Origin of the sequence: Salipiger bermudensis (genome assembly GCF_017309175.1) — a bacterium.
Lineage (GTDB): Bacteria > Pseudomonadota > Alphaproteobacteria > Rhodobacterales > Rhodobacteraceae > Salipiger > Salipiger bermudensis.
Genome location: NZ_JAEKJV010000014.1, coordinates 1 through 57,029 on the forward strand (window position 1 = coordinate 1; position 57,029 = coordinate 57,029).

The 57,029-nt window shown below is 67.8% G+C and carries 50 protein-coding genes and 3 tRNA genes (1 of these 53 running past the window's edge); 24 read left to right on the plus strand and 29 right to left on the minus strand.

The features are described 5' to 3' along the window. Positions 1-119: 119 nt before the first annotated feature. Positions 120-581 (minus strand): Lrp/AsnC family transcriptional regulator, encoded by a 462-nt coding sequence (locus JF542_RS17385; RefSeq protein ID WP_207076774.1) that lies wholly within the window; start codon positions 579-581, stop codon positions 120-122. A 155-nt stretch (positions 582-736) separates the two neighbouring features. Between JF542_RS17385 and JF542_RS17390 the strand changes: the two genes are divergently transcribed. After that, positions 737-1,756, plus strand: a complete 1,020-nt coding sequence (locus tag JF542_RS17390) for a 1-aminocyclopropane-1-carboxylate deaminase (RefSeq protein WP_207076775.1) — start codon at positions 737-739, stop codon at positions 1,754-1,756. A gap of 73 nt (positions 1,757-1,829) precedes the next feature. Next, positions 1,830-4,226: a 1-deoxy-D-xylulose-5-phosphate synthase N-terminal domain-containing protein gene (locus JF542_RS17395; protein ID WP_207076776.1), complete on the plus strand. Its 2,397-nt coding sequence runs from the start codon at positions 1,830-1,832 to the stop codon at positions 4,224-4,226. A 266-nt stretch (positions 4,227-4,492) separates the two neighbouring features. Here the strand turns inward: JF542_RS17395 and JF542_RS17400 are convergent, their stop codons facing one another. The 4 genes from JF542_RS17400 to JF542_RS17415 form a co-directional block, all read right to left on the minus strand. Next, complete coding sequence (locus tag JF542_RS17400; protein ID WP_207076777.1) at positions 4,493-5,191, minus strand: SDR family NAD(P)-dependent oxidoreductase; 699 nt, start codon at positions 5,189-5,191, stop codon at positions 4,493-4,495. Between the two features lie 211 nt (positions 5,192-5,402). Further along, positions 5,403-6,458, minus strand: coding sequence for an AI-2E family transporter (locus JF542_RS17405; RefSeq protein ID WP_207076778.1), 1,056 nt, complete (start codon positions 6,456-6,458; stop codon positions 5,403-5,405). Between the two features lie 241 nt (positions 6,459-6,699). After that, on the minus strand, positions 6,700-8,259 hold the full coding sequence (locus JF542_RS17410; RefSeq protein ID WP_207076779.1) for a hypothetical protein: 1,560 nt from the start codon (positions 8,257-8,259) through the stop codon (positions 6,700-6,702). Positions 8,260-8,500: 241 nt separating this feature from the next. Beyond that, positions 8,501-9,397 (minus strand): LysR family transcriptional regulator, encoded by an 897-nt coding sequence (locus JF542_RS17415; protein ID WP_207076780.1) that lies wholly within the window; start codon positions 9,395-9,397, stop codon positions 8,501-8,503. 162 nt (positions 9,398-9,559) lie between these two features. On the opposite strand from JF542_RS17415, the gene JF542_RS17420 reads away from it, so the two are divergent. From JF542_RS17420 to JF542_RS17430, 3 genes are all read left to right on the plus strand, one after another. Then, complete coding sequence (locus JF542_RS17420; RefSeq protein WP_207076781.1) at positions 9,560-9,970, plus strand: DoxX family protein; 411 nt, start codon at positions 9,560-9,562, stop codon at positions 9,968-9,970. Positions 9,971-10,040: 70 nt separating this feature from the next. Next, positions 10,041-10,862, plus strand: coding sequence for a 4,5-DOPA-extradiol-dioxygenase (gene ygiD / locus JF542_RS17425; RefSeq protein ID WP_207076782.1), 822 nt, complete (start codon positions 10,041-10,043; stop codon positions 10,860-10,862). A 23-nt stretch (positions 10,863-10,885) separates the two neighbouring features. Next, a complete protein-coding gene (locus tag JF542_RS17430) occupies positions 10,886-11,857 on the plus strand; it encodes a glutathione S-transferase family protein (protein WP_007801327.1) in 972 nt (323 codons plus the stop codon). 177 nt (positions 11,858-12,034) lie between these two features. Here the strand turns inward: JF542_RS17430 and hmuQ are convergent, their stop codons facing one another. The 5 genes from hmuQ to JF542_RS17455 are packed head-to-tail and all read right to left on the minus strand — an operon-like array spanning position 12,035 to position 16,175. Continuing rightward, a complete protein-coding gene (gene hmuQ, locus JF542_RS17435) occupies positions 12,035-12,355 on the minus strand; it encodes a heme-degrading protein HmuQ (protein ID WP_007801326.1) in 321 nt (106 codons plus the stop codon). A 17-nt stretch (positions 12,356-12,372) separates the two neighbouring features. Next, positions 12,373-13,161 (minus strand): heme ABC transporter ATP-binding protein, encoded by a 789-nt coding sequence (locus JF542_RS17440; RefSeq protein ID WP_207076783.1) that lies wholly within the window; start codon positions 13,159-13,161, stop codon positions 12,373-12,375. Continuing rightward, entirely contained in the window at positions 13,161-14,240 is a 1,080-nt protein-coding gene (locus JF542_RS17445; protein ID WP_207076784.1) for a FecCD family ABC transporter permease, read from the minus strand. The genes JF542_RS17440 and JF542_RS17445 overlap by 1 nt, the downstream gene beginning before the upstream one ends. 4 nt (positions 14,241-14,244) lie before the next feature. Then, positions 14,245-15,123 (minus strand): heme/hemin ABC transporter substrate-binding protein, encoded by an 879-nt coding sequence (locus JF542_RS17450; protein ID WP_207076785.1) that lies wholly within the window; start codon positions 15,121-15,123, stop codon positions 14,245-14,247. Then, positions 15,120-16,175, minus strand: coding sequence for a hemin-degrading factor (locus JF542_RS17455; RefSeq protein WP_207076786.1), 1,056 nt, complete (start codon positions 16,173-16,175; stop codon positions 15,120-15,122). The genes JF542_RS17450 and JF542_RS17455 overlap by 4 nt, the downstream gene beginning before the upstream one ends. Before the next feature lie 244 nt (positions 16,176-16,419). On the opposite strand from JF542_RS17455, the gene JF542_RS17460 reads away from it, so the two are divergent. After that, entirely contained in the window at positions 16,420-16,584 is a 165-nt protein-coding gene (locus tag JF542_RS17460) for a hypothetical protein (protein WP_207076787.1), read from the plus strand. A gap of 98 nt (positions 16,585-16,682) precedes the next feature. On the opposite strand, the gene JF542_RS17465 is transcribed toward JF542_RS17460, so the two are convergent. From JF542_RS17465 to JF542_RS17505, 9 genes are all read right to left on the minus strand, one after another. Then, on the minus strand, positions 16,683-17,822 hold the full coding sequence (locus JF542_RS17465) for an energy transducer TonB family protein (protein WP_207076788.1): 1,140 nt from the start codon (positions 17,820-17,822) through the stop codon (positions 16,683-16,685). After that, the gene (locus JF542_RS17470) at positions 17,819-18,208 is read right to left on the minus strand and encodes an ExbD/TolR family protein (protein WP_207076789.1); all 390 of its coding nucleotides are present in this window, start codon (positions 18,206-18,208) and stop codon (positions 17,819-17,821) included. The genes JF542_RS17465 and JF542_RS17470 overlap by 4 nt, the downstream gene beginning before the upstream one ends. Next, positions 18,208-18,597, minus strand: coding sequence for an ExbD/TolR family protein (locus JF542_RS17475; protein ID WP_083793953.1), 390 nt, complete (start codon positions 18,595-18,597; stop codon positions 18,208-18,210). The genes JF542_RS17470 and JF542_RS17475 overlap by 1 nt, the downstream gene beginning before the upstream one ends. Next, complete coding sequence (locus JF542_RS17480; RefSeq protein ID WP_207076790.1) at positions 18,590-19,258, minus strand: MotA/TolQ/ExbB proton channel family protein; 669 nt, start codon at positions 19,256-19,258, stop codon at positions 18,590-18,592. Before JF542_RS17480 ends, JF542_RS17475 begins: the two co-directional genes overlap by 8 nt. After that, a complete protein-coding gene (locus tag JF542_RS17485; RefSeq protein ID WP_340689164.1) occupies positions 19,255-19,686 on the minus strand; it encodes a hypothetical protein in 432 nt (143 codons plus the stop codon). Before JF542_RS17485 ends, JF542_RS17480 begins: the two co-directional genes overlap by 4 nt. A 264-nt stretch (positions 19,687-19,950) precedes the next feature. Further along, positions 19,951-20,925, minus strand: coding sequence for an N-acetyl-gamma-glutamyl-phosphate reductase (gene argC / locus JF542_RS17490; RefSeq protein WP_207076791.1), 975 nt, complete (start codon positions 20,923-20,925; stop codon positions 19,951-19,953). Between the two features lie 389 nt (positions 20,926-21,314). Next, positions 21,315-21,389: transfer RNA gene (locus JF542_RS17495), tRNA-Gly, on the minus strand. A gap of 34 nt (positions 21,390-21,423) precedes the next feature. Beyond that, a tRNA-Gly gene (locus JF542_RS17500) sits at positions 21,424-21,498 on the minus strand. Positions 21,499-21,544: 46 nt separating this feature from the next. Continuing rightward, a tRNA-Gly gene (locus JF542_RS17505) sits at positions 21,545-21,619 on the minus strand. A gap of 175 nt (positions 21,620-21,794) precedes the next feature. Here JF542_RS17505 and JF542_RS17510 point away from each other — a divergent pair. After that, a complete protein-coding gene (locus JF542_RS17510; RefSeq protein WP_207076792.1) occupies positions 21,795-22,301 on the plus strand; it encodes a DUF4405 domain-containing protein in 507 nt (168 codons plus the stop codon). Positions 22,302-22,310: 9 nt separating this feature from the next. On the opposite strand, the gene JF542_RS17515 is transcribed toward JF542_RS17510, so the two are convergent. Together JF542_RS17515 and pyc are read right to left on the minus strand one after the other, a co-directional pair. After that, positions 22,311-22,712, minus strand: coding sequence for a rhodanese-like domain-containing protein (locus JF542_RS17515; RefSeq protein WP_007801310.1), 402 nt, complete (start codon positions 22,710-22,712; stop codon positions 22,311-22,313). Between the two features lie 209 nt (positions 22,713-22,921). Next, positions 22,922-26,365, minus strand: coding sequence for a pyruvate carboxylase (gene pyc, locus JF542_RS17520; RefSeq protein ID WP_207076793.1), 3,444 nt, complete (start codon positions 26,363-26,365; stop codon positions 22,922-22,924). Between the two features lie 234 nt (positions 26,366-26,599). On the opposite strand from pyc, the gene JF542_RS24430 reads away from it, so the two are divergent. Both JF542_RS24430 and JF542_RS17530 read left to right on the plus strand, forming a co-directional pair. Next, positions 26,600-27,757 (plus strand): Hint domain-containing protein, encoded by a 1,158-nt coding sequence (locus JF542_RS24430; RefSeq protein ID WP_242533814.1) that lies wholly within the window; start codon positions 26,600-26,602, stop codon positions 27,755-27,757. A 99-nt stretch (positions 27,758-27,856) separates the two neighbouring features. After that, positions 27,857-30,307: an ATP-dependent helicase gene (locus JF542_RS17530; protein ID WP_207076794.1), complete on the plus strand. Its 2,451-nt coding sequence runs from the start codon at positions 27,857-27,859 to the stop codon at positions 30,305-30,307. A 66-nt stretch (positions 30,308-30,373) separates the two neighbouring features. Here JF542_RS17530 and JF542_RS17535 read toward each other — a convergent pair whose 3' ends face one another. Further along, on the minus strand, positions 30,374-33,085 hold the full coding sequence (locus JF542_RS17535; protein ID WP_207076795.1) for a hypothetical protein: 2,712 nt from the start codon (positions 33,083-33,085) through the stop codon (positions 30,374-30,376). A gap of 167 nt (positions 33,086-33,252) precedes the next feature. Here JF542_RS17535 and JF542_RS17540 point away from each other — a divergent pair, with 167 nt between their 5' ends. After that, positions 33,253-33,942, plus strand: coding sequence for an SIMPL domain-containing protein (locus JF542_RS17540; protein ID WP_007801304.1), 690 nt, complete (start codon positions 33,253-33,255; stop codon positions 33,940-33,942). Positions 33,943-34,005: 63 nt separating this feature from the next. Here JF542_RS17540 and JF542_RS17545 read toward each other — a convergent pair whose 3' ends face one another. Further along, on the minus strand, positions 34,006-35,283 hold the full coding sequence (locus JF542_RS17545) for an O-acetylhomoserine aminocarboxypropyltransferase/cysteine synthase family protein (RefSeq protein WP_007801303.1): 1,278 nt from the start codon (positions 35,281-35,283) through the stop codon (positions 34,006-34,008). A gap of 314 nt (positions 35,284-35,597) precedes the next feature. Between JF542_RS17545 and JF542_RS17550 the strand changes: the two genes are divergently transcribed. Beyond that, on the plus strand, positions 35,598-36,290 hold the full coding sequence (locus JF542_RS17550; protein WP_207076796.1) for a metal-dependent hydrolase: 693 nt from the start codon (positions 35,598-35,600) through the stop codon (positions 36,288-36,290). A gap of 76 nt (positions 36,291-36,366) precedes the next feature. Beyond that, positions 36,367-37,377, plus strand: coding sequence for a hypothetical protein (locus JF542_RS17555; RefSeq protein ID WP_207076797.1), 1,011 nt, complete (start codon positions 36,367-36,369; stop codon positions 37,375-37,377). Between the two features lie 228 nt (positions 37,378-37,605). Here the strand turns inward: JF542_RS17555 and JF542_RS17560 are convergent, their stop codons facing one another. The 6 genes from JF542_RS17560 to metH all read right to left on the minus strand — a co-directional run bounded on the left by JF542_RS17560 (position 37,606) and on the right by metH (position 46,328). Further along, positions 37,606-38,301 (minus strand): N-acetylmuramoyl-L-alanine amidase, encoded by a 696-nt coding sequence (locus JF542_RS17560; RefSeq protein ID WP_207076798.1) that lies wholly within the window; start codon positions 38,299-38,301, stop codon positions 37,606-37,608. Further along, positions 38,262-38,957 (minus strand): hypothetical protein, encoded by a 696-nt coding sequence (locus JF542_RS17565; protein WP_207076852.1) that lies wholly within the window; start codon positions 38,955-38,957, stop codon positions 38,262-38,264. Before JF542_RS17565 ends, JF542_RS17560 begins: the two co-directional genes overlap by 40 nt. A gap of 31 nt (positions 38,958-38,988) precedes the next feature. Next, entirely contained in the window at positions 38,989-40,476 is a 1,488-nt protein-coding gene (gene gatA, locus JF542_RS17570) for an Asp-tRNA(Asn)/Glu-tRNA(Gln) amidotransferase subunit GatA (RefSeq protein ID WP_207076799.1), read from the minus strand. Beyond that, the gene (gene gatC / locus JF542_RS17575) at positions 40,473-40,760 is read right to left on the minus strand and encodes an Asp-tRNA(Asn)/Glu-tRNA(Gln) amidotransferase subunit GatC (protein ID WP_007801289.1); all 288 of its coding nucleotides are present in this window, start codon (positions 40,758-40,760) and stop codon (positions 40,473-40,475) included. Before gatC ends, gatA begins: the two co-directional genes overlap by 4 nt. Positions 40,761-41,067: 307 nt before the next feature. Next, entirely contained in the window at positions 41,068-42,459 is a 1,392-nt protein-coding gene (locus JF542_RS17580; protein ID WP_207076800.1) for a helix-turn-helix domain-containing protein, read from the minus strand. A gap of 98 nt (positions 42,460-42,557) precedes the next feature. Beyond that, positions 42,558-46,328 carry a methionine synthase gene (metH, locus tag JF542_RS17585; RefSeq protein WP_207076801.1) on the minus strand — a complete coding sequence of 1,257 codons (3,771 nt, stop codon included), beginning with the start codon at positions 46,326-46,328 and terminating at the stop codon, positions 42,558-42,560. Positions 46,329-46,549: 221 nt separating this feature from the next. On the opposite strand from metH, the gene JF542_RS17590 reads away from it, so the two are divergent. The 12 genes from JF542_RS17590 to JF542_RS17645 all read left to right on the plus strand — a co-directional run. Then, entirely contained in the window at positions 46,550-47,452 is a 903-nt protein-coding gene (locus tag JF542_RS17590; protein ID WP_277988621.1) for a metal ABC transporter substrate-binding protein, read from the plus strand. A 20-nt stretch (positions 47,453-47,472) separates the two neighbouring features. Beyond that, the gene (locus JF542_RS17595; protein ID WP_242533815.1) at positions 47,473-48,363 is read left to right on the plus strand and encodes a manganese/iron ABC transporter ATP-binding protein; all 891 of its coding nucleotides are present in this window, start codon (positions 47,473-47,475) and stop codon (positions 48,361-48,363) included. Between the two features lie 61 nt (positions 48,364-48,424). Continuing rightward, positions 48,425-49,300, plus strand: a complete 876-nt coding sequence (locus JF542_RS17600; RefSeq protein WP_207076802.1) for a metal ABC transporter permease — start codon at positions 48,425-48,427, stop codon at positions 49,298-49,300. Beyond that, entirely contained in the window at positions 49,297-50,130 is an 834-nt protein-coding gene (locus JF542_RS17605) for a metal ABC transporter permease (RefSeq protein ID WP_207076803.1), read from the plus strand. Before JF542_RS17600 ends, JF542_RS17605 begins: the two co-directional genes overlap by 4 nt. Positions 50,131-50,275: 145 nt before the next feature. Next, complete coding sequence (locus tag JF542_RS17610) at positions 50,276-51,775, plus strand: alkaline phosphatase (RefSeq protein WP_007801282.1); 1,500 nt, start codon at positions 50,276-50,278, stop codon at positions 51,773-51,775. 108 nt (positions 51,776-51,883) lie between these two features. After that, positions 51,884-52,309, plus strand: a complete 426-nt coding sequence (locus JF542_RS17615; protein WP_207076804.1) for a hypothetical protein — start codon at positions 51,884-51,886, stop codon at positions 52,307-52,309. Positions 52,310-52,313: 4 nt separating this feature from the next. Further along, positions 52,314-52,997: an ABC transporter ATP-binding protein gene (locus JF542_RS17620; RefSeq protein WP_007801279.1), complete on the plus strand. Its 684-nt coding sequence runs from the start codon at positions 52,314-52,316 to the stop codon at positions 52,995-52,997. Beyond that, a complete protein-coding gene (locus JF542_RS17625; protein WP_207076805.1) occupies positions 52,994-54,307 on the plus strand; it encodes an ABC transporter permease family protein in 1,314 nt (437 codons plus the stop codon). The genes JF542_RS17620 and JF542_RS17625 overlap by 4 nt, the downstream gene beginning before the upstream one ends. Positions 54,308-54,325: 18 nt before the next feature. Continuing rightward, entirely contained in the window at positions 54,326-54,808 is a 483-nt protein-coding gene (locus JF542_RS17630) for a copper chaperone PCu(A)C (protein ID WP_207076806.1), read from the plus strand. A 131-nt stretch (positions 54,809-54,939) separates the two neighbouring features. Next, positions 54,940-55,707 (plus strand): DeoR/GlpR family DNA-binding transcription regulator, encoded by a 768-nt coding sequence (locus JF542_RS17635; protein WP_007801275.1) that lies wholly within the window; start codon positions 54,940-54,942, stop codon positions 55,705-55,707. Between the two features lie 161 nt (positions 55,708-55,868). After that, positions 55,869-56,513, plus strand: coding sequence for a paraquat-inducible protein A (locus tag JF542_RS17640; protein ID WP_007801273.1), 645 nt, complete (start codon positions 55,869-55,871; stop codon positions 56,511-56,513). Beyond that, positions 56,480-57,029, plus strand: the 5' portion of a protein-coding gene (locus JF542_RS17645) for a paraquat-inducible protein A (RefSeq protein ID WP_007801271.1). 92 nt of this gene lie beyond the right edge of the window; 550 of the gene's 642 nt are visible here — the first part of the coding sequence; it begins with the start codon at positions 56,480-56,482; its stop codon lies beyond the right edge, outside the window. Before JF542_RS17640 ends, JF542_RS17645 begins: the two co-directional genes overlap by 34 nt.

A 57,029-nucleotide genomic window follows, 5' to 3' on the forward strand; every position in this document is an offset into this window, starting at 1 on the left:
TGAACAGCGAGCCCGTCACCTGATCTGATCCACGCATCCCACACTCCGTCGCCATCGTAGTGGTTACGGTGAATCATGTTCCACGTCAGGCGTCGAGGCGAGAGTTTTTCAGCAGCCTGTTAGAACGGCAGCGGGGCGTTGTCTTTGACTTCCTTCATGACGAAGAACGTCCGCGTCTGGCGCACGCCGGGCAGCGCGATGAGCTCTTTGCCGTGAAGCTTGTTGAAATCCGACATGTCGCGAACGCGAATCTTCAGCAGGTAGTCGAAATCCCCGGCCACGAGGTTGCAGTCCAGGACCTGCTCCATCCGGATGACCGCCTCCTCGAAAGCCGCGAAGCTCTCCGGTGTTGAGCGGTCGAGCACGACCCCGACCATGACCACCGCTCCGAGGCCAACGGGCTCCGGCGCGACTTGGGCGTGAACGCCGGTGATGTACCCGTCCTCGAACAGTCTCTGGGTGCGGCGGTGGCATGTCGGAGCGCTGACATGCACCCGCGAGGCCAATTCGGCATTGGTGAGCCGCCCCTCCGACTGAAGCGCGCGCAGGATCTTGATGTCGATTCGGTCCAGATCATGCATGAAAGAAACTTTCACATTATTGCGTTAAGTTGATGGGTGAGCCAAACATATCGTCCGTCTGGTGGAAATGGGAAAAGTTAGGCCGTCAACTTTGAAAGCACATTTCCGGCGACTTGCACTAGCGTCAGGGCAGACAGCCACTCAGGAGATGCCCGATGTCCCTTCTCGAACCCTTCGACCGCTACCCGCTCACCTTCGGCAAGACGCCGATCGAACACCTGCCTCGCCTTTCGGAAGAGCTTGGCGGCAAGGTCGAGTTCTATGCCAAGCGCGAGGATTGCAACTCGGGCCTCGCGATGGGCGGCAACAAGCTGCGCAAGCTGGAATATATCGTGCCCGATGCCATCGCGTCGGGGGCCGATACGCTGGTCTCGATCGGCGGGGTGCAATCGAACCACACCCGCATGGTCGCCGCGACGGCCGCCAAGCTCGGCATGAAATGCGTCGTGATCCAGGAAAAGTGGGTGCCGCATTTCGATGCCGTCTATGACCGGGTCGGCAATATCCAGATGACCCGCCTGATGGGCGCCGACAGCCGCCTGGTCGATGACGGCTTCGATATCGGCATTCGCAAGAGCTGGGAGGACGCCATCCAGTCGGTCAAGGATGCCGGTGGCAAGCCCTATCCGATCCCCGCGGGGGCCTCGGTTCACAAGTTCGGAGCGCTTGGCTATGTCGGGTTTGCCGAGGAGGTCGCCGAGCAGGAGGCGGAGCTTGGGTTCACCTTCGACTACATCGTGGTCTGCGTCGTGACCGGCTCGACCCAGGGCGGGATGATCGTGGGCTTTGCCGCCCAGGATCGCGCCGACAGGGTGATCGGGATCGACGCCTCGGGCACGGTCGAGCAGACCCGCGAGCAGGTGCGCGGCATCGTCGACAATACCGCCGAACTGATTGGCCTGGGGCGCGCCGTGCGCGAGGACGAGATCGTCATCAACCCCGATTACGCCTATCCGGCCTATGGCGTGCCGTCTGACGAGACCAACGATGCCATCCGGCTGGCCGCGCGGACCGAGGCGATGATCACCGACCCGGTCTATGAGGGCAAGTCCATGCAAGGCATGATCGACCTGACCCGCAAGGGGTTCTTTCCCGAAGGATCCAAGGTCCTCTACGCGCATCTCGGCGGTGCCCCGGCGCTGAACGGCTATAGTTACCACTACAAGGACGGCTGACGCCCGTCATCTCTCAGCGCATCCGCCCGCTCATGTGCGGGCGGATCTTCTCACCTGATCGAAAGAGCCGCCCATGCCCGCCGACATCTCGCACCTGAAGACCATCGAACAGCGCCTGCTGTGGCTGTCGCACTGGATGATCCACCACGCCAATCACGTGCGACCCAAGGTGGACGGGATCAAGGTGGGCGGACACCAGGCATCGTCGGCTTCCATGGTGTCGATCATGACGGCGCTCTATTTCTCGACGCTGCGTCCCGAGGACCGGGTGGCGGTCAAACCCCATGCCTCTCCGATCTTCCACGCGATGCAATACCTCATGGGCAACCAGACCCGCGAGAAGATGGAGAACTTCCGCGGCTTTGGCGGTGTGCAATCCTATCCCAGCCGAACCAAGGACATCGACGACGTGGATTTCTCCACCGGATCGGTGGGGCTTGGCGTGGCGATCACATCCTTTGCCGCGATCATCCAGGATTACATCAAGGCCAAGAGCTGGGGCCGGGATGCCCCGATGGGCCGCATGGTGGCGCTGGTGGGGGATGCCGAGCTGGACGAGGGCAACATCTACGAGGCGTTGCAGGAGGGGTGGAAGAACGACCTGCGCAACACCTGGTGGGTCATCGATTACAACCGCCAGTCGCTGGACGGGATCGTGCGCGAAGGCCTGTTCCAGCGGATCGAGAAGATCTTCGAGGCTTTCGGATGGGAGGTGGTCCGGGTCAAGCACGGCGTCTTGCAGCGTGCGGCGTTTGACGAGCCGGGCGGCGACAAGCTGCGGGACTGGATCGACGGTTGCCCGAACCAGCAGTACTCGGCGCTGACCTTCATGGGCGGCGCGGTCTGGCGCAAGCGGTTGCTGGACGATCTGGGCGACCAGGGGGACGTGACCGCGCTGATCGAGCGGCGCAGCGACGACGAGCTGGCCGCGCTGATGGAAAACCTCGGCGGCAACTGCGTGCAGACCATGGCAGAGACCTTCGAGGCCATCGACCATGACCGCCCGACCTGTTTCCTGGCCTATACGGTGAAGGGCTGGGGCACGCCCATTGCCGGCCACAAGGACAACCACGGCGGCTTGATGAACACCACCCAGTTCGCGGCGTGGCAGGCGCATATGGGCGTCGCAGAGGGGCAGGAGTGGGAGGCGCTGGCGACGGTCGAGAACCCGGACGCGCTGCAGGATTTCCTGTCACGGGTGCCGTTCTTCGCCAAGGGCACGCGGCGCTATCATGAGGCCAAGCTGGATGTGCCAGCGGTGGCCATCGATACGACGCGCGAGATCTCGACACAGATGGCGTTCGGCAAGATCCTGGATGAGCTTTCCAAGGGCGACAGCAATCTGGCCGAGCGGATCGTGACGACCTCCCCGGATGTCACCGGGACGACGAACCTCGGCCCCTGGGTAAACCGGCGCAAGCTGTTCGCGCGGTCGCCGCAGAGCGATGCCTTCATCGAGCATCGCATCCCGTCGACCGCGAAGTGGGAGTTCACCCCCGAGGGCCAACATATCGAGCTTGGCATCGCCGAGATGAACCTGATGCTGCTGCTGGGGGCGGCGGGGCTTTCGCATTCGCTCTTCGGCAAGCGGCTGATCCCCATCGGCACGGTCTATGACCCCTTCGTCGCCCGTGGCCTCGATGCCCTGAATTATGCCTGCTACCAGGATGCGCGCTTCATTCTCGTGGGCACGCCCTCCGGCGTCACGCTTGCGCCCGAAGGCGGGGCGCACCAGTCGGTCGGGTCTCCTCTGATCGGTATGAGCCAGGACGGGCTCGCGGCGTTCGAGCCGGCCTTTGCAGACGAACTGGCGGTGATCATGGAATGGGCCTTCGACTATGTCCAACGCGATGGAGAGGGCGACCCTTGCGAACGCACCTGGCTGCGCGACGAAACCGGCGGCTCGGTCTACCTGCGGCTGACGACCAACCCGGTAGAGCAGCCCGGCAAGCGGGCGGATGATGCCTTTCGGCAAGGCGCGATCGACGGAGCCTACTGGCTGCGCAAGCCCGGGCCGAATTGCGACGTGGTGATCGCGTACCAGGGCGCCGTTGGCCCCGAGGCGATCAAGGCTGCGGGGATGATCGGGGAACACCGCAGGGATGTCGGCGTTCTGGCCGTGACCTCGGCCGACCGGCTCAACGCAGGCTGGACAGCCGCCCAACGCGTCCGGGCGAACGGCAACACCGAGGCCCGCTCGCATATCGAAACGCTCATGTCCGAGCTGCCGCCACATTGCAGGATCATCACCGTCATCGACGGCCATCCGGCGACGCTGTCCTGGCTCGGCTCTGTTGCAGGCCATACGGCCATCCCGATGGGTGTCGAGCATTTTGGTCAGACAGGCACCATCGGCGACCTTTACCACCATCATGGCATCGACGCCGCGGCCATCTTCAACAGGGTCAGTGGCCTGACACAAGGGCGAGATCTCGGCGGCGACTTCCTGGCCTCGCTGATCTACAACTGAGCACCGCCGCCGGATCCCTCATCCGGACACGAGGCAGCGAAAGGCGGCTTCCCGCACGTTGTGTGGACGAGCTTGGGTGCCGCCGACCGGCTTGGGGGGAATGCCCGCTTGTGCAGGCGCCCAGAGCGGCGACGCGGTCCACTTGTCGGTCATCGCGACCGATGTCGCGTGGGCAAAGAGGCTAGTCTCCCGCCGCATGGCGCATGTCGCGGGGCAGGGGGCGGCGCTGCACCGCTGGGCGCGCGTGCGGCGACAGCCACGAGGCGTCACCAAGGGACTGGCTTGCCCGCCCAGTCGAAGAACTGCCCGGTCTGCTGTGGCTCGAGGCCGTCCAGCACGCCGAGAAGATTGCCGGCGGCCTCCGCCGGAGCGACCTTGCGATGGGCCGGGTAATCGCGGGTGAACTCCGTGGCGACGGTGCCGGGATGAAGGGCGACGACGAGGGCACCCGGATGGGTGCGGGCGATCTCGATCGCGGCGGTGTGGACGATCTGGTTGGCGGCGGCCTTCGAGGCGCGATAGCTGTACCAGCCGCCCAGCCTGTTGTCGCCGATCGAGCCGACCCGGGCGGTCAGGACCCCGACAACCGATCGGCCATTGCGGGGCAGAAGCCGCGGCGCGTGCCTGAGGACGAGTGCTGGTCCGATGGCATTGGCCGTCATGACCTCGGCCATCCGGGAAGCGTCGATTTCGGCCAGGGATTTCTCCGGCCGCGCGCCTTCGGGCGCAAGCACCCCGCTTGCGACGAGGATCATCCCGAACGGGCCGGACAGCGCCTCCAGTCGAGAGGTCACGGAGTCCGGCTCGGCGAAATCGATGCCGTCGGCGGTTCGGGACAGGCCGGTCACATCGTACCCACGTTCGGAAAGCGCCGCGCAAAGTGCGGCCCCGATGCCACCGGATGCGCCGATCACGAGCGCCCGGTTGTGCGAGGTGGTCTCATCGTCCGATCTGTCTGTGGTCAAACCGATCTCCTACCCACGGATTTTCGTACATATCGGACTGACGACTTAGGCCGGAGCCGCAGCCTGCAAAGGGGCCGGCCAACGGACTGGCCGTGACGTGCCCCGCTTCGAGCCTGCGTTCCCTGTGGCGCTCTGTAGAGGCTTCGGCTTTCTACCGACCAGTGGTGATGCTTCCCCTGGGCGCGCCCGTTGAGGCGCGTGGGGGCGGGCGTCATTCGTGGTAGTCGATCTCTCCGTCGCGCGAGAGCAACACGGCAAGCCAGCGCAGGCTCGGCATCTCGGAGGCGATGACCATCACGATGACCGTCAATGGCACCGCGAGAAACGCGCCCAGCCCGCCCCAGAGCAACGACCAGAACACCAGCGACACGGTGATCATGAAGGTACTCATGTTGAGCGATCTGCCCTGCATCATCGGCGTGACCACGTTGCTGATCAGCTGGTCCGCACCGCCATAGATCACGATGACGGCAAGGAGGGGCCACAGGCTGTCGAACTGCGCCAGCGCCACCAGCGCGGGCAGCAGGATACCGATGAAGGCGCCGATATTTGGGATGAAGCCCACGAAGAAGATCAGGATCGCGAGGAAGGCCGCGAAATCAAGGCCGATGGCGCGGAACACCAGGTAGGCCACCGAGCCGCTCATCGCGCTGGTGACCGCGTTGACCCACATGTAGTCCTTGATGCCGCTGGCGGCGCGCCGAACGATAACGGCGAAATCGGGGCCGCGCGGGTTGGGCGAGGAGAGCAGCCTGATCTTCTTCTGCCAGTCCGCGCGCTCGACGATCAGGAACAGGAAATACAGCGTCAGCAGCGAGACCTGCGCCATGCTGCCCACGAGCCCGCCCGCAAGGAACATGATCAGCGATCCCACCTGAAGCTCTTCGATGGCGGTCTGGACCGCTTGCACGGTCCGCGCTCCGATGATGTGTTCGAGCCTCTGGATGATCTCGCCGAGGCGCTCCTGGTATCTTGGAAGCGCGTCGATGATCTCAGTGGCGGCGGCAGAGGAGATCACGGTGAAAAGCCAGATCGTGGTGATGAAGATCACCAGCGCCAGTGCCCGCGCCTGCCAGCCCGGAATGGCCGTGCCCCTGATCGAGATCCGGCCCAGCCTGTCGGTGAAGGCGGTGGCGAGCACGAAGATCAGGAACGCCACCGAGAGCAGCTTGAACAGGTCGCGTCCGAACCACAGCAGCGCGATGATGAAGGGAAGGCCGACGATGATCTTGAACCAGTCGGGTGGGACGACCTGCAGTGATTTCATGTAGCGTTCCCGGATCCTCGCGGTGCCCTCGGGGGCGGTCTCTAAGCCGGAAGGTTAGACGAGCGGGATCGGGCTGGCCAAGCCATTCGACGCGCCGGATGCCGCAGGGCCGGCCTCGCGTGTCCTGAATGGCGCGGTCGTTTGCGGAATGGTGGGGCTACGCGGCAACCGACCGGTCCACTGACCTGTGCTGACCGGAGGAGTGCGCCCGCGGATCGTGCCGCCCAAGGGGGAAGCGCCACTAGGGCGCCGGAGGCAACAGGCCTTCGCTCTGCAACAGGGCCAGCAGTTCGACCACGGTCTCCGGGCCCAGGTCGATCGAGCCCCTCATGGCGATGCCCGCACCACCCTCGCCGATTTCCTGCGGGGCGCCGTAGTCGAAATGCGGCTCAAGGATCGACAGCTCCGGACCCAGCTCGGGGCAGATCGCGGCCTCCTCCAGCACAAGCTCGATCGCCTCGAAGACCAGTGCCCGCGCGGCAGCGAGGCGGCCACTGCCGGTCTGGATCTGGCCCAACGCGCCCGGCGGGTCCCGGTCGAGATCGAGAAGGCGGAAGACCACGCATTGATCGACCAGCTCGGCCGAGAGGTGTGCGCGCACATCGACCTGCTTGGTCTCTTCGAGCGCCCCGCGCTCCCATGTGCCGGGTGCGGACCTGACGCAGTCGTAGCTCTCCATCTCCAGCGAGGCTCTCGCGACGATCGCCGTTCCGTCGGCCTCGGTGTCGAACCCTTCGATCTGGATGCGCCCACCGCAATTGTCGGTCACGACCCGATCCGCAAGCAGGTCGGGAAGCCGTGCCTGGATGTCGCGCAGGTCGAGCAGCGCCTCGATGCCGATCCGCGTTGTCGACACGGGCGAGAGCTGGAGCGCGATCCCGTAGCCGATCTCGGTGTCGCCCACCGCCATGGCATCTTGCAGCGCCAGTCCGACGCGTCCGTCGGTCCGGTCGGTGAACCTGAGCCCGTCGGCGCCGCCCGCGGCCCGCTCACCGGCCCAGGCCAGCGTGTCCACGAGCGTGTCGGCGCTGATGTCGGCGCTACCCTTCAGACCCGCGCCAACGCCGCCGGCGCCGATTTCCTCGATCCCGAGGGCCTCGAAGCGCGGCTGAAAGAACGAGATCGGCGCCGGCGGCTCGGGGCAGATCGGGTACGCGTCGAGCACCACGGCGGCCTCCTCGAGAATGGCGACACGGACCTTCTCGGTCAGGCCGAACAAGCTGGCCAGCCCGCCGAGGATCCCGCGCGGCTTCAGGCTGAGATCGGTGAGGCTGAGCCGGATGCAGTTCCCGTCCAGATCGCCGCGCAGCGTGGCGGCGGCATCAACGGTCTGCGAGATCATCCGCCAGCCGCGCTGCTCGTCGGGGGTTCCCTTTGCCTTGCAGCGATAGAGCGATGCGCGGACCGAGGCGCCGGCCCTGAGCGTGTCACCGTCCGCCTCGCTGCCGCTGAAGTCGACCGTCAGGCCGAGGTTGCAGGACGGGTCGATCGGCCCGGAGAGCCGCTCGGGCAAGGCGTCCTGTATTCCGCGCAGATCGGCCAGCGCGTTCAGTCCGAGCCGGGTTTCCCCCGCCGGGCTTAGCCCGAGGTAGAGGGCGAAGGGCACCTCTCCGGCGCGGCTATCGAGGCTCTGGGCGATCCGAAAGCGGACGTCGCCGGCATAGGTCTCCGGGGCGACCGGGGACCCGAGATCGACGGCGTCGAACTCGAAGACGCCTTCGGGGGTGCTGTTGCAGGCCGCGAGCGCCAGAACGCTCAGCGCAACGAGGACATAGCTTCTTGCTGCCTTCAGACGTCGCATGACCACTCCCTCCGTGCCGGATGCCCGTTCTGGACCGGGGACAACTCTGACATGTGCCTGACAGTTTGCAAGTCCGGCGGGACGGATCGCCCCGCATTCGTCGCAGAAGGCGCCCCGGTCGCGCTGCCAACCGTCATGTCCGAGCAACAGTGCCTGCCGAGACACGCCGACGTCTGATCGCGCGTGGGCACAAATCTCGGGCTGAAGGCGGCGAGATCGAGACGGCGCCGGTCCGGATCTCCTAGCCGAGACCGGAGGCGCGGGCGTCCTCGACGGCGAAGTCGATGAGCGACCGGACTTTGCGCGGGAGGGTGCGGCCTTCGAGCCAGACCGCGCTGATGGCGCGACGCGGGCTGTCATAGTCGGGCAGCAGGGACTCCAGCCGTCCGGTCTCGAGATCGTCGCCCAGCACGAAGACCGGGCAGAAGGCAATGCCGTGGCCGGCCACCGCCAGATCGCGGGCCACCTGGGCACTGTTGACCCGGAACCGCGAGGGCACCTGCACGGCGGTCTCCACGCCGTCGCAGGTAAAGGCCCAATGCGCCGGCTCGCTGCGGTTGGTGTCGACGATGCAGGCATGCGCGACAAGATCGTCGGGGCGCTCGGGCCGGCCATGGCGCGACAGGTAGTCGGGGCTGGCGACCACGCAGCTGCGCAGCGCGCCGAGCCGGCGCCGCTTCAGCGAGGTGACCGCGCCTTCTCCGACCCGGAAGGCGAGGTCGATGCCCTCGCTGGCGAGATCGACATAGGCGTCGGTCAGGCGCAGATCGACGACCAGATCCGCATGCGGCGCCGCGAAGCGCGCCAGCATCCCTTGCACGTATTTCTCGCCAAAGGTCACCGGGGCCGAGATCCTGAGCGTGCCGGTGAAACCGCGCCCGTCCTCGGTGACCTCGGCCAGCATCTCGTCGAGATCGTCGAGCAGGGCGGGCGCCCGCGCCAGCAGCGCCTCGCCCGAGGCGGTCACGCCAACCCGTCGCGTGGTGCGGCTCAGCAGTCGCACGCCGAGCCGGGCCTCGAGCTCGGCCACGTACTTGGAGGTCAGACGGTTGGAGATCGCCAGCCGGTCCGCCGCGGCGGTGAAGGAGCCGGTTTCGGCGGTGGCGACGAAGGCGCGCAGTCCGTCGATCAGGTCCATGAATTCATTCCGAACAAAATGGTGAAGGTCATTCCATACCATCGCCATTTCATTCCTGCGGCGCAAGGCGCATCTTCGGCTCATCGAAACACAACAGACCGATGCCGGCGCGGCCTTGGGGCGACCCCCAGCGGCCCCGGCGAGACACAAGGATCAGATCCGATGACCAATGCAAAGACAATCGCTTACGGCGCGCTCCTCATGCGGGCCACCACCGGCGCCCTGTTCGTCGCGCACGGGCTTACCAAGCTCTTCGTCTTCACCCCTGCGGGCACCGCGGGCTTCTTCGAGAGCCTCGGACTGCCGGGCTGGCTCGGCATCGCCACGATGCTGTTCGAGATCGCGGGCGGCATGGCGCTGATCCTCGGGCTGGCGACCCGCCTCGTGGCGTTGGTGTCGGTGCCGGTGCTTCTGGGGGCCGCGATCACCGCCCACTGGGCCAACGGCTTTGGCTGGTCCAATGCCGGCGGCGGCTGGGAATACCCGGTGATGTGGGCCGCGATGATGGCAGCGCTTGCCTTGATCGGCGACGGTGCTCATGCGCTCTGGCCGCTGGGCCGCCGCACCGCCTGACACGACCCGCTGTCGCGCCGGAGCCTCGGCGCGGCGGCCTTTCCGACACTGCCTGCCAAGGAGACATGCCATGAGCATCTCGCAACAACTGCAAAAGCTGAAGGACGGCCTCGCGGCCTCCGACCGCATGCCGGTGGTCTTTCTCGGCCACGGCAGCCCGATGAACGCCATCGAGGACAACGCCTATTCCCGCAGCTGGGCCCAGCTCGGCCGCAACCTGCCGCGCCCGCAGGCCATCCTCGTGGTCTCGGCGCACTGGATGACCAAGGGCTCGACGCTGGTCAACGTCACCGCGCGCCCCGAGACGATCCACGATTTCTACGGCTTCCCGCAGGAGCTCTTTCGCGAGCAATACCCGGCCCCCGGCGCGCCGGAGCTGGCCGCCGAGGTGGTGTCGATCCTCGCCAGCCACCATGCCGAGGGCGACGACACCTGGGGGCTCGATCACGGCGCGTGGTCGGTGTTGAAATTCCTCTATCCCGAGGCTGACGTGCCGGTGTTCCAGCTCTCCATCGACATGAAGGCGGATCTCTCCGAGCACGTGGAGATCGGCCGGGCGCTGCGCGGGTTGCGCGACCGCGGCGTGCTGATCCTCGGCTCGGGCAACGTGGTGCACAACCTGCGTGCCCTGCGCTGGGGCGGCGGCGCCGCGCATGACTGGGCCGAGGAGTTCGACGGCTTCTTCGCCGAGCGTCTGGGGCAGGGCGACCTCGGCGCGCTCACCGACCGCGCCGGCATGGGCCAGCTCTTCCGCATGGCGCATCCCAGCGTCGATCACTACCTGCCCTCGCTCACGGTGGCCGGCGCTGCCGACGCGCGCGACACGCTGCTCTTCATGAATGACGCCATCGATCTCGGCTCGGTCTCGATGCGCAGCTTCATCTATTACTGATATCTCCAGAAAGGGGACCCGACATGCTTGTGAACGGCACATGGACCAAGGACTGGCAACCGGTGCAGAAGGCCGACGAGAAAGGCCGCTTCGTGCGGCAGGTCTCGTCCTTCCGCAACTGGATTACCCCGGACGGCAGCGCCGGGCCCACCGGCGAGGGCGGCTTTCCCGCCGAGGCCGGGCGCTACCGCCTCTACGTCGCCTATATCTGCCCCTGGGCCTCGCGCACCCTGATGGCGCGCAGCCTCAAGGGATTGGAAGAGATCATCCCGGTCACCGTGGTGAACCCGGTCATGACAGACCAGGGCTGGCGCTTCGGCGGCTATGACGGCGCCGACGAGGACCCGCTCTTCGCCTCCGGGTACATGCATGAGCTCTACACCCGCGCCGATCCCGAGTTTACCGGCCGCGCCACGGTGCCGGTGCTCTGGGACATGAAGCGCAATATCATGGTCAACAACGAGAGCGCCGACATCCTGCGCATGTTCGACACCGCCTTCGAGGGGCTTGTGCCCTCGGATCTGCGGCTCTACCCGGAGGACCTGGCCGAGCAGATCGACGCGCTCAACCCGCGGATCTACGACCTGCTCAACAACGGCGTCTACAAGGCCGGCTTCGCCTCGTCGCAGGCAGCCTATGACGAGGCGGTCGAGGGCGTCTTCGCGATGCTGGACGAGCTGGAGGCGCGGCTGGAGGGGCAGTCGTCCGGGAGCTACCTGTTCGGGGACCGTCTGACCGAGACCGACCTGCGGGCCTTCGTGACGCTGATCCGCTTCGATGCCGCCTATCATGGGCTCTTCAAGACCAACCGCCGGCAGATCGCCGACTATCCCCGGCTCTCGGCCTACATGGCGCGGATCCTTGACCTGCCGGGGGTCCGGGCAACGGTGAACATGGATCACATCACCCGCGGGTACTATGCGATCAAGGCGCTGAACCCGAGCGGGATCCGTCCCGAGGGACCGGCGCATGTGGCGGCGTTGTTGCGGGGGTAGGTGGTCTGGCCCGGGCGGCGCATCTGGGGTGGCGCGTCTGGGCGGCCAGGCCGCCCGTGGCTGGCGTCGTGCGGTGAGGGGCCAGCCCCTCACACTCCCCGGAGTATTTTCGACGAAGAGAAGAGGGGGCCGGGGCGGGGAGGCCGCGCCTCTCGTCGGGGAGGGCGCGGCGCGTGGTCAGGCCGGCATGGCGATCTTCTGAATCGTGGCGAAGCCCTCGAAGCGGGGAGCGCCGGAATGCAGCTTGCGGCTGTCGCCGGCGCGGGCATGGGCGGCGCGGAAGCTGTCGCTGCGGGTCCAGGCGCGGAAATGCTCTTCGGTCTCCCAGACCGTGTGCGAGGCGTAGAGGATGGCGCCGTCCTCTTCCGGGCCCTTGAGCATGTGGAATTCCACGAATCCTGGATTCTCGTGCAGCTTGCTGTCGCGGCTCAGCCAGAGCTCCTCGAATTCGGCGGCGTTTTCGAGCGGCACGGTGAAGCGGTTCATGGCGAGATACATCTTGGGTCCTTTCGGGGTCATTCCGCCGCGAGACGCGCGGCGTGGGGAAGCAGGAACGGGGTGCCGGGGGGCGGCGCCGTGCCGACCTGAAGGCGGCAGCCATAGGCGCGGGAGAGGGTCTCGGAGGTCATCACCTCGGCCACGGTGCCGGCGGACAGCACGTGGCCCTCGGCCAGAAGCACGATGCGGTCGGCGAACATGGCGGTGAGGTTGAGATCATGCATCACCGCCACCACGCCGCCGCCGGCATCGGCGAAATCGCGGGCAATCTGCATGACCTCGAGCTGATGGGCGATGTCGAGCGCCGAGACCGGCTCGTCGAGGAGCAGCCAGCGCGGGCCGTCCGCATCGGTGGAGGCGCCGACCTGCGCCAGCACGCGGGCAAGCTGGGCGCGTTGCTGCTCGCCGCCCGACAGCGACTGGTAGGGCCGGCCGGCGTGATGGGCGAGGTCGACCCGCGCCAGCGCCTGCATGGCGGCGCGGGTCTGCCCGGCGGCGCGGCCGCGCGAGAGGCCGATCTCGACCACCTCGAGCACCGTGAACGGGAAGGCCAGCGCCGAGGCCTGGGGCAGCACGCCGCGCATCGCGGCGAGCTCCCACGGGGCGAGGTGGGCGATGTCGCGGCCGTTGAGCGTGACGGTGCCGGTGCAGGGCAGGTCGCCGGTCATGGCGCGCAGCAGCGTGGTCTTGCCCGAGCCGTTGGGGCCGCAGATCGCGGTGAGCTGGCCGGGCTTCGCGGCGAAATCGACGCCGTGGACGATCACGCTGCGGCCAAGGCGGACAGAGATGTCGCGTGCCTCCAGCATCACAGGTCCACCACGCCGCGCTGCCGCAGCAGGATCCACAGAAAGACCGGCGCGCCGAGCACCGCCGTCACGATGCCGATGGGCAGCTCGGCCGGGGCCACGACGCTGCGCGAGATCATGTCGGCGCCGACCAGAAGCGCCGCGCCCAGGAGCGCAGCGTTGGGCAGCAGCGCGCGGTGATCGGGGCCGGAGGCGAGGCGCAGCAGGTGCGGCACCACGATGCCGATGAAGCCGATGCCACCCGAGACCGCCACCGCGGCGCCGGTGGCGGCGGCGACGCAGAGGATGGCGAGGCGCTTCATGCGCTGCACCGGGATGCCGATATGGGCGGCGGTGGCCTCGCCGAGCGCCAGCGCGTTGAGCGAGCGGCCAAGCAGCATGGCGCCGCTCACCGCGATCAGCAGGATCGGCAGCGCCGCGGCAAGCTTGGTCCAGCTGGCGCCGGCCAGCGAGCCCAGGCCCCAGAAGGTCAGGTCGCGCAGCTGGGTGTCGTCGGCCATGTAGACCAGAACGCCCGAGACGGCGCCGGAAAGCGCGGCCAGCGCGATGCCGGCCAGCAGCATGGTGGCCACCGAGGTCTGTCCGCGGCGGGTGGCGACGCGGTAGAGCAGGAGCGTGCTGATCCAGCCGCCGAGGAACGCGGCGAGCGGCACCAGATGCCCGCCCGCAAGACCGAGAAGCGCCGGCGGCAGCAGGCCGCCCAGCACGATGGCGAGGATGGCGCCGAGGCCTGCGCCGGCGCTGACGCCGACGATGCCGGGATCGGCCAGCGGGTTGCGGAACAGGCCCTGCATCACCGCCCCCGAGACCGCCAGCGCCGCGCCCACCGCCAGCCCCATCACCAGCCGGGGCAGGCGGATGTCGAGCAGCACGACCTGTTCCATGCGAGACAGCTCTTCGCCCCGGGCGAGGCTCCTCACCACGTCGAGAAGCTGCACGCCGGTGGCGCCGACGGTAAGGCTGGCGAGCGAGACCGCGACCAGCCCCAGCGCCAGCCACAGGTGCAGGCGGCGGGCGCGGGCCAGACGGTCGGGCGGCGCAGGGGCGTCGAGCGCGGCGGGATCGGTGAGCGCGACCATGGTGTCAGTCTCCGTAGAGCGCGGTGGCCAGCTCGGAGACCGCAGCGCCGGTGCGGGGGCCAAAGCCCAGCAGCTTGAGCCCGTCGATCTTGATCAGGGCGCGCGCTTCGGCGGCCGGGGTGGCGGCCAGCGCGGGCAGGGCGAAGAGCTCTTCGGCGCTGGCACCGTGATCGCCCATGCGGTCCATCATCAGGATGACGTCGGGCGCGGCGGCGGCGGCGGCCTCGTCCGAGAGCGGCTTGTAGCCCGTGACGCCCTCAAGCGCGTTGACCCCGCCGGCAAGCTCGATGATCGCGGCCGCGCCGGTGTCGTCGCCCGCGCCCATCAGGCGCCCGCCCTGCGCCGACAGGATGAAGAGCACGCGCTTGGGCGCGTCGGCATGGGCCGCCGCACGGGCCGACGCTGCCTCGATCTCGTCCGCAACCTCTGCGGCCAGCGCCTCGGCCGCCGCGGAGGCGTCGAGCGCGTCGCCCACGGCGCGAATCTTGGCGGCGACGCCCTCGGCGGTGAATGCGCCGGGCACGGTGACGAAGGGGATCGCGGCCTCTTCGAGAACGGCAAGAGTCTCCGGCGGGCCGGCGCCTTCCTCTGACACGATCAGATCGGGGCCGACCGAGAGCACGCCCTCGGGCGAGAGCGCGCGCATGTAGCCGACATCGGGCAGGGCGGTGGCCTCGGGCGGGTAGGTCGAGGTGGTGTCGCGCGCCACCAGCCGGTGTTCCTGGCCGAGCGCGTAGACGATCTCGGTTACCGAGCCGCCGATGGCCAGCGTGTCGGCCTCGCCGCGGGCGGCCTCGGCGGGGCTCAGCGCGGCACCAAGCGCGCCGAGGGCGAGATAGACCGCGGAGCTGACGGCGATGGCGGAGAAGGAGCGGCGTCTCATGCGGGCACCTGTTCGCTATCGGGCAGGGCCTCGACGATTTCGCGCCATGCCGGGCGGTGGTCGTTGCCCTCCTTGCCGATGCCGAAACACTGGAAGATCAGCCCGCCCTCGGCGTCGAACCCCTCGACCGAGATCGCCGGGCCGCGCTGGGTCGGTTTTTCAACCGCCCAAAGCTCGGCCACCTTGTCGCGGCGCAGGTGGAGGTTGAAGCCCGGGTCCATGATGTTCTGCCAAGGCCCCATGGGCTTGAGGCTGTGGATCGGGCCGGAATGGATCTGGATGCAGCCGCGATTGCCGACGAAGAGCATGATGTCGGTCTCGCGGTCGCGCGCCGCCTCGAGCATGGTGTCGACCGCCATCGGGTTGAGGGCGCGCACGAAGGGCGCGCCGGCGATGCGGTAGGCGCCGAGCCGGTTCATCTTGAGCTTGGAGCACAGGCGCAGGAACTGGTGGGTGTCGGTGAGCCGCGCCCATTCCTTGCGCAGGATCTCGAGCTTCGACGGGTCGGACTTTGCCGCCTCTACCGCCTCGCGCGGGCGAACCTCGAGCCGGTCGGAGCTGTCGCCCGTGGCCAGCGTCTCCTTCAGCGCGGTCCATCCTGCGAGGTTTGAGCCCTCGCGCAGGTGGATCTTGTGCACCGCGTCACCGGCGGCGTCAAAGACCTGCAGGCTGCGGCGCGGCCCGTGATCACTCTCCTGCTCGACGAGGAACCCGTGCACCCAGTGCTTGGGGAAGATGCGCAGGTCGATGGCCTCGTTGAGCACCATCGAGGCATGCGGGCCGGAGTGGTAATTTGCGTAGTGGCCGACCTTCTCGTGCACGGCGGCCTCGACGCGGGTCAGCGCCATGACCTCGCCCAGCGTTTCGGCGGCGGGCATCAGCAGGTCGGGATCGGCGCTGATCCGGGTCACGCCCCGGCCGGTCTGCGCGGCCAGAAGCTGCGCCTCGGAGATGTTGAGTTGATTGGCAAGGTCGCGGCTGCGCAGCTTGGGAGAGTCTGCCAGCGCGGCGCGAATGGCGGATGGGGTGGGGGTCTCGATCGGGTCGCTCATGGGGCCAGTCCGGTCCTTCGGCAGATGTCTGGAAAGTGACGGCTGGCACGAACAGGCTGGCGGGTCGTTCTTGACTGTTTTACTTGGATAAATGGTGTGCTGCAAGCACCAACCGGAAAGACGCCGCGAAACGCGGCTGTTCCGGTGTCATGCCGGCCCATGACAGCAGCGACCGATCAGAAATGGGGCTGGCCAGAGGGGATATCCCGAAGACGCGTAGCTCCCGGATGTGGGCGACGACGGCGTGCACAACCTGCGCGCCACCCGGGGCGCGCCGGTCGGCGCGCTGGTTCGCACCAAGCGCCGTTTCACTCTGGAGAACGCCTTCGACCTCGACTACAGCTCGCATCTGGCATCCCGTAAGGCGCCCGGTCGCACCGTCATGGTGAGCCTGTCCAAGCTCTTCTGATCCCGCTGCTGTTTCCCTCGCGGCGCTCGGAGAGAGACGCCCCCCGGATCGCTCCGGGGGGCGTTTCTGTGTCTGCGGGGCTTGCGCGGGCGAAGGCCTCAGCGCGCCTTGATCTGGATCGAGTAGCTGCGCTGGGCCCCTGCCGGCGGGGCCGGGAAAGGCGCGGCGCGCTGCACCACCTGAAGCGCCGCGCGGTCGAGCGCCGCCGAGCCGGAACTGCGCGCCAGAGAGACCCCGGAAAGCCCGCCGCTGCCGGCGATGCTGAAGGCCACCACGGCAGCGCCGCGCGCGTTCATGCGCGGGCGCGGCACGCGGCTGAGCTTGCGCATGACCTGTCCGGGATAGTTGCTTGCCGCGGCATTGCCGGCCTCTCGCGAGGAGCCGCCACTGCCACTGCGGGTGGCCGTCGCGGTCTCGCTGCCCTGCGCCTGACCGGCGCGGGCGTTGCGGTCGGAGTTGCCCTGCGGCGCGCGCTGCGTCTGCCGGGTCTCTGTCGGTTCGGGGCGGGTCTCCCGGCGTGGCGCGGGGTCCGGCTCGGGCTCGGGGCGGCGCAGCGTGTCGGGCCGCTCCATCGGGCGCAGCGAGCTGGCCAGCGCGGTCTCGGGAACGTCCTCGGCCTCTTCTTCCGGTTCCTCTTCGGGCTCCTCTTCCGGGGCCAGCGCCTCGGTCGTCTCCTCGGGCTGCGTAGGCTCCGGCGCCTCCGGCGTCACCGCTTTGGCTGTCTCGGGTTCCGCGGCCTCGGTCGCGTCGGGCTGGGGCTGGATGACCTCCGGCTTGAGCTCTTCGGGCGGCTCTGCCTCGTCCGGTTCCGGCGGCGCGAGCGCGGCCACCACGTCGGGCGAGGGGGCGGCGGTCAGCGGCGCCACGGGCTCAGGTGCGACCGGTTCGGCGGGAACGGCCTCGGCGGTCTCGGTCACGGGCTCCGGCGGAGCAGGCTGGGCCTGTTCCGCCGCGACCGGTTGGGCATCGGGCACTGGGGCGGTTTGGGGCGGTGTCTCTTCGCGGAGCGCAGCCTCCTCGACCGGTTCCGCCTCGACGATGTCCTCCGACGGCGTTGCGCTCAGCGTGCCGGCGGCCATGTCCTGAAAGCTCGAGCCGACACGCGCCTCGGCGGCGCCACCGCTGCCCTCTATGAGGGTTGGCGGATCGTCCGGCATCAGCGCCAGCGCCAGCGCGCCATGGGCGCTGCCGGCAAGCAGGATCGCGACGAGTTTCGCGGTGCGCGAATGGGCAATCATTCCAGCCCCCTTTCGCTGACGATCAGCACGCGCTGGGCGCCCCCGGCGCGCAGGTCGCGCGCCAGCGCCACCAGCTCGGCGGCGGGCAGTTCGCGGTCGGGCACGAGACGAATGGTCTCGAGCGCCGCCTCGTCCAGCGTGGCGAGAAAGCTCTCGGCGTCGGCGACATCGCTGCCGCCCTGGCTCAGCCGGCCATCGGGATGCACCACCAACGCATCGGGCGGTGGGGCGCTGCCTTCGAGGTCGGCGGTGCTGACCAGCTTGAGCGCCGGGTCGAGCGGCTGCGCCAGCGTGCCGGCGACAAGGAAGAAGATCAGCATCAGGAAGACGATGTTGATCAGCGCGATGGTCGGTTCGCGCTCGGATTTGGGACGTCGGGCGCGCATCACGAGGCTCCCAGAATGGTCGGTGATATGCCGGTCACGCCACGCAGCACCACCAGCAGATCGGTCAGACGCTGGGCGCTGACATCGGGGCGCATCGCGACCAGCAGCTGGCGGGGGGCATCGCCCTCGCCACGCGCCTCGGCCAGTGCCTCGGCCAGCCCGTCGAGCGGCAGCTCGACATTGTTGAGCTGCGCGGTCTCGGCGCCGAGCCGCAGGAACAGCGGGGCTTCCGTCGGGGCCTGCGGGGGCGTGCCCGAGCCGGCGGCGGTGAGCTCGACCTCGGAGAACCGGGTGAAGGTCGAGGTCAGCATGAAGAACAGCAACAGCAGGAAGATGACGTCGATCAGAGACGTCATCGAAAGCCTGCGCCTGCGCCGGGCCTTACGCATGGGCCAGCGACCCCTCCGAGGCAGGGACGGCGCGCTCGCTGAGGTTCGAGGGCGACTGGATGCTGCGCAGCGCCTTTTCGGCGAGCACGCGCTCGGCCTCCATGCGGGTCTCGAACCAGCTCAGGACCACGGACGTCGGCATCGCAACCGCAAGGCCCACCGCGGTGGTCATCAGAGCCACCCAGATGCCGCCGGCGAGGATCGAGGGGTCGACCTGCGAGCCCGCATCCTGAAGCGCCTGGAACGCCGAGATCATCCCCAGAACGGTGCCGAAAAGCCCCATCAGAGGCGACAGCTGAGCCACGGAATCGAGGAAGCGGAAGCCGCGCTCGAGCTTGGCGAAGCGGGTCTCGGCCTCGGCGTCGAGGCGCGCCGTGTCGCAGCGCCCGGTCATCGCCAGTTCGACCACCGGCTTGAGATAGCTCTTGGAGCGGGCCAGCTCGCTGCGGGCGCGTGCCTCGTCGCCGGCATCCCACGCATCCACCGCGTGGCGCAGCGCCTTGTGGCGTCCGACGCCGGCGGCGCGGAACTGCCAGAGCTTGTAGAGCACCACCGCGAGCGTGACGACCGAGACCGCCACGAGGATCAGGACAACGGGCCCGCCAAGCTCGTAAAGCTCGAGCAGCAGGCCGCGCAGGTCGGTAGACACTTGATCGATCATCCCATCATCTCCACGTCGGTGCGGCTGTTGAGGGTAAGTCCCTGAAGGCAGGCTGCGGCGCCAAGTTCACCGGCCTCGCAGGTGCTGGCCCCGTTGATCAGGATCTGCCCCAGCGCGTCGCATTGCAGACCCGGCACCACGAATTGGCGCAGCCGCGGCTTGCCCGCGGGCAGGGTGCCGAAATCGAACAGGGTCAGGCGCTCGACCTGGCCGTTGCCGTCGAAGAGCACGGTCTCGTAGACCGCCTTGGCGATGTCGCCGTCAAGGCCGTTGCGGGCGAGGAAGCTCAGCTTGCAGCCAGCCTCGACCTGCTCCTGGGCGTTGAGCTCGACCGAGATCCCGGCCTCCTGCGCCTCGACTGGGGTGGCAAGAGCCAGCGCCGCGACAAGCGGCATGGCAGAGGCGAAGCGGGAAAGGGCTGAAGGCACCGGCGACTCCATCAGAAACACGATATGCAGGATCCGGCTGGCAGTGCCGAACCGGGCACGAGCTTGCCGCCATTTGCGGCCGAGAGTCACCACAAAGCAAGATGGAAGACAATACCTTATAAACTTAATCAACTATTCGTTCGCGGCGACCGCGATGCGTGTTCGCCGGACAAGGCCCGGCGGGCAAAGGGGTTTTCCTGTCAGAGCGGGGCCTGAAGGGGGGCGGGGCCGCCCGGGAATCGGCGGACGGCCCCCGATGTCGCGTCACGGCCAGACCGGTGCGCCCTCCAGCCCGGCCGTTTCGGGCAGCCCGCAGATCAGGTTGGCGTTCTGCACCGCATGTCCCGCCGCCCCCTTGCCGAGATTGTCGACCACGCCCATCGCGATCACGAGGTCGCGCTCGGGGTCGGCGGCATAGCTGACAAAGGCGAGGTTCGAGCCGCTCGCCCACTTGGTCTGCGGCGGCCGCTCGGTCACACGCACGAAAGGACGCTCGGCATAATAGGCGCGGGCGGCCTCGAGGCACTGGCCGGTGCTGGTCGTGCCGCGGCCATAGATGGTGACCAGAAGGCCGCGGGTCATCGGCACGAGATGCGGGGTGAACACCAGCCCCTCGGCCGGGCCGCCGGCCAGCCGCCCGATGGTGGTGGCCATCTCGGGCATGTGCACATGCTGCAGGAGGCCGTAGGGCTGCAGGTTCTCGTTGCTCTCGGCATAGCCGAACCGGCTGTCGCCGCCACGCCCGGCGCCCGAGATGCCGGTCTTGGCGTCGATCACGATGTTGCCCGGCTCGATCAGCCCGCCCGCCAGCAGCGGGGCGAGCGCCGTCAGTGTCGCGACCGGAAAGCAGCCGGGGTTGGCGATGCGGGTCTGGCCGCGGATCCGCTCGGGCCAGACATCCGCCAGCCCGTAGGTCCAGCCATCGACGTAGCGGTGATCGCCCCCGATATCGACGATCTTCACGCCCTCTGGCACCCGCGCCAGCGCTTCGGCCGAGGCGCCCGTGGGCAGCGAGGCAAAGAGCAGGTCGAGATCGGGTAGGGCCTCTGGATCCCACCGTGCGATCTCCAGCCCGGAGAGTTTCGGCGGCACGCCGGGGAAGCGGTCGACGAGACGGCTGCCGGCGCTGCTTTCGCCGGCGGCGTAGACCAGCTCGAAGGAAGGGTGGCTCGCGATCAGGCGCAGCGCTTCGCCGCCGCCAAACCCGCTGATGCCGACAATGCCGACCCGAATGCTCATGGTGATGTCCTTTCGGTTTCGGAAAAACAAAAGCCCCCGGAGCCGGGGGCTGCGGGGGATCAGGAACGCGGGTCTGCGGTGCCTTGCTCGGAAGAGCCTGCGGCGCGCGCGGGCTATTTCTCGTGAGGGCACGGATCGACGCGCAGCTTGACGGACCGCAGCATGAGGGGGCTGCGTCGGCGTCGGTCAAACTGGGGCGTGGTCCTGAACATCGCCAAAAGACATGTCGGCAGGCGGAGCCCGGGTCAAGCGCTTCCCTGCGCGCGGCGTGCGTTTCCGCGCCGTAAGTGACGGGCAGGGGCCCAAGTGTCCCCCGAAACGACGAAGGGCTGCCCGAAGGCAGCCCTTTGCGTCAAGTTCCCCCATCGAAGTTCAGTCGAGAGGGAAGTTGGAGCGGGCGAGGCGATTCGAACGCCCGACCCTTACCTTGGCAAGGTAATGCTCTACCCCTGAGCTACGCCCGCTCGGCGCGGCGGATCTCTCCGCCTTGGGTCGGTCTGGAGCGGGCGAGGCGATTCGAACGCCCGACCCTTACCTTGGCAAGGTAATGCTCTACCCCTGAGCTACGCCCGCATATCAGACCGTTTGCCGGGTGACCCCGGCCGGGTAAACCACCATCTGGAGCGGGCGAGGCGATTCGAACGCCCGACCCTTACCTTGGCAAGGTAATGCTCTACCCCTGAGCTACGCCCGCCCCCTTGGTGGTGGAGGCGATTTAGAGTCTCCCGCGCCGGTCTGCAAGAGAAAAACTCATCTTTCTCACCGAAACCTGCGACGGGGCGTCCCGCGCCCCGCGTTTCAGGAACAGTCGTGCCGCAGGGGCGGCGCGGCGCCGTTTCGCGACCCGCAGCATCACAGAGCCTTTTGCCATGTCACAGCTTCTCAACCGCACCGCCACGCCGCTTGTCACCGGCCTGTTCCTCGTCTCTCTGGTCTCGGGCGTCGCCCTGTTTTTCCACTGGGCGCCCGCCACCTTCCACGCCATGCACGAATGGCTCAGCATCGTGCTGATCCTGCCTTTCGCGCTGCATATCTGGAAGAACTGGCGCCCGATGAGCGCCTACCTGCGCAGGCCGGTCTTCGCCGTGGCGATGGTGGCGTCGCTGGCCGCGGCGCTGGCCTTCGTGGTTCCCTCTGCCTCCAACTCGGCCAGTGGCGGCCGTCCGCCGCAATTCGCCGTCGCCCAGCAGGTGTTGAACGGTTCTGTCGACGCCGTGGCCTCAGTGATGGGGGAAACCCCGGAGGCGCTCGACGCGGCGCTGAGCGCGGCCGGCTTCACCGTTGCCGACTCCTCGCAGAGCCTGTCGGAGATCGCCGTCGCGTCCGGCCAGCCGCCCGAGGCGATTCTGGCGCTGCTCGCTGCGCAAGGCAGCTGAGCGGCTGTCTCAGTCCTTCGGGGCAGGGCGCTCCACCGGTCCGCCCTGGGCCACCCAGTCGGTGAAACCGTCGCGCAGGTGGGCGGCGTCGAAGCCCATGTCCTGCAGCATCGCCACCGCCAGCGCCGAACGCCAGCCGCTGGCGCAGTGAAACAGGTAGCGCTTGCCCGTCTGGGCGAACACCTCGCGATGATAGGGGCTTTCAGGATCGACCCAGAATTCCAGCATCCCGCGCGGTGCGTGTACCGAGCCCGGAATGAACCCGCTGCGCTGTCGCTCGCGCACGTCGCGGATGTCGACGATCAGAAGGTCCTCGTCACCAAGCTGCGCGATCGCCGCAGCGGTCTCGACCTCCGGAATGCGCGCCCGCGCCTCCGCCACCAGCGCCGCCGCGCTCACCCTCAAGGCCATATCCTCTCCTCCCAAGTGCTCCCCCCCGCCGCTTCTTTGGTTCAAAAATACCTCGGGGGTGAATTGGCGCAGAGCGCCAAGAGGGGGCTGGCCCCCTCTTTCTTTCTTACAGGCGCAGCTCTGGTGCGACAGGGGGGGCGGCGCCCCCTCTCGCCCGCGCCACAGGAGCGACGCCGGGGCAGGGGGCCAAGGCCCCCACCCGGCCCCGATCACTCCAGCTCGATCAGCAGGTCCTTGGCGTCGATCTGTCCGCCGGGTTGCACATGCACCGCCTTCACGGTGGCATCGCGCTCGGCGTGCAGGCCGGTCTCCATCTTCATCGCCTCGATGGTCAGCAGCAGATCGCCCTCCTTGACCTGGGCGCCCGCTTGCACCGAGACCGAGGCCACCACGCCGGGCATCGGCGCGCCGATGTGGTTGGGGTTGCCGACCTCCGCCTTGGGGCGCGCGGCCGAGCTTGCCTTGGCCTTGCGGTCGGGCACCCGCACCGTGCGCGGCTGGCCGTTGAGTTCGAAGAACACCCGCACCTCGCCATCGTCCTGGGTCTCGCCCACGGTGATCAGTCGGATCTCCAGCGTCTTGCCGGGGTCGATCTCGGCGGTGATCTGCTCCTCCGGCTCCATGCCGTAGAAATAGGTCATGGTCGGCAGCACCCGGACGGGGCCGTATTCCTCGTGGCGCGCCACGTAGTCGGTGAAGACCTTGGGATACATCAGGTAGCCGTTGAAATCCTCGTCGTCGAACTCGACATCGGGGAACTTGTCCTGAAGCTCCTTGCGCAGGGCGTCGAAATCCGCCGGCGCAAGGTGCTTGCCGGGGCGCTCGGTGTTCGGCTTCTCGCTCTTCAGCACCTTCTTGACGATGCCCTCGGGGAAGCCGCCCGGCGGCTGGCCGAGATTGCCGCGCATCATGTCGATCACCGAATCCGGGAAGCTCACGTCGCTCTTGGGATCCTCGACCTGCGCCCGGGTCAGCCCCTGGCTGACCATCATCAGCGCCATGTCGCCCACGACCTTGGACGACGGCGTCACCTTGACGATGTCGCCGAACATCATGTTCACGTCGGCATAGGTCTTGGCGACCTCGTGCCAGCGGTCCTCGAGCCCGAGCGAGCGCGCCTGCGCCTTGAGGTTGGTGAACTGGCCGCCGGGCATCTCGTGCAGGTAGACCTCGGAGGCCGGGGCCTGCAGGCCGCTCTCGAAGGCGGTGTACTGGCCGCGCACCGCTTCCCAGTAGTTCGAGATCTCGCGGATCGCGTCGATCTCGAGCCCGGTGTCGCGCTCGGTGTGGCGCAGCGCCTCGACCACCGAGCCCAGCGTCGGCTGCGAGGTGTTGCCCGAGAGCGCGTCCATCGCCGCGTCGACCGCGTCGACGCCGGCCCGGGCCGCCTCGAGGATGGTGGCGATGCCGGCACCCGAGGTGTCGTGGGTGTGGAAGTGGATCGGCAGGCCGACCTCTTCCTTCAGCGCCTTGACCAGCGGGCCTGCGGCGGAGGGTTTGAGCAGCCCGGCCATGTCCTTCAGTCCCAGCACATGCGCGCCGGCGTCGCGGAGGGACTTGCCCATCTCGACATAGTATTTGAGGTCGTACTTGGCGCGGTCGGGATCGAGGATGTCGCCAGTGTAGCAGATCGTGCCTTCGCAGACCTTGCCGCTGTCGATCACCGCATCCATCGCGACCCGCATGTTCTCGACCCAGTTCAGGCTGTCGAACACCCGGAACACGTCGACGCCACTCTCGGCGGCCTGCGCCACGAAGCTCTGGACCACGTTGTCGGGATAGTTGGTGTAGCCCACACCGTTGGAGGCGCGCAGCAGCATCTGCGTCATGATGTTGGGCATCTTGGCGCGGATGTCGCGCAGGCGCTGCCACGGGCATTCCTGCAGGAAGCGGTAGGCCACGTCGAAGGTCGCGCCGCCCCAGCACTCGACCGAGAACAGCCCCGACATGTTGGCCGCATAGGCCGGCGCCACCTTGATCATGTCGAGCGAGCGCATCCGGGTCGCCAGCAGCGACTGGTGGCCGTCGCGCATGGTGGTGTCGGTGATCAGCAGCTGCTTCTGCTCTGCCATCCAGTCGGCCACCGCCTGCGCGCCCTTTTCCTCGAGCAAAGTGCGGGTGCCCGGCGGCGTCACCTCGAGGCGGCGCTCCGGCGGGCGGGCGGGCTTGAGCTCGGCGGCGGGGCGGGGGCGGCCCTGCACCTCGGGGTGACCGTTGACCGTGATGTCGGCAATGTAAGTCAGCACCTTGGTGCCGCGGTCGCGGCGCTTCTTGAAATCAAAAAGCTCGGGCGTCGTGTCGATGAACTTCGTCGTGTACTGGTTGTTCAGGAAGACCGGGTGCTTGAGCAGGTTGATGACGAAGTCGATATTCGTGCTCACGCCGCGGATGCGGAACTCGCGCAGGGCGCGGTCCATGCGGCTGATCGCCTTTTCCGGCGTCGGCGCCTTGGCGGTGACCTTCACCAGCAGCGAATCGTAGAAGCGGGTGATCACGCCGCCCGCATAGGCGGTGCCGCCGTCCAGACGGATGCCCATGCCGGTGGCCGAGCGGTAGGCGGTGATGCGGCCGTAATCGGGGATGAAGTTGTTGGTCGGATCCTCGGTGGTGATCCGGGTCTGCAGCGCGTGGCCGGTGAGCCTGACATCGTATTGCGAGGCCTTGCCGGTGGCCTCGGCGAGGCTCTTGCCCTCGGCGATCATGATCTGCGCCTGCACGATGTCGATCCCGGTGACCTCCTCGGTCACGGTGTGCTCGACCTGCACCCGCGGGTTGACCTCGATGAAGTAGAAGTTGCCGGTTTCCATGTCCATCAGGAACTCGACCGTGCCGGCGCATTCATAGTTCACGTGGGCGCAGATCTTGCGGCCAAGCTCGCACAGCTCCTCGCGCTGGGCCTCGGAGAGATAGGGGGCGGGCGCGCGCTCAACGACCTTCTGGTTGCGGCGCTGCACCGAGCAGTCGCGCTCGTAGAGGTGATAGATGTTGCCCTGCTTGTCGCCGAGGATCTGCACCTCGACGTGGCGCGCGCGGGTGATCATCTTCTCGAGATAGCCCTCGCCATTGCCGAAGGCGGCCTCGGCTTCGCGACGGCCCTCGAGCACCTTTTCCTTCAGTTCCTTGCCGCTTTCGATCGGGCGCATGCCGCGCCCGCCGCCACCCCAGCTCGCCTTGAGCATCAGCGGATAGCCGATCTCCTCGGCCTCCTTGGCGATGGCCTTGAAATCGTCGCCCAGCACCTCGGTGGCGGGGATCACCGGCACGCCGGCCTCGATCGCCACCTTGCGGGCGCTAGCCTTGTCACCGAGCGCGCGCATGGTCTCGGCCCGGGGACCGATGAAGGTGATGCCGGCGGCGACGCAGGCATCGACGAATTCCGGATTCTCCGACAGCAGGCCGTAGCCCGGGTGGATCGCGTCGGCGCCGGCTTCCTTGGCGACGCGGATGATCTCGGGGATGCTCAGATAGGCCGCGACCGGACCCAGCCCCTCGCCGATGCGATAGGCCTCGTCGGCCTTGAAGCGGTGAAGTCCAAGCTTGTCCTCTTCGGCATAGACGGCGACCGTCTTCTTTCCCATCTCGTTGGCCGCCCGCATGATGCGGATGGCGATCTCGCCGCGGTTCGCGATCAGGATCTTTTGGAATTCGGACATGCTCTAACTTCCTCCTTGGTGGCCTCACTCCGGACCAACGGCGAGATAGAACGCGATGCCGCGATGCAGCGCAAGGTGGCTTTGCAAATTTAACATGTAGATCAGACTTGTTTGCAAAGTTGGGCGCAGGATCGGTCGGATTTCCAGATTTTCGTCAATTTTCAGCCTTTGGGTAATGCAATCCGTTACTCGGGGAGATTCGGTTTCGCGTTTTGCGCTAAGGGGCGCCTGTTTATGGCCTTCACATTTGGCATCGTTTCGCTGTCCAGCATCACCGGGGCAGACCCGGTCAGCGGATCGCAATCAGACGATACAAGTACGGTCGGGACCACCATCGGCGACGTGATGTCGTTCTCCAGTGCGGGCGATGTCTCGGCGCAGACCGCCGATGGCGATTACCCCGATGATGGCGGCGCCGCGCTGATCGAGCCGCTCACCATCAACGGCACCACCTTCGCTGCGGGCTCCACGGTCGAGGCTGACTGGGAGGTGATCACCGTCGATCCCGACACCGGCTACTACTACCGCATCACCGGCCTCTACATCGAGGACGATCCGGTGGGCGTGGCGATCTCGCGCGCCTGGGACGCCAGCACCGGGCAATACGTGGCGGGCGCAGCCGGCGTCTATCAGCCGGGCACGGATCTCACCCAGATCGACGGCGATGATCTCGACGGCACGCCGAATCAGGCGAATTTCACCACCGACAGCAATTATACCGACTACGGCAGTCAGGACGGCATCGGCAACGACGCGCAACTGACCGACAGCAATGGCGTGGTGATGTGCTTCGCCCACGGCACCCGCATCGCCACGCCGCGCGGCGAGGTCGCCGTGGAGGATCTGCGCTCGGGGGATCTCGTGCGGACGCTCGACTCCGGAGACCAGACGCTGCGCTTCGTCGGGCGCCGCGTGCTGAGCGCGCGGGATCTGCGCGACATGCCGCGGCTGTGCCCGATGCGCATCCGCGCCGGCGCGCTGGGGCAGGGGCTGCCACGGCGCGATCTCGTGGTGTCGCCGCAGCACCGGCTGCTGCTGCGCTCGAGGATCGCCGAACGCATGTGCGGCACGCCCGAGGTGCTGGTTGCGGCGCGGCAGCTGCGCCACCTCAAGGGCATCACCCAGATCGGCCCGGAGGGGGTGGCGTATTATCACCTGCTCTTCGACCGGCACGAGATCGTGCTGGCCGAGGGCGCGCCAACGGAATCGCTCTATCTCGGCGACCGTGCCTTCGGCGGGCTGCCAGAGGCGCTGCGCGACGAGGTTCTGACGCTGTTCCCCGAGCTGGCCATGCTCGGACCGCGGGCCTCGCGCCCGCTGCTCGAGGGGCCGCGCGCCAAGCGTCTGGTGCTGCGCCACCGCCGCAACCGCCGCGCGCCGCTGGCTGTCTGACGCGATGTGCGGCGCGGCGCTGCCAATTGCAAAAGAATGGTGAGAACATTGCGCGAACGCCGTCTTTCCATCCGGCGGCGCAACCGCTAGATTGGCGGCATGAGCAGTTTCGATGACATGGACGCCTTCGAAGGCGCTTCGCTGTCCGCGCGCGCCATGGCCGCGCGCCCGGCGCCCTATCTCGACGATCTGAACCCGGCGCAGCGCGAGGCGGTCGAACGGCTCGACGGGCCGGTGCTGATGCTTGCCGGTGCCGGCACCGGCAAGACCAAGGCGCTGACCTCGCGCATCGTGCACCTGCTGGTGAGCGGCAAAGCGCGCCCGAACGAGATCCTGTCGGTGACCTTCACCAACAAGGCCGCGCGCGAGATGAAGACCCGGGTGGGCCGGCTGCTCGGCCAGCAGATCGAGGGGATGCCGTGGCTTGGCACCTTCCACGCCATCTGCGTCAAGCTGCTGCGCCGCCACGCCGAGCTTGCGGGGCTGAAGTCGAACTTCACCATCCTCGACACCGACGACCAGATCCGACTGCTCAAGCAGTTGCTCGCGGCCAACAATATCGACGAAAAGCGCTGGCCGGCGCGGCAGCTCTCGGGGCTGATCGACCACTGGAAGAACCGCGCCTGGACGCCCTCGAAGGTGCCAGCGTCGGAGGCCTCGGCCTTCAACCACCGCGGCACCGAGCTCTATGAGCAGTACCAGACTCGCCTGCGCGAGCTGAACGCCTGCGATTTTGGCGACCTGCTGCTGCACGTGGTGACGATCTTCCAGGCCCATCCCGACATTCTCGAGCAATACCAGCGCTGGTTCCGCTACATCCTCGTGGACGAGTATCAGGACACCAACGTGGCGCAGTATCTCTGGCTGCGGCTGCTGGCGGGCGGGCACAAGAACATTTGCTGCGTCGGCGATGACGACCAGTCGATCTATGGCTGGCGCGGCGCCGAGGTCGGCAACATCCTGCGGTTCGAAAAGGATTTTCCCGGCGCCCACGTCGTGCGACTCGAGCAGAACTACCGATCGACCGAGCATATCCTCGCTGCCGCAGGCGGGGTGATCCGGGGCAACGAGGGCCGGCTCGGCAAGGAGCTCTGGACCGCCGCGGAGGGCGGAGAGAAGGTCCGCCTGATCGGCCACTGGGACGGCGAGGAAGAGGCCCGCTGGATCGGCGAGGAGATCGAGTCGCTCCAGAAGGGCACCCGCGGGCTTGATCCCAAATCGCTCGACGACATGGCGATTCTGGTGCGGGCCTCGCACCAGATGCGCGCCTTCGAGGATCGCTTCCTGACCATCGGCCTGCCTTACCGGGTCATCGGTGGCCCGCGCTTCTACGAGCGCATGGAGATCCGCGATGCCATGGCCTATTTCCGCCTCGTGGTCTCGACCGATGACGACCTCGCCTTCGAGCGCATCGTCAACACCCCCAAGCGCGGCCTTGGCGACAAGGCGCAGCAGCTGATCCAGCACACCGCGCGCGAGTTCGGCGTGTCGCTGCTCGACGGGGCGCGCATCGCGGTCGACGAGGGCCGGATCAAGGGCAAGGGCGGTGGCCACCTGCGCCAGCTCTGCGAGAACCTCGCGCGCTGGCGCGAGGCGATGCTCGGCCCGGTGCTGCGTGGCGGAGAGGTGCCCGATGACGGCATCGAGGACGCGGTGATCGACGACGAGGAACCGCTCACCGTGGGCGAGACCCGGCGTGGCACACCGCGCATGACCCACATGGAGCTCGCCGAGATGATCCTCGACGAGAGCGGCTACACCGCCATGTGGCAGAACGACAAGACGCCCGAGGCACCGGGCCGGCTCGAGAACCTCAAGGAACTGGTCAAGGCGCTGGACCAGTTCGAGAACCTGCAGGGCTTCCTCGAACACGTGGCGCTGATCATGGACAACGAGACCGAGGAGAGCGGCGCCAAGGTCTCGATCATGACGCTGCACGCGGCCAAGGGGCTCGAATTCCCGGTGGTCTTCCTGCCGGGCTGGGAGGACGGGCTGTTCCCGTCGCAGCGCTCGATGGACGAGAGCGGCCAGAAGGGGCTCGAGGAAGAGCGCCGGCTGGCCTATGTGGGCATCACCCGGGCCGAGCAGCTTTGCACCATTTCCTTTGCCGGCAACCGCCGGGTTTTTGGCCAGTGGCAGAGCGCGCTGCCGTCGCGCTTTATCGACGAGCTGCCCGAGCAGCATGTCGAGGTGCTGACCCCGCCGGGGCTCTATGGCGGCGGCTTCGGCGCCGCGGCGCCCTATGGTGCCGGATCGGGGCTCGAGAGCCGCGCCGCCGAGGCCAATGTCTACAACTCGCCGGGCTGGAAGCGGCTGCAGGAGCGCTCGGGCCAGCGCCCGATGAGCCAGCCGCGCGAGAGCCGCAACACGGTGATCGACCTTCAGGCGGTCTCGGCCTTCGAGACCGGGCAGCGCGTGTTCCACCAGAAATTCGGCTACGGCGCGGTGATCGGCATCGAGGGCGACAAGCTCGAGATCGATTTCGAGAAGGCCGGGGTCAAGAAGGTGGTGGCGCGCTTCGTGCACGCCGAGAACGACGTGCCGTTCTAGCGGACCGGCCTCAAGGGACGCGGTCCAACGTGTTGGGTTGAAACGTGGCTTCCCAGCCGGGAGGCGTCAGCCGCGCGGCATGCGCAGCACGATGTTGCGCCCGCTCTTGGTCAGTCGCAGCTCATCTTCGCCGATCGCCGCGACCCGCCCGCCATCGAGCCGGTCGCCGACCTTGACGTTCTGCAGCCGCCCGTTCGACAGCCGCACCAGCGCGCGTCGGTTCGAGGCGCTGCCGAAGACGCCGATCAGGTTCATGTCACGCAGGTTGATCTGGTTCGCCGTGGTGGCTTCGCGCGCCACGTTGGCGTTCTGCGGCACCCGGGGGCCGGGCTGCACACGCACCGGTGCGGCGCTGGCGGTCTGGGACGGCTGCGGAGCGCGGCGGGCCGCCTGTTGCACGAGGCTCGACATGTTGCCGGGCCGGATCTGCGGTTCGAGCGAGCTCGCCACCGCCTGTGCGGTGCCGGTTGGCACGTCTGGCTCCTCGAGCGCCTCTTCCACCGCGGTCGCGATGTCTTCGGACACCTCTTCGGACACCGGAGCGACCGGGACGACCGCCTCGGCCTGCGCCGTCACGCTGGCCGGTCGGAGCACGGGTCGCTTGTCGGCCAGTTCAGAGCGGGAGATGCCGCCGAGGTTCGCACGTTCGGCCTGCTCGATCAGATCTTCCGGACGGCCCAGCGGGCGCACGGCGCGCAACGCATCCTCCGTGGCGCCGTCCCGCGCCTCGGTCTCGCCGGTCTCGGGCGCTGCCTCTGCAGGGGCCCGACGCGGCGGGCGTTGCGGCGGCGGGCCGGTGAAGACGCGGTGCCCGTCGGGCGAGATCGCGCCCTCGGGCGTGGCCCGGACCAGCCCGCTTGGATCGAGGTCGAAGCGAGTGTCGGGGCCGGGCGGCAGGCGCACGGGCTCGAGCGCGATATCGTCGTTGAGACCTGGCGCCGCGGGCAGGGCGATGGCGTCGAGCTGCCCGACGGTTGGATCGACGGACGAGATGTAGACCGCATCGACATCGTCGCCGCCGGGCTGGCGCGGGGCGGTCGGGGCGCGTTGCCAGATACCGGTCGCAGCATAGCTTGCCGCCGCCTCTTCGGGCGACACCGCCTCGGCGACGGGCGCGGGTTCGGCAGGCGGGGCTGCCGCCTCGAACTCGGGCTCGGCCTCGACCTCCGGCTGTGGCTCTGGCGCCGGATCGGCGCTCAGGCCGGCGGTTTCCAGCTGCGTATCGGGCGCAACGGGCGCCTCTGGCTCTGCCTCCGCCAGCCCTGCCGCTTCGACGGGAGGGGCAGTGTCGGAGACCGCTTCGGCGGGGGCGCTCTCGGCGATGGCGGTATTGTCATCGGTGCTCTGGAACAGCCCCGAGATGCCGTCCTCCAAGAACACCGAGGCCCAGGCGGCGACGCCGGCGAGAAACAGCAGCAGCGCCGCGGTCAGCATCAGGCCGAGGAAGCGTGGCTTGCCACCGACCTCGTGCCCGCGGGCGCCGAACACCGTCATTCTGCGGCGCTCTTCCTCCGGGTCGACGGCGGCGGCCGCGCTGACCTGCGCCGTGGCGGGGCCGGGATCCTCACCGCGGTTGCGCCGCATGGCGGCAACCTGAAGCGGATCGCGCGCGGGTTTGGCGGGTTTGCTTGGCTCCCCGGCCGCGGCCGGCGCTTCCGCTTTCGGATTTTGTTTCAAGCCCTTGTCGGGGGTCTTTCGTGCCGTCTCCGGCTTGGCGGCAGCGCTGCGCGGCGTGGTCGCGCCGGCCGGGGCCTCTGCCCTGAGCGCTGGTGCGCTGCCCGGCGCGGGCGCCTCTGGCGCTGCGCTCAGGGCGGGTGCGGCGGCGGGTTTGGGCGGGACGCGGCTGGCCCTGATGCTCGAGAAGCTCGGGGCGGAGGGCTGTTCGGTGGTGGCAGACGGGGTCGGCAACACGGTGCGAGATGCCGGCAGCGGCGGCACGTCCGCATCGCTGCGTGCCTCGCCGCCCGGGCCGAAAGTGCCGCTGCCGAAGCTCGGCTGGGTCTCGGGCGCGGCCGGTTCCGGCGCCCTCTCGGGCGCTACGGGGCCGGCGTCGGGGAGGTCCGCAACAGGTGTCTCGGGCGCGATCGCGCTATCCGGCGCGGAGAGGTCCGGCCCGTCGGTGGCGTCGGGCGTGTCCTGTTCAGCCGCGGACGCCTCGGTGGCGGCCGTCTCTGGCATGGTCTCTGGGGCCTCTGGCACGGTCTCCGACGCGCGTTTGGCCGCTGCGGCCCAGGGGGCATCGGGCGTGGCATCTACGATCTCGATCGGTGTCCTGAGGCGCTCGGGCGTGGCGCCACTCCAGCCCGGTGCGGTGCCGAACCAGACGGTGCCCTCGAACGCGCCGTCTGGCGGCACCGTGGTGAAGGCCATCGCCGTGAAGCCGTGTGCCTGCACGAAGCTCTCGGCCTCGTCGAGCGTTTCCAGAGCCACCGCGGCCGCGCAGAGCCTGTCGCCCTTCAGCGTCCAGTCATGGCGCAATTCATCGACCGCGTAAGGCGTCGCGCCATCGAGCGCCGCCCCCACGGCGGCCTCGCGGGCGGCGTCGTCCGGTCCCGGATCGGCGAGGTCGAGAAAGCGGACCTGTTCGCTCGGCAGCACCAGAAGCACCTGCGCGCCATCGGCGGACAGGGCCGTGGCGCGGTCGCGCAGCGCCGCCAGCGACTGGTCCAGCTCGGCATCGTCAAAGGCCACACGGTCGATCTGCATCCAGCCGGTGACCGCCCGCCGAAGCAGAGCGATGCCGTCAAAGGACAGGGAAAGCGCGAAATTCGGTACCATGTCCGGTCTCTACCACTGCTCGGCTGTTTGTGGGAGTCTCCAGCCCTCGCATTGCAGACTACAGCAGCCTTCCGCCGAGCGGAAGAAAGCTTGCGGCGCAGAGCCTTGCGACATGGGGCTCGAGGCCCGATGTTGACGATATCTTTACCAGTCTCGAGGAGGATCCCATGCGTCGTCTGGCCCTGATCACCGCCTGCACGCTCATTTTGTCGGCAGGCGCCGGCTTTGCGCAGGACAGCGCGCCGAAGCTCACCGTCACGGGCGAGGGAGAGGCCGTCGCCGTGCCAGACATGGCCACGGTCAGCCTCGGCGTGAGTGCGCAGAACCCCGACCCCGGCGCCGCGATGAACGAGGCGTCCGAGGTCGCTGGGGCGATTCTCGCCCGGCTCGATGCCATGGGGATTGCCGCGCGCGACCGGCAGACCTCGGATGTCGGGCTGCAGCCGATCTGGAACAGCCATGATTCCGACCGCCCGCGCGAGATCACCGGCTACGAGGCGTCGAACCGGCTGACGGTGCGGGTGCGCGACCTCGATCAGCTTGGCGCGGTGCTGGGCGCGGTGACCGAGGATGGCGCCAACCGCCTCTCGGGGCTGAGCTTTGGCCTGCAGGATCCCGACCCGGTGAGCGAGGCCGCCCGGCGCGACGCCGTGGCAGATGCGATGGAGCGGGCGAAGGTGCTGGCCGAGGCAGCCGGGGTCACGCTCGGTCCGGTGCTGTCGATCTCCGAGTCCGGCGGCGGCTACGCGCCGTCTCCGATGCCGATGATGGAGGCCCGGGTGGCTGCGGCGCCGATCGCCGCGGGCGAATCCACCATCAATGCCCGGGTGACCATGGTGTTCGAACTCGCCGAGTAGGTCCGACCTGAAAAGGGGGAAGCGCCGCGGCGCTTCCCCCTTCGTCCAAGACGTGACGCGCGATCAGCCGGCCTGCGCGAGCGCCTGATCGAGATCTGCGATCAGGTCCTCCGGATCCTCGATGCCGATCGAGATCCGCACCACGTTCGGCGCCGCTCCGGCGGCGATCTGCTGCTCCTCGCTGAGCTGGCGGTGGGTGGTCGAGGCCGAGTGGATCACCAGGCTGCGCGCATCGCCGAGATTGGCCACGTGGCTGAAGATCTGCAGTGCATCGACGAATTTCGTGCAACTCTCGTAGCCGCCCTTGAGCGCCACGGTGAACAGCCCACCGGCCCCGTTGGGGCAGATCTTGGCGACGCGGTCATTGTAGGGCGAGGAGGGCAGACCGGCATAGGTCACCCGCTCGACCGCCGGATGGTTCTCCAGCCAGGCCGCAACGCGCTGGGCGTTCTCCACGTGTCTCTGCATCCGCAGGCTCAGGGTCTCGATGCCCATCAGCGTGTAATGCGCGCCTTGCGGGTTCATCGTCATGCCGAGATCGCGCAGGCCAATGGCGATGGAGTGGAAGGTGAAGGCGAGCGAGCCGAAGGTCTCGTGGAACTTGAGCCCGTGATAGGCGGGCTCGGGTTCGGAGAGAGAGGGGAACTTGCCCGAGGCGGACCAGTCGAACGTGCCCGAGTCGATCACCGCGCCGCCGGTCACCGTGCCGTTGCCGGTCATGTACTTGGTCAGCGAATGGACCACCAGCGTGGCGCCATGCTCGATCGGTCGGCACAGGTACGGCGTGGCCGAGGTGTTGTCGACGATCAGCGGCAGCCCGGCCTTGTCGGCGATGGCGGCGATGGCATCGAGATCGGTGATGTAGCCGCCCGGGTTGGCGATGCTCTCGCAGAACACCGCGCGGGTGTTGTCGTCGATCGCGGCCTCGACGGCGCCGAGATCGTCGAAATCGACGAATTTGCACGACCAGCCAAAGCGCTTGATGGTCTGGCTGAACTGGGTGATCGTTCCGCCATAAGCCCTTGTGGAAGCGACGATGTTGAGCCCCGGACCCATCAGCGGGAAGAGCGCCATGATCTGCGCCGCGTGGCCCGAAGAGCAGCACACCGCGCCCGCGCCACCCTCGAGCGTCGCGACCCGCTCCTGCAGCGCCGCCACCGTCGGATTGGTCAGGCGGGAGTAGATGTAGCCGACCTCCTGCAGGTTGAAGAGCGCCGCCGCGTGGTCGGCATCGCGGAACACGTAGGCGGTGGTCTGGTAGATCGGGGTCTGCCGCGCGCCGGTGGCCGGGTCGGGCCGGGCGCCCGCGTGCACCTGCAGCGTATCGAAGCCGTGTGTCATGAAATCCTCCCTGATGATCCCTCGACCATAGGCCTAGGCCATTGCGGGGCGCCCCACAATATCCGTCGTCTCGTTTCTCTCCGGACCGGCGCTGCGCTCCTTTCTGACGCGCCGCACGGGCGGGCGGGAACGGCCTGCCTCCGGCGGGAGTATTTTTGACGAAGAGAAGCCAGGGGCGCGGCGCTTCTGACTTCTTTGGTTCAAAAATACCTCGGGGGGTGAATTGGCCGCAGGCCAAGAGGGCGCTGGCCCCCTTTACCCCTCCTCATCCTGCGCTAGGCTCCGGGCAGACGCATTCAAACAAGGATGGATTCATGAAACTCATATGGCTTGGGCATGGCAGCTTCCGAATCGAGATCGAAGATCAGGTTCTTCTGATCGACCCGTGGGTCACCGGCAATCCGATGATGCCCGACGAGCGCATCGAGGAGGCGCTGGACGGCGCCACGCAGATCCTGATGACACACGGTCATTTCGACCACACCAACGACTGCGTCCAGCTCTCGAAGGACAGGTCGCTGCCGGTTTCGGGTATCTTCGAACTGGTCAACCTGCTCGAGAGCCAGGGCGCGGTGGCGGGCCAGGCCTTCAACAAGGGCGGCACGGCGCAGTTCGGCAAGGTCTCGGTCAGCATGGTGCCCGCCTCGCACAGCTCGTCGATGGTGGTCGATGGCGTCGCCCAGTACACGGGCATGGAAACCGGCTTCATCATCCGCGGCGAGGGCACGACGATCTACTTCTCGGGCGATACCACGATCATGGCCGACATGAGCTGGATCGGCGCCTACTACAAGCCCGACATCGGTATCCTCAGCGCCGGCGGCTACTACACCATGGACATGGAGATGGCAGCCTGGGCCGCGAAGACCTACTTCGACTTCAAGACCGTGATCCCCATGCATTACCGCACCTTCCCGGCGCTCGCGCAGTCGGCCGAGGCGCTGGCCGCGGGCCTGCCCGGCGTTCAGGTCGTCGAGCCGCAGGTGCTGGAGGCGATCCCGCTCTGAGGGGCACACCCCGGGTTCCCGGCGCGCCCCGCCCTGCCTATAGTGCGGGCAAAACAAGCGGGGCGCGCGCAGCGATATGATCGGCACAGGAACGAGCGAGGGCGCTGGCCCGGTCAACGTGATGATCGTGGGCCAGGCCGGACGTCTGCAATACGAGGCGCTGCTCTTCGCCCTGTCGCTGGCGCTCACCACGCCCGCGCGCCGCGCCAGGCTCTACGTCGCCGAGCCGCAGCCCGGCGATCTCTGGCCACTCGATCCGCGCATCGACGACCCCGAGCTGCGCGCGCTACTCGAGGCGCAGGGCGCCGAGATCCTGCCCTTCGAGAGCCTGCATTTCGGTGCCGCCTACGCCTATGGCAACAAGATCGAGGCACTGCTCTCCATGCCGGAGGGCGAGCCCTTCGTGTTCTTCGACACCGACACGCTGATCCTTGACGATCTGGCCCGCGTGCCGTTCGACTTCGCGCGCCCGACCGCGTCGCTCCGGCGCGAAGGCACCTGGCCGCAGATCGAGCTCTACGGCCCCGGATATACCGAGACCTGGAAGGCGCTCTACGACCGCTTCGGTCTTGATTTCGAGAGCTCGCTCGACCTGCGCTGGCCCGACGAGTACTGGCAGCGCTACCTCTACTTCAACGCAGGTTTCTTCTTCGGCGCCTGCCCGCGCCGCTTCGGGCGGCGCTTCTTGGACTATGCGCTCGCGATCCGCGACGACCCGCCGCCCGAGCTGGTCTGTCAGAGCCTCGATCCGTGGCTCGACCAGGTGGCCTTGCCGCTGGTGATCCAGTCCTGTGGCGGCGGGCGGGACACGCTGCCGGACGGGCTCATTGATGGCGCGGTGAGCTGCCATTACCGCACGCTGCCACTGCTCTACGCACGCGAAAGCGACGCGGTGGTGGATTGGCTCGAGGAGATCACCGCGCCGAACCGGATCAAGAAGGTGCTGAAGCAATACGAGCCGATCAAGCGCATGGTCTACCAGGGGCGGGGGCGCAAGGCGCGGGCGCTGTTCGATCGGGACGACCTGCCCCGGCGCGAGCAGGGGTTTCGCAACCGGCTCAAGCGCGAGGGCTTCTGGATGCGCTGAGGCGGGACGCACGGACCCGACCGCGCCTCCTCGTATCGCGGCCACTCCCCGCTGCCAGTTGCAGGGGGCCAGCCCCCTCTTGGCGCTGTGCGCCAATTCACCCCGAGGTATTTTTGAACCAAAGAAGGCAGGAGCGCCGCGCCCCTGGCTTCTCTTCGTCAAAAATACTCCCGCCGGAGGCAGGCCGGGCGTGTCCGCCGGCGCGCCGTCTCAGAAAAGGGTGCCGGTTCAGTAAGCAGGGTATTTCGCGGCGAGCCCTGCCATGAGACTGCGGTCGGTCTCGTCGAGAGGGCCGCGCGCGCCGGGTCGGAAGCGGTCGCGGAAGGCGGCGAGCAGCGCGTCGTGGCGGTCGGCCTCTACGCGGTAGCCAACGCGATGCGCATTGGCATGGAAATCACCGGGTGCCGCGGGGGCGGCGCAGATGGCGAGACCTCGCCGGGCAAGCCGCGCCCAGTCGAAGCGCGGGCCGGGATCGATCTTGCGCCCGGGCGTCATGTCGGAATGGCCGATCACCCGCTCGGGCGGAATGCGCCAGCGCTGCAGGATCCCGGCGAGCAGGGTTTCGAGCGCCGCCATCTGCGGCTCCGGGAACGGCTCGGCGCCGGTGTTGGCGATCTCGATGCCGATCGAACGCGAGTTCACTTCCGCGACGCTGCCCCAAGCGCCAAGGCCCGCGTGCCAGGCGCGCATGTCCTCGCGCACCAGTTGCCAGACGGTGCCTTGCCGGCCGATCACGTAATGCGCTGAAACACCGGCATCGGGGTGGCAGAGCCAGTCGCGCGCGCCTTTGGCGCTTGCCATGGCGGTGTAGTGCAGCACGACGATGTCGGGCACCGCGCCATCACGGCGCGGGCCGAAATTGTCGCTCGGGTGCCAGAGCGGTGTCAGCCCCCGCGCGCCGCGCGGAATGGCGCGGGGTCCCATGCGCAGGCAAAGCCGTCGCCGTCGGGGTCGAGTCCGCGGCGGTCGCGCTGCGGACCGCCCATCGACAGGAAGGCCTCCTGCGCGAGGTCGGAGGAGTTGTAGGCACCACAGGCGCGCGGCACCGGGTTGCCGTCATAGCGGCCGGACCGGTCGTAGAGCGGCACGCCCTTGGGGTTGGTGGTCTGCAGCGCGTAGGCCACGATGTTGGGCGCGCTGCTGTTCGGCCGCGGCGGCAGGTCGGTCGGCGCGATGACCTGGTACTGGGCCCGGTTCTGGGCGATCAGCGCGGCGTCGTCCTCGATGTCGCGCTGCGCCGAGACCGCATCGAAATTGTTCTCGTTCGAGATCCCGTCAGCGCCGGTCACCACCTCGGGCGCGGCGTTCTGCGGCGAGGCCTGTACCGGGGCGATGCCGGAATTCTGGGCCGCTGCGCTGGCGGCGGCCTCGGCCTCGAGGTCGTTGCCGTCAAGCGAGCGGGTCTCGACCGGCGAGGGTGCGCGCACGGTCACGGTGCCGTCGGGCTGGGCCTGCACCTGACGCTCGGCGTAGGTCTGGTAATCGTCGAAGCCGACGCCGGCGCCGCTGTCGGGCACCGAGCCTCCGGCGCAGGCGGACAGCGCCATCGCTGCCACGCCGAGAAGGAATGCCGATCTCATCATCTTGCCCGTCACCTCTCTTGCGGTGCTGTTACCACCATTTCGCGGGCTTCTCCACGAAGCCGGCCGCGCGCTCGAGCGCGTAGGCGGTGTTCAGCAGATCCCCTTCTTCCCACGGCCGCCCGATCAGCTGCAGCCCCAGCGGCAGGCCCTGCTTGTCCAGACCCGCCGGAACACTAACGCCCGGGAGGCCGGCAAGGTTCACCGTCACGGTGAAGACGTCGTTGAGATACATCTGCACCGGGTCCGCGTCCTGCATCTCGCCAAGCCCGAACGCTGCCGAGGGGGTGGCCGGGGTCAGGATCGCGTCGACGCCCTGCGCGAAGACGTCTTCGAAGTCCTTCTTGATCAGCGTGCGGACCTTGCGGGCGCGGTTGTAATAGGCATCGTAAAAGCCCGCCGAGAGCACGTATGTGCCGACCATGACGCGGCGCTGCACCTCGGGGCCGAAGCCCTCGGCGCGGGTCTTCTCGTACATGTCGTTGATGCCCTCGCCGGCGGCGAGCGTGGCGCGGTGGCCATAGCGCACGCCGTCATAGCGGGCCAGGTTCGACGACGCTTCCGCGGGCGCGATCACGTAATAGGCGGGCAGCGCGTACTTGGTGTGCGGCAGCGAGATGTCGACGATCTTGGCGCCCGCATCGGCCAGCATCTCGCGGCCCCGGGCCCAGAGCGCCTCGATCTCCTCGGGCATGCCCTCCATGTGGTATTCGCGCGGAATGCCGATGGTCTTGCCCTTGATGTCGCCGGTCAGCATGGCCTCGAAATCCGGAACAGGCAGGTCTGCAGAGGTCGAATCCTTGGGATCGTGGCCGCACATTGCCTGCAGCAGGATGGCGGCGTCGCGCACGTCCTTGGTCATTGGGCCGGCCTGGTCGAGCGAAGAGGCGAAGGCCACGATGCCCCAGCGCGAGCAGCGCCCGTAGGTCGGCTTGATGCCGGTGATACCGGTGAAGGCGGCGGGCTGGCGGATCGAGCCGCCGGTGTCGGTGCCGGTGGCGGCGAGGCAGAGATCCGCCGCGACCGCGGCCGCCGAGCCGCCCGACGAGCCGCCGGGGGTGAGCTGGCTGTCGTTATTGCCGCGGCGCCACGGGTTGACCGCGTTGCCGTAACAGGAGGTCTCGTTGCTGCTCCCCATGGCAAACTCGTCCATGTTGAGCTTGCCGAGCATCACCGCGCCGGCATCGAAGAGCTGCGTGGTGACGGTGGATTCGTATTCCGGCTTGAAGCCCTCGAGGATCCGCGAGGCGGCCTGCGAGGCGACGCCACGGGTGCAGAACAGATCCTTGATGCCCATCGGGATGCCGCACATGGCGGGGGCGTCGCCGGCCTTGATGCGGTCATCGGCGGCTTTCGCCTGCTCGATGGCGATCTCGGGCGTCTTGTGGACATAGGCGTTGAGCGCCCCGGCGCCCTCGATGGCACCCAGGCAGGCTTCGGTCAGCTCGACCGAGGTCACGTCTCCGGCGCGCAGCGCGTCGCGCGCCTCGGCCACCTTCATCTTCGTCAGATCGCTCATTCCACCACCTTCGGCACGGCAAAGAAGCCCTCGCGGGCATCGGGGGCGTTGGACAGGACCTTGTCCTGCTGGTTGCCATCGGTCACGCCGTCCTGGCGGCGCTTCAGGCGCATCGGGGTCACCGAAACCATCGGCTCGACGCCATCGACGTCGACCTCGTTGAGCTGTTCGATGAACTCGAGAATGTTCGAGAATTCCTGTGCCAGCGCCGGAAGCTGGTCGTCCTCGACCCGGATCCGGGCGAGCTTGGCCACGCGGGCGGCGGTGTCGGTGTCGATCGACATCGGGAGGCTCCCCTGTCTGCAAATGTCCGCAAAACTTTCGCCCGCTTTACCGCCGCAGCCGCGCCGCCGCAAGCGCCCGAGCCGGATGCCGGGTCGATGGGGGGGCAAATCTCGCACGCGAGGCCATAAGTGGCGCCCGGCCGCAGGGGACCGCCTGCCTCCGGCGGGAGTATTTTTGACGAAGAGAAGCTTGGGGCGCAGCGCTCATGTCTTCTTCTGGCGTCAAATATCCCGGGGGTGAATTGGCGCAAAGCGCCAAGAGGGGGCAGCGCCCCCGTCCGCCCCTCGCCAAGCAGTGCGGCGGTGCTCACTCGAGCGAGTAGGGCAACACGTCGCGGCGATCGGGGCGAATGGAGAGGCGCTTTTCCAGCGGCGGGACCGAGCGCTGGTGGCAGTCGGTGCGCTCGCAGATCCGGCAGGAGATGCCGATCGGCTCGAAGGCACCGTCGCGGGCGAGGTCGAGACCGTCTGCGTAGACCAGCGCGCCAGCGTGCTTGACCTCGCAGCCGAGTGCCATGGCGTAGCGCCGCACCGGCGCACCGAAATGGCCGCCGCGCTTGGTCACGTCTCGTGCCAGCAGCACGTAGCGAACGCCGTCCGGGGTCTCGGCCAGCTGGCGCAGGAAGCGGCCCGGCGTCTCGAAGGCGCGGTGCACGTTCCACAGCGGGCAGGCGCCGCCGAAGCGGGCGAATTGCAGCCGCGTCGCGGAGTGTCGCTTGGTGATCGTGCCGGCCTGGTCGACGCGGGCGAAGAAGAACGGGATGCCCTTGGCGCCGGGCCGTTGCAGGGTCGAGAGCCGGTGCGCCACCTGCTCGATCGAGGCGCCGAAGCGCGCGGCCAGCAGCTCGAGATCGTGGCGGGTTTCCTGTGCCGCGGCGAGAAACGCACCATAGGGCATCATCGCGGCGCCGGCGAAGTAATTGGCGAGGCCGAGCTTGGCGATGGCGCGGGCGGCGTCGGACTGAAAGCGGGCGAGATCCAGCGTCGCCTCGAGCAGATCGTTCTGGCGCAGGAGCGCCACCTGCACCAGCAGCTGGAAGTTCTGTGTCTCGGGCGGCACCAGGTTCGACAGGGTCAGCAGCTTGCGCTCCGCATCATAGGCGCGCAGCGAGCTGGTCTTCGCGGTCTCGACCGCCACGCCGCGTTCGCGCAGGCGGGCCACCAGCGCGCCGCGCAGATCGCCCTTGAGCATGTTGGCGAAATGCTCCGCCGCCCGGTCCACCGCGTCGATGTAGTTGTCGCAGTAGTGGAAGAAGTCGCGCACCTCCTCCCACGGGCTGGGCTGCAGCTGCGCATCCTCGCGCCCCAGCGCCTCGTCAAGCGAGGCGAGCCGCTCGTGGGTCTGGCGGTAGGCGCGGTGCAGTTCGAGAAAGGCACGCGCCAGCGCCGGCGCGTTCGAAGCGGTGAGGCGCAGATCGGCCAGCGGCGGGCTTTCGCCAAAGATCGGATCGGCCAGCGCCTCGCGCATGTCCGAGACCAGCCGCTCGCTGTCGCCCTGACCAAGCTCGGTGACGTCGAAGCCGAATTCCTGCGCCAGCGCCAGCACCACCGTGGTCGAGACCGGGCGGTTGTTGTTCTCCATCTGGTTCAGATAGGGCAGGGAGATCCCCAGCTTGCCGGCGAAATCCTTCTGTGTCAGCCCGAGCCGGCCGCGCAGGTCGCGCAGCTTGGCCCCGGCATAGAGCTTGCGTGTGGCCATCGGTCCCCCTCCCGCGGTGTTTGCAGCTTAGCGCATTGTAAAGCGCTAGTTTGCAAATTTCGCGGGCGGGGTCCAGTGCTGCCGGGCGCGGGCGGCGCTTACTCTGCCGCCACCGCTCCGGCACCGGGGATGTAGTTGAGGATCGGTGCCAGCCAGCGCTCGACCTCCTCGACCGCCATGCCCTTGCGCGCGGCATAGTCCTGCACCTGGTCTCGCTCGACCTTGGCGACGCCGAAATAGTAGCTGTCGGGGTGGGCGATGTAGAGCCCCGAGACCGAGGAGCCGGGCCACATGGCGTAGCTCTCGGTGAGCTCGACCCCGGTGGCATTGGTGGCATCGAGCAGCTCGAAGAGCGTGGTCTTCTCGGTGTGGTCGGGCTGCGCCGGATAGCCCGGGGCCGGGCGGATCCCGGCGTATTTCTCGGAGATCAGCTCGGCATTGTCGAACGCCTCGTCCGGCGCGTAGCCCCAGAGCTCCTTGCGCACGCGCTCGTGCAGGCGCTCGGCCATGGCCTCGGCAAAGCGGTCGGCCAGCGCCTTGACCATGATCGAGGAGTAATCGTCGTGCTCGGCCTCGAACGCCTTGGCGATGCGCTCTTCCTCGATGCCTGCGGTCACGACGAAGCCGCCGACATGGTCGGGCCGGCCCTCGGGTGCCACGAAATCCGACAGCGCCACGTTGGGCCGGTCGCCGCGCTTGGCGGTCTGCTGGCGCAGGGTGTAGAAGGTGGCCAGTTCCTCGACGCGGTCCTCGCCCTTGAAGAGACGGATGTCGTCGCCCACGGCGTTGGCCGGCCAGAAGCCAACAACGGCGCGGGGATGGAACCACTTCTCGGCGATGATCTTCTCCAGCATCGCCTGCGCGTCGGCAAACAGCGCGCGCGCGGCCTCGCCCTGTTTCTCGTCGTCGAGGATCTTGGGATAGACGCCCTTCATCTCCCATGTCTGGAAGAACGGCGTCCAATCGATGTAGCGCGCGAGCTCGGCCAGATCCCAGTCCTCGACCACCTTGCTGCCGAGGAAGGAAGGGGCAGGGGCGTGGTTGCCGAAATCGAGCTTGAGCGCGTTGTCGCGCGCCTGCTCGACCGAGATGCGCTTCTTGGCGAGCTCGGCGCGGGCGTGCTTGTCCGCCACGTCGGCATATTCGGTCTGGATGTTGGCCACGTAGTCGGGCTTTTGCGTCGCGGACAGCAGCGAGGAGACCACGCTCACCGCGCGGCTAGCATCGGTGACGTAGACCGCCTGGCCCTTGCCGTAGCGCGGGTGGATCTTCACCGCCGTATGCACGCGCGAGGTGGTGGCGCCGCCGATCAGCAGCGGGATGTCGAAGCCTTCGCGCTCCATCTCTGAGGCCACGTGGACCATCTCGTCGAGCGAGGGCGTGATCAGGCCCGAGAGGCCGATCACGTCGACATTCTGCTCCTTCGCGGTGGCGAGGATCTTTTCCGCCGGGACCATGACGCCAAGGTCGATGATCTCGTAATTGTTGCAGGCCAGCACGACGCCCACGATATTCTTGCCGATGTCGTGCACGTCGCCCTTCACCGTGGCCATGAGCACCTTGCCGGCGGCCTCGCGCTCGGTGCCGCCGCCGAGGCGCTTTTCCTCTTCCATGTAGGGCAGCAGCACGGCAACCGCCTGCTTCATCACGCGGGCCGATTTCACCACCTGCGGCAGGAACATCTTGCCGGCGCCGAAGAGGTCGCCGACCACGTTCATGCCCGCCATCAGCGGACCCTCGATGACGTGCAGGGGGCGCTCGGCGGCCTGCCGGGCTTCCTCGGTGTCGCCCTCGATGAACTCGGTGATGCCGTTGACCAGCGCGTGCTCGAGCCGCTTCTCGACCGGCAGCTCGCGCCAGCTCATGTCCTTTTCGCGGCCCTTGGCGCCGCCCTGTCCGCGATAGCGCTCGGCGATGTCGAGCATGTTCTCGGTGGCGGTGCCGCCATTGGCGGGGGTGCGGTTCAGCACCACGTCCTCGCAGGCCTCGCGCAGGTCGGGGTCGATCTGGTCATAGACCGCAAGCTGGCCTGCGTTGACGATGCCCATGTCCATGCCGTTCTGGATGGCGTGGTAGAGGAACACCGCGTGCATCGCCTCGCGCACCGGCTCGTTGCCGCGGAACGAGAAGGACAGGTTCGACACCCCGCCCGAGATGTGCACATGCGGGCAGTCGGTGGTGATGCGGCGCGTCGCCTCGATGAAGTCGACGCCGTAATTGTCATGCTCTTCAATGCCGGTGGCGACGGCAAAGACGTTGGGGTCGAAGATGATGTCCTCGGGCGGGAAGCCGACCTTCTCGGTCAGCAGCCTGTAGGCGCGGGTGCAGATCTCGACCTTGCGGTCCTCGGTATCGGCCTGGCCCGTCTCATCAAAGGCCATGACGATGACCGCGGCCCCGTAGCGGCGGCAGAGCGTGGCCTGCTCGAGGAAGGCCTCTTCGCCCTCCTTCATCGAGATCGAGTTAACCACGGGCTTGCCCTGCACGCATTTCAGCCCGGCCTCGATGATCTCCCACTTGGAGCTGTCGATCATGATCGGCACGCGGGCGATGTCGGGCTCGGCGGCGATCAGGTTGAGGAACTCGACCATCGCCTGCTGGCTGTCGATCAGGCCCTCATCCATGTTCACGTCGATGATCTGGGCGCCGTTCTCGACCTGGTCGCGGGCCACGTCGAGCGCGGTGGCATAATCGGCATTGGTGATCAGCTTACGGAACTTGGCGGAGCCCGTGACATTGGTCCGCTCGCCCACGTTGACGAAGGGGATGTCCTCGGTCAGCACGAACGGCTCGAGCCCCGACAGGCGCATCAGCGGCTTGGGCTGGGGGATCTCGCGCGGGGCGAATCCCTCGACCGCCTTGGCGATGGCGCGGATGTGCTCATAGGTCGAGCCGCAGCAGCCGCCCACCACGTTGAGCAGACCTTCCTTCGCAAAGCCCGCGATCTGCGCGGCCATCTGCTCGGGGGTTTCGTCATACTCGCCCATCTCGTTGGGCAGGCCGGCGTTGGGGTAGGCGCAGATCAGCGTGTCGGCCACGCCCGAGATCTCGGCCAGGTGCGGACGCATCGCCTCGGCGCCGAGGGCGCAGTTGAGACCGATGGTGAAGGGCTCGGCATGGCGCACCGAATGCCAGAAGGCGGTGGGCGTCTGGCCCGAGAGGGTGCGGCCCGACAGGTCGGTGATGGTGCCCGAGATCATCACCGGCAGACGCTCTCCGCGCTCGGCGAAGACCTCTTCGCAGGCAAAGATCGCGGCCTTGGCGTTGAGCGTGTCGAAGATCGTCTCGATCAGCAGCAGGTCGGCGCCGCCGTCGATCAGGGCGCGCGCCTGATCCGCATAGGCGATGCGCAATTGATCAAACGTGACAGCACGATAGCCGGGGTTGTTCACGTCCGGACTGATCGAGGCGGTGCGGTTGGTCGGCCCGAGTGCGCCGGCCACGAAGCGGGGGCGGCCATCCTCGGCCTCGGCCCGGTCCATCGCCCGACGGGCCAGCCGCGCGCCTTGGAAGTTGAGGTCGTAGACCGCGCCCTCCATGGCGTAATCGGCCTGCGCGATGGTGGTCGAGGAGAAGGTGTTGGTCTCGGCGATATCGGCGCCCGCCATGGCGTAGAGATAGTGGATCTCCTCGATCGCCTCGGGCTTGGTGAGGTTGAGGAGGTCGTTGTTGCCCTGCTGCGGCTTGTCGCTGTCATGCGGCAGGTGGCAGCTGCAGGCGCCCCCGCCGCAGCCCTGAAAATCGCCCTCCGACAGGCCGAGTTGCTGGATCTGCGTGCCCATTGCGCCGTCGAGGATCAGGATGCGCTCACGCGCGGCCGCGTGCAGGCGGTCGAAGACGGGAGAACGGGTCGGGGCGGTGCTGGACATGGGATTTCGGCTTTCCGGGCTGTTTGGCGGCCTACCTATATGCTGGGCGTAGCTAAGGCCAATTCATAATGGTCAAGGGGATCATGAGGCGCGTTCACATTGTGGGCGGGCAGGGTGCACGCTCACGGTTTTGCGATCCATTCTCATTTGCATCATTGACACTTGCGAATGGCTCGCATTTACATGGCGGAAAGACCGACCGCTCACCGAGGAGACGCCACATGTTCAGACCCAAAATCGGGCTCGCCACCGCCTCGATGCTCACGCTCTTGCTGGCGCAGGCCGCCAATGCCGACGAAAAGCTCAAGGTGGTGACGACCTTCACGGTGCTGGCCGACATGGCGCAGAACGTGGCTGGCGATGCCGCCGAGGTGGTCTCGATCACCAAGCCCGGCGCCGAGATCCACGGCTACGAGCCCACGCCGCGCGACATCGTCGGCGCCCATGACGCCGACCTGATCCTTTGGAACGGGCTGAACCTCGAGCTGTGGTTCGAGCAGTTCCTGCGCAATCTCGGCGATCTGCCCTCGGCCACGCTGAGCGAGGGGATCGATCCCATCGCGATCGCGCAGGGCGCCTACGAGGGCAAGGCCAACCCGCACGCGTGGATGGGGCTCGACAACGCGCAGGTCTATGTCGACAACATCGCCGCCGCGCTGAGCGAACACGATCCCGACAATGCCGAGACCTACGAGGCCAACGCCGCGGCCTACAAGCAGGAGCTGCGCGACACGCTCGAGCCGCTGCGGGCGAAGATCGCCGAGATCCCCGAGGACAAGCGTTGGCTGGTCACCTGCGAGGGCGCCTTCAGCTATCTCGCCCGCGATTTCGGCATGAAGGAGCTGTATCTCTGGCCGATGAACGCCGATCAGACCGGCACGCCGCAGCAGGTGCGGGCGGTGATCGACGGGGTGAAGACGCACGAAATTCCGGCGGTGTTCTGTGAGAGCACGGTCAACACCGCGCCCGCAGAGCAGGTGGCGCGCGAAACCGGTGCAGATTACGGCGGCGTGCTCTATGTCGATAGCCTGAGCGATGCCGACGGCCCGGTGCCGACCTACCTGGATCTGCTGAAGGTGACCTCGCAGACCATCGCCGACGGGCTCACCGGGGCCGGCAACTGAGACTGCGAAAGAGGACCGAGATGCGCGACAGCCAGACCGCGACAGACGCCGAGACGGCCGCGGGCGGCGGGATTTCCGCCCGCGACGTCACCGTGTCCTACCGCAACGGCCATACCGCCCTGCGCCATGCCAGCTTCGAGATCCCGCGCGGCACCGTCACGGCGCTTGTGGGCGTGAACGGGGCGGGCAAGTCGACGCTGTTCAAGGCGATCATGGGCTTCGTGCCGGCAGCGGCGGGTGAGATATCCTTGCTTGGCATGTCGGTGAAGGAGGCGCTCAAGCGCAACCTCGTGGCCTATGTGCCGCAATCGGAAGAGGTCGACTGGTCCTTCCCGGTGCTGGTCGAGGACGTGGTGATGATGGGCCGTTACGGCCACATGGGGTTTCTTCGCCGGCCCAGGCGCGCCGATCACGAGGCGGTGGCCGAGGCGCTGGCGCGGGTCAACATGCAGGACTTCCGCCATCGCCAGATCGGCGAGCTCTCCGGCGGGCAGCGCAAGCGCGTGTTCCTTGCCCGGGCGCTGGCGCAGGAAGGGCAGGTGATCCTGCTCGACGAGCCCTTCACCGGCGTCGACGTGAAGACCGAGGAGCAGATCATCGCGCTGCTGCGCGCGCTGCGCGACGAGGGGCGGGTGATGCTGGTCTCGACCCACAATCTCGGCTCGGTGCCCGAGTTCTGCGACCGCACCGTGCTGGTCAAGGGCACGGTGCTGGCCTTTGGGCCGACCGAGACCACCTTCACCCGCGCCAATCTCGAGGCGGCCTTCGGGGGCGTGCTGCGGCACTTCACGCTGGGTGGCGACGCGCTGCACGACGATGACGATGCCCGCCGGGTCACCATCTTTTCCGACGATGAACGCCCTCTGGTGCAGTACGGCGACGAGATGCGCACCCGTGAGGCGGGCAAATGAGCCGTCTCCCGAACGCAACCCTGCTCGATGATCTGACATGCCGTGGCGGGGAGGTGCCGCGATGAGCGTTCTACTCGAGCCGTTCTCCTATGGGTACATGACCAACGCCATGTGGGTCTCGGCCCTGGTGGGCGGGGTCTGCGCCTTCCTGTCCTCCTACCTGATGCTCAAGGGCTGGTCGCTGATCGGCGACGCGCTGTCGCACGCGGTGGTGCCCGGCGTCGCCGGGGCCTACATGCTGGGCCTGCCGTTCGCGCTGGGCGCCTTCATTTCCGGGGGCCTCGCGGCGGGGGCGATGCTGTTCCTTTCGGGCCGCTCGGGGCTGAAGATCGACGTGGTGATCGGGTTGATCTTCACCTCGTTCTTCGGGCTCGGCCTGTTCATGGTCTCGGTCAACCCGGTCTCGGTGTCGATCCAGACCATCACAATGGGCAATATCCTTGCCATCACGCCCGCCGACACGCTGCAGCTGGTGCTGATCGGGGCGATCTCGCTCGTGGTGCTGCTGGCCAAGTGGAAGGATCTCATGGTCGTCTTCTTCGACGAGAGCCATGCCCAGAGCGTCGGTCTGCGGCCGGGGCTCTTGAAGGCGGTGTTCTTCACGCTGCTCTCGGCCTCGGTGGTGGCGGCGATGCAGACCGTGGGGGCGTTTCTCGTCATCGCCATGGTGGTGACGCCCGGCGCCACCGCCTACCTGCTCTGCGACCGCTTCCCGCGGCTGATCCTGCTGTCGGTGAGCATCGGGGCGCTGACCAGCTTCACCGGCGCCTATCTGAGCTATTTCCTCGACGGCGCCACGGGCGGCGTCATCGTGGTGCTGCAGACGCTGATCTTCCTCGCCGCCTTTGTCTTCGCGCCCAAGCACGGCATGCTGGCCGCGCGACGCAAGGCGCGGCAGGCGCTGCGTGAGGACCGGACGCAGGAGGGCGCAGCATGAGCGAGCTTCTTCTGCCGTTCCAGTTTCCGTTCATGCAGAACGCCTTCCTGATCTGTGTCTTCGTGGCGATCCCCACGGCGCTGCTGTCGTGCTTCCTCGTGCTCAAGGGCTGGGCGCTGATGGGAGACGCCATCAGCCACGCCATCCTGCCCGGCGTGGTGCTGGCCTATATTGCCGGGCTGCCGCTGATCGTCGGCGCATTCGGGGCGGGGATGCTCACCGCCACAGCGACCGGCTTTCTGGCCGAGAACAGCCGGGTCAAGCAGGACACGGTGATGGGCGTGGTGTTCTCGGGCATGTTCGGGCTTGGCATCGTGCTCTACACGCAGGTGCAGACCAACGTGCATCTCGACCATATCCTCTTCGGCAACATGCTGGGGGTAGGCCCGTCCGATCTGTGGACTGCCGGCAGCATCTCGGTGCTTGTGACCCTGGGGGTGGCTCTGTTCTGGAAGGACCTGCTGCTGCACGCCTTCGATCCGGCGCAGGCACGTGCCTCGGGGCTGCGGGTGGGCTGGCTGCATTACGGGCTGCTCACTGCGCTCTCGCTGACCATCGTCGCGACGCTCACCGCCACCGGTCTGATCCTCGCGGTGGGCCTGCTGATCGCACCGGGCGCCATCGGCTTCCTGATCTGCCGGCGCTTCGGCGGCATGATGATCGCCGCGACGCTGGCCTGCCTGCTGTCGATGCTCGCGGGCACCTATGCCAGCTTCTTCCTCGACAGCGCACCGGCGCCGACGATCATCCTGATCCTCACGGCGCTGTTCCTGGTGGCCTTCGTGCGGCGCCTTGCGCTCACCCGTCGGGCGGCGCGCACGGCTGGCTGAGGCGGAGCGTCCGGCATCGGGCGCCGCCGGACAAAACTGTCAAGATCCTGTAACGTGTCTGTTACATTGCACGGGCAATCGGAGCGCGAGCAATAGACGCCCCCGGCAGCGTGCCGGCCGTTACAAGACAGGAGCAAGCTCGCCCATGAAACGCACCCTGATTTCCGCCATCGCCCTCAGCGCCGCCACTGCAGCGTCGGCCCAAACCGCCGACCTGCCGCAGGCCGGCAGCGAATGGTTCACCGCCGGCCAGGAGGCCATCCAGGCCATCCTCGACCGTCAGGACAACACCAACACCGCCAAGAACGTGATCGTGCTGGTGGCAGACGGCAACGGTGTCGGCACCAACTACGCGACCCGCGTCTTCGCCGGTCAGCAGGAAGGCAAGCTCGGCGAAGAGCACGTGCTGCCCTACGAAACGCCCGACTACCACGCCGCCCTCGTCAAGACCTACAACATCAACGCCCAGACGCCGGACTCCGCTCCGACCGCCGGCGCGATGAACACCGGCGTGAAGCAGCGCTTCAACCTGATCAACCTCGGCGGTGACGCGATCCATGACGATTGCTCGACCGTGGCCGGCAACGAGCTGACCACTTTCGCCGAGATCGTCTCGGGCATGGAGAAATCGGTCGGCATCGTCTCGACCGCACGTGTCACCCACGCGACCCCGGCGGCCGTCTACTCCAAGACTGCCAACCGCAACTGGGAAGACAGCGTGCCGGAAGGCTGCGACACCCAGAAGGACATCGCCGCCCAGCTCATCGACCAGATGGAAGCCGGCGTCATCGACTTCGCCATGGGCGGCGGTCGCCGTCACTTCGTTCCCGAAGGCACCCAGACCGACGAAGGTGGCTCGGGCCGCCGCGCCGACGGTGTCAACCTGATCGAGAACGCCACCGGCCTCGGCGCCCAGTACGCCTGGAACACCGAGACGTTCAACGCCCTGACCCTCGACGGCGAGACCCCGATCCTGGCGCTGTTCAACGACAGCCACATGGAATACGAGGCCGACCGCGCCGATGACGACGAGCCGTCGCTCGCCGAGATGACCAAGGCGGCCATCGAATACCTGAGCCAGAACGAGAACGGCTACTACCTCGAGATCGAGGCCGGCCGGGTCGACCACGCCAACCACGCCGGCAACGCCCACCGTACGCTGGTGGACGGTGTGGCCTTCGCCGAGGCCGTGGCCATGGCGGACGAGCTGACCAACGACGAAGACACCCTGATCATCGTCACCGCCGACCACGAGCACTCGATCGCGTTCAACGGCTATTGCGGCCGCGGCACCCCGATCCTCGGCCTGTGCTACGACGTGGCCCAGCAGGGCGACAAGCACAGCGACGAGCTGGTGCTGGCCGACGACGGCAAGCCCTACACCGTGATCGGCTACCTCAACGGCTCCGGCTCGGTCCTTGTCGAGGGCGAGAACGGCTACGAGGGCTCGCGCCCCGACGTGACCCAGGACGAGGCCACCGATCTCGACTACGTCCAGCAGGCGCTGATCCCCAAGTCGTCGGAAAGCCACTCCGGTGAAGACGTCGCCGTCTATGCCAAGGGCCCCTGGGCGCACCTGTTCGACGGCACGCTCGAGCAGAACGTGATCTTCCACGTCATGCACCACGCCGTCACCGCCGAGTGATCGCTCCGCTTTGACAGTGGCAAGGGGCTCCGCGACACCGGGGCCCCTTGTTTCCTTTTCGCCCTGCGGCACACTGGCAGGGCAGATTCCCTCTCTGGAGGACACGATATGCAGACCCGTCGCCATTTCCTCACATCCGCTCTGGCCGCACCGCTGCTGGCCCGTCCCGCGCTGGCGCAGGACGCTCCGCTCAAGGTGCGCGAACTCTACGAGCGCCGGGGCAACGATCTCTCCGAACTCGCCGTGGCGAGCGAAGGCGAACGCATCACCGTCGAGGGCTTCATGGCGCCGCCGCTGAAGGCCGAGAGCAAGTTCTTCGTGCTCACCAAGATGCCGATGGCGGTTTGCCCGTTCTGCGAGACCGAGGCCGAGTGGCCCAACGACATCCTCGCCGTCTACACCAAGCGCATCGTCGACGTGATCCCGTTCAACAAGAAGATCACCGTCTCGGGCGTGCTCGAACTCGGCGGCTATCGCGATCCCGAGACCGGCTTTCTCAGCATGGTCCGCCTCAGCGACGCGAATTACGGCTGATCCGATGGGCCTTCCTCTGACCATCTCGGAGCTTGTGGTTCCGGGCGGCAAGGGCCGTGTGCTGTTGTCGCTGCCGAAGCTCGAGCTGCCCGCCGGCGCGCTTGTCGGCGTGCGCGGACCTTCGGGGGCGGGCAAGTCGACGCTGCTCTACGCGCTGGCCGGGTTGCTCGAGGCCGAGGGCAGCATCCGCTGGGGCGAGACCGAGCTTCTGCGGCTCGGCGCCGAGCGCCGCACCCGCTTTCGCGCCGACAATATCGGCATGATCTTTCAGGACTTCCTGCTTTTCGAAGAGCTCGATGCCGGGGCCAACGCGGCGCTCACCGCGCTCTTCCGCCCGCGCCGCGAGCGCGCTGCCATGCGCCTCCGCGCCAGCAAACGGCTGAGCGCGCTGGGCCTTGGCGATCACGCCGGGCGCCACGTCTCGAGCTTTTCCGGCGGCGAGCGCCAGCGCGTTGCCATTGCCCGCGCCATGGCCGCCGAGGCGCCGGTGCTGCTCGCCGACGAGCCCACCGCGAGCCTCGACCGGGCAAGCGCCGACCGGCTGATCGACGATCTGGTACACTTGGCCCGCGACAGCGGCACCACGCTGATCGCGGTGAGCCATGACCGTCACCTGACCGACCGGATGGACCGCGTGCTGACGATCACCGACGGCGCGCTTCTGGGCGACGAGGCGACCGCGGCATGAGCGACCTGTGGTACAGCCTCCCGGCGCTGGCGCAGGACATCGCGCTGACCTTTGCCCTGCTGCTGCCGGCGCTGCTTGTCGGTGCGCTGGTGCTGCGTGGGTTCGCACCGTGGCCGCTGACGCGCGCCATCCTCTGGCGCTTTCGTGGCGCCTCGGTGATGTTCGTGCTGCTGATCGCGATCTCGGTGGGCATGGGCATCGGCCTTCTGGCGCAGGAGCGCGGCCTGCGCCGCGGCACCGCGCAGGCGGCGGACAAGTTCGACCTCGTGGTCTCGGCGCCCGGCAGCGAACTGTCGGTGATGCTGGCGGCGGTGTTCCTGCAGCCCACCGACATGCCGCTGCTCGACGGTGCCACCTATGACGAGATTGCCAGCCACGAGAACGTCTCGGTGGCCGCGCCGCTGGCCTTCGGCGACAGCTACGGCGATGCGCCGGTGATCGGCACCACCGCGGAGTTCGCGCGCGACCTTGCCGACGACGGCATCGAGGGCCGCATGTGGCAGGCCTCGGACGAGGCGCTCGCGGGCGCGCTGGTGCCGCTGGGAGTGGGCGAGAGCTTTACCCCTGCGCATGGCCATGGAGACGCCGCCGAGGGCGACGCCCATGGTGACGCGCAGCTTCAGATCGTCGGCCGCATGGCACCCACCGGTACGCCTTGGGACCGCGCCATCCTGCTGCCCGTCGAGGCGGTCTGGGAAGTGCACGGGCTGGCCAACGGCCATGCCCCCGAGCGCGCCGGGCAGATCGGACCGCCCTTCGATCCCGACTACTTCCCCGGCACGCCGGCCGTGGTGGTCCGGGCAGAGGCGCTCTGGGCGAATTACGCGCTGCGCTCCGAGTTCACCCGCGACCGCGAGACCATGGCCTTCTTCCCCGGCGCGGTGCTCGCGGGGCTCTACGCGGTGTTGGGTGACATCCGGCAGGTGATGTCGCTGATGGCACTGGTGACGCAGGGCCTGGTCGCGGCCTCGGTGCTGCTTGGTCTCTTTATCCTGTCGCGCCTGTTCCGGCGCCAGATCGCGCTGCTGCGGGCGCTGGGCGCCCCGGCGCGCTTCGTCTTCGCGGTGGTCTGGTCCTTCGGCGCGGCGCTGCTCGTTGCGGGCGCGGGGTTGGGGCTGCTGACCGGCGTCGCCGCCGCCTCGGTGCTGTCGCGCGTCGTGACCGCCCGGACCGACATCCTCGTGACCGCGCCCATCGGCTGGAGCGAGATCCACTTCCTTGCCGGTTTCGTGTCGCTGACGCTGCTGCTGTCGCTGCTGCCCGCCGCCGTGGTCCTGCGCCAGCAGGTGGTGGACGGGCTGCGCGCCTGACTTCTGAAAGGATCCCCCATGCGTACGCTCCTGCTTGCCTTCGCGCTCGCCCTGCCGCTTCCGGCGCTGGCCGAGACCCATGACCATGACGCGCCCCACCTGACCGAGATTGCGGGACTGCGTGCGCTCCACGCCTGGACCCGGGCGAGCTCGGGACGGGAGGCATTGGTCTTCGTCGAGCTCGAGAACACCGGCGGCGGTTCCGTCCTGCTGACCGGGGCCGAGAGCGGGATTGCCTCGGATGGCGCGCTGGTGGGCTTCGTGCTGAAGGACGGGCAGCCGGCCTGGGAGCCGCTGGCGTCGGTGCCTCTGGCGGCGGGCCGCGCGCTGCATCTCGAACCGGGAGCGCTGGCGATCCGGCTTTCGGGCCTGTCCCGTGCCCTGACCGAGGGCGATCACTTCGAGCTGCATCTCGAGACCGATCACGGCGCGCTCGCGCTGCACGTTGAAGTCGCCGCGGCAGATGCAAGGCAGCACAGCCACGCCGGGCACAGCCATTGATCGTCTAAGGAGATACACCCTGGCGCGACCCGGTGCCGCGCCGCTCAGGGTTGAATGACCGGCGCGGCTCTGCTTGGATCATGGCCACACTCGGTGCCGCGCGGTGCGGTGCCGTCGAAGGCAAGAACCGCATGTCTCGCAAGAAGGATACGCGCCAGAGGGCGATCCTCGATCAGTTGGCAGTCTCGCCGACGATGCGGGTGGGGCGGTTGGCCGAAACCCTCGACGTCACGACCGAAACCATCCGCCGCGATCTCGAGGAACTTGCGGCGCAGGGGATGATCGCGCGCACCTATGGCGGTGCGATGCTGCGCCAGCCGGCCGAGCCCGCGCTGTCGGAGCGCCATCTCGAGCTGGTCGAAGAGCGCGCGGCGATCGGGCAGGCGGCGCTGTCCTATCTTGCCGAGGCGCGGGTGATCATGCTGGGCTCTGGGGCGACCACGACCCAGCTTGCCAAGTTCATCGCCATCGAGATGCACGGGCTTACGGTGATCGCGCACAGCGTCAGCGTGGCCTCGGCGCTGAGCCTCAACCCGACGATCCAGGTGGTCATGGCGCCGGGCGTCTATCACCCGGGCGAGGGCGCCATGCACGGCGCGCAGGCGGTGCGGTTCCTGTCCGATTACAGCGCTGACTGGTCGGTGACCGGGGCGAGCGCGATGTCGCCTCTTGGGCCCTCCGACGCGTTGATCGACGCGGCGGATGTCTACGCCACGATGCTGCGCCAGTCCGCGCGCCACATGGTGGTGGCGGATCATTCGAAGTTCGACCGCATGGCCACCGCGCGCTATGCCGACTGGGGCGACATCGACGTGCTGGTGACCGATGCGCGCCCGCAAGGGCCGCTGCGCCGGGCGCTGGTGGCGGGCGAGGTCGAGGTCAAGCTGGCGAAGGTGTGAGGGGGCAGCCGGTGCGCCCGCCTCCGCGAGGCGCTCGTTTTGACCACCTGGGCCCGGGAACTGGCCGAAACCCGGCTCAAACCTGTCACACCTATGCATCTTCTTGTTGCCCGGAGCGGCCGCCACTTTCCGAGACGCACCCGCCGCTCTAGATTGGGTCCATGTCCGTCGAATCCCCGGCCGATGCGCTTGACCCCTCCAAGCTGATCGCCTGTCCAGCCTGCGATGCCCTCTACACTGATCGCGACGTCGCGACCGGCGAGACGGCGCGTTGCGTACGCTGTCACGCGGTGCTCGAGGCGCCGCGGCGCACGGCGATGACCCGGATCATCATGCTGGCGCTGGCGGCGCTGATCCTGATGGTGGCGGCGATCTTCTTTCCGTTTCTCGAGCTCGAGGCCGCCGGTCGCATCCAGCGCGCCTCTCTCCTAGACACGGTTCAAGCCTTCTCGAGCGGGCTCACCGCGCCGCTGACCTTCGCCATGGCGGCGCTGATCGTGATCCTGCCGGTGATCCGCTTCCTCGCGCTGATTTACGTGCTGGGGCCGATGGCCTTCGGTCACAAGCCCGCGCGCCATGCCGAGTTCTTCTTCCGGCTCGCCGATCACCTGCGCCCCTGGGCCATGGCCGAGGTGTTCATCGTCGGCGTGGCGGTGGCGCTGGTGAAGGTGGCGGGGCTGGCGCATATCTTCATCGGCCCGGCCTTCTGGGCCTTCGTGGCACTGGTCATCGTGACCGTGCTGAAAGACAATTTCATGAGCAGGCTGACGCTATGGAAGACGCTGGAACGGCGCCGCGCATCCTGACCGCCAAGCAGGCCGGGCTGGTGGGCTGCACCGAGTGCGGTCGCGTGCACGCCCCCGGCGTGGCACGCTGCACCCGCTGCGGCACGCGCCTGGCGAGTCGCGACACCGCGAGCCTTCAGCGGGTCTGGGCGTGGCTGTTTGCCGGGCTGGTGGTCTATGTGCCGGCCAATCTCTACCCGATGCTGCGCACCACGCTGCTCGGCAAGACCACCGAAAGCACCATCTTCGGCGGCGTCGTCGACCTCATGCATCACGGCAGCTACGGGGTGGCGGCGATTGTCTTCGTCGCTTCGATCGTGATTCCGGTATCGAAATTCATCGCCATCGGTTACCTCGCTTTGAGCGTACAGCGACGGGTGCAGATGTCGGCGCACAAGCGACATCTGCTTTACGAGGCGGTGGAGTTCATCGGGCGCTGGTCGATGATCGACGTCTTCGTCGTGGCGATCCTGTCGTCACTGGTGCAGCTGGATTTCGCGGCCTCGATCAACCCCGGGATCGCGGCGGTGAGCTTTG

Coding starts and splice junctions, on each gene's coding strand:
- JF542_RS17385 (WP_207076774.1), bottom strand. CDS start 581: ATGCATGATCTGGACCGAATCGACATCAAGATCCTGCGCGCGCTTCAG.
- JF542_RS17390 (WP_207076775.1), top strand. CDS start 737: ATGTCCCTTCTCGAACCCTTCGACCGCTACCCGCTCACCTTCGGCAAG.
- JF542_RS17395 (WP_207076776.1), top strand. CDS start 1,830: ATGCCCGCCGACATCTCGCACCTGAAGACCATCGAACAGCGCCTGCTG.
- JF542_RS17405 (WP_207076778.1), bottom strand. CDS start 6,458: ATGAAATCACTGCAGGTCGTCCCACCCGACTGGTTCAAGATCATCGTC.
- JF542_RS17410 (WP_207076779.1), bottom strand. CDS start 8,259: ATGCGACGTCTGAAGGCAGCAAGAAGCTATGTCCTCGTTGCGCTGAGC.
- JF542_RS17415 (WP_207076780.1), bottom strand. CDS start 9,397: ATGGACCTGATCGACGGACTGCGCGCCTTCGTCGCCACCGCCGAAACC.
- JF542_RS17420 (WP_207076781.1), top strand. CDS start 9,560: ATGACCAATGCAAAGACAATCGCTTACGGCGCGCTCCTCATGCGGGCC.
- ygiD (WP_207076782.1), top strand. CDS start 10,041: ATGAGCATCTCGCAACAACTGCAAAAGCTGAAGGACGGCCTCGCGGCC.
- JF542_RS17430 (WP_007801327.1), top strand. CDS start 10,886: ATGCTTGTGAACGGCACATGGACCAAGGACTGGCAACCGGTGCAGAAG.
- hmuQ (WP_007801326.1), bottom strand. CDS start 12,355: ATGTATCTCGCCATGAACCGCTTCACCGTGCCGCTCGAAAACGCCGCC.
- JF542_RS17440 (WP_207076783.1), bottom strand. CDS start 13,161: ATGCTGGAGGCACGCGACATCTCTGTCCGCCTTGGCCGCAGCGTGATC.
- JF542_RS17445 (WP_207076784.1), bottom strand. CDS start 14,240: ATGGTCGCGCTCACCGATCCCGCCGCGCTCGACGCCCCTGCGCCGCCC.
- JF542_RS17450 (WP_207076785.1), bottom strand. CDS start 15,123: ATGAGACGCCGCTCCTTCTCCGCCATCGCCGTCAGCTCCGCGGTCTAT.
- JF542_RS17455 (WP_207076786.1), bottom strand. CDS start 16,175: ATGAGCGACCCGATCGAGACCCCCACCCCATCCGCCATTCGCGCCGCG.
- JF542_RS17465 (WP_207076788.1), bottom strand. CDS start 17,822: ATGATTGCCCATTCGCGCACCGCGAAACTCGTCGCGATCCTGCTTGCC.
- JF542_RS17470 (WP_207076789.1), bottom strand. CDS start 18,208: ATGCGCGCCCGACGTCCCAAATCCGAGCGCGAACCGACCATCGCGCTG.
- JF542_RS17475 (WP_083793953.1), bottom strand. CDS start 18,597: ATGCGTAAGGCCCGGCGCAGGCGCAGGCTTTCGATGACGTCTCTGATC.
- JF542_RS17480 (WP_207076790.1), bottom strand. CDS start 19,258: ATGATCGATCAAGTGTCTACCGACCTGCGCGGCCTGCTGCTCGAGCTT.
- argC (WP_207076791.1), bottom strand. CDS start 20,925: ATGAGCATTCGGGTCGGCATTGTCGGCATCAGCGGGTTTGGCGGCGGC.
- JF542_RS17510 (WP_207076792.1), top strand. CDS start 21,795: ATGTCACAGCTTCTCAACCGCACCGCCACGCCGCTTGTCACCGGCCTG.
- JF542_RS17515 (WP_007801310.1), bottom strand. CDS start 22,712: ATGGCCTTGAGGGTGAGCGCGGCGGCGCTGGTGGCGGAGGCGCGGGCG.
- pyc (WP_207076793.1), bottom strand. CDS start 26,365: ATGTCCGAATTCCAAAAGATCCTGATCGCGAACCGCGGCGAGATCGCC.
- JF542_RS24430 (WP_242533814.1), top strand. CDS start 26,600: ATGGCCTTCACATTTGGCATCGTTTCGCTGTCCAGCATCACCGGGGCA.
- JF542_RS17530 (WP_207076794.1), top strand. CDS start 27,857: ATGAGCAGTTTCGATGACATGGACGCCTTCGAAGGCGCTTCGCTGTCC.
- JF542_RS17535 (WP_207076795.1), bottom strand. CDS start 33,085: ATGGTACCGAATTTCGCGCTTTCCCTGTCCTTTGACGGCATCGCTCTG.
- JF542_RS17540 (WP_007801304.1), top strand. CDS start 33,253: ATGCGTCGTCTGGCCCTGATCACCGCCTGCACGCTCATTTTGTCGGCA.
- JF542_RS17545 (WP_007801303.1), bottom strand. CDS start 35,283: ATGACACACGGCTTCGATACGCTGCAGGTGCACGCGGGCGCCCGGCCC.
- JF542_RS17550 (WP_207076796.1), top strand. CDS start 35,598: ATGAAACTCATATGGCTTGGGCATGGCAGCTTCCGAATCGAGATCGAA.
- JF542_RS17555 (WP_207076797.1), top strand. CDS start 36,367: ATGATCGGCACAGGAACGAGCGAGGGCGCTGGCCCGGTCAACGTGATG.
- JF542_RS17560 (WP_207076798.1), bottom strand. CDS start 38,301: ATGGGACCCCGCGCCATTCCGCGCGGCGCGCGGGGGCTGACACCGCTC.
- JF542_RS17565 (WP_207076852.1), bottom strand. CDS start 38,957: ATGAGATCGGCATTCCTTCTCGGCGTGGCAGCGATGGCGCTGTCCGCC.
- gatA (WP_207076799.1), bottom strand. CDS start 40,476: ATGAGCGATCTGACGAAGATGAAGGTGGCCGAGGCGCGCGACGCGCTG.
- gatC (WP_007801289.1), bottom strand. CDS start 40,760: ATGTCGATCGACACCGACACCGCCGCCCGCGTGGCCAAGCTCGCCCGG.
- JF542_RS17580 (WP_207076800.1), bottom strand. CDS start 42,459: ATGGCCACACGCAAGCTCTATGCCGGGGCCAAGCTGCGCGACCTGCGC.
- metH (WP_207076801.1), bottom strand. CDS start 46,328: ATGTCCAGCACCGCCCCGACCCGTTCTCCCGTCTTCGACCGCCTGCAC.
- JF542_RS17590 (WP_277988621.1), top strand. CDS start 46,550: ATGTTCAGACCCAAAATCGGGCTCGCCACCGCCTCGATGCTCACGCTC.
- JF542_RS17595 (WP_242533815.1), top strand. CDS start 47,473: ATGCGCGACAGCCAGACCGCGACAGACGCCGAGACGGCCGCGGGCGGC.
- JF542_RS17600 (WP_207076802.1), top strand. CDS start 48,425: ATGAGCGTTCTACTCGAGCCGTTCTCCTATGGGTACATGACCAACGCC.
- JF542_RS17605 (WP_207076803.1), top strand. CDS start 49,297: ATGAGCGAGCTTCTTCTGCCGTTCCAGTTTCCGTTCATGCAGAACGCC.
- JF542_RS17610 (WP_007801282.1), top strand. CDS start 50,276: ATGAAACGCACCCTGATTTCCGCCATCGCCCTCAGCGCCGCCACTGCA.
- JF542_RS17615 (WP_207076804.1), top strand. CDS start 51,884: ATGCAGACCCGTCGCCATTTCCTCACATCCGCTCTGGCCGCACCGCTG.
- JF542_RS17620 (WP_007801279.1), top strand. CDS start 52,314: ATGGGCCTTCCTCTGACCATCTCGGAGCTTGTGGTTCCGGGCGGCAAG.
- JF542_RS17625 (WP_207076805.1), top strand. CDS start 52,994: ATGAGCGACCTGTGGTACAGCCTCCCGGCGCTGGCGCAGGACATCGCG.
- JF542_RS17630 (WP_207076806.1), top strand. CDS start 54,326: ATGCGTACGCTCCTGCTTGCCTTCGCGCTCGCCCTGCCGCTTCCGGCG.
- JF542_RS17635 (WP_007801275.1), top strand. CDS start 54,940: ATGTCTCGCAAGAAGGATACGCGCCAGAGGGCGATCCTCGATCAGTTG.
- JF542_RS17640 (WP_007801273.1), top strand. CDS start 55,869: ATGTCCGTCGAATCCCCGGCCGATGCGCTTGACCCCTCCAAGCTGATC.